Origin of the sequence: Ramlibacter rhizophilus, assembly GCF_004681965.1 — a bacterium.
GTDB lineage: Bacteria > Pseudomonadota > Gammaproteobacteria > Burkholderiales > Burkholderiaceae_C > Ramlibacter > Ramlibacter rhizophilus.
This window is the reverse complement of the sequence record NZ_SMLL01000005.1, coordinates 332,093-388,460: the sequence shown is the minus strand read 5'-3', so window position 1 is coordinate 388,460 and position 56,368 is coordinate 332,093. Positions and strand designations below refer to the sequence as shown.

52 protein-coding genes and 2 riboswitches (1 of these 54 only partly in view) are annotated in these 56,368 nt (G+C 69.0%); of the genes, 35 read left to right on the top strand and 17 right to left on the bottom strand.

The window, feature by feature from the left end; all coding sequences use genetic code 11:
- Positions 1 to 39: 39 nt before the first annotated feature.
- Genes EZ242_RS14700 through EZ242_RS14690 form a run of 3 tightly spaced genes read left to right on the top strand, consistent with a single transcriptional unit; the run spans position 40 to position 3,069 of the window.
- Positions 40 to 507 carry a response regulator gene (locus tag EZ242_RS14700; protein WP_205960661.1) on the top strand — a complete coding sequence of 156 codons (468 nt, stop codon included), beginning with the start codon at positions 40 to 42 and terminating at the stop codon, positions 505 to 507.
- Positions 504 to 1,916 (top strand): DUF7125 family protein, encoded by a 1,413-nt coding sequence (locus EZ242_RS14695; RefSeq protein WP_135285914.1) that lies wholly within the window; start codon positions 504 to 506, stop codon positions 1,914 to 1,916. Before EZ242_RS14700 ends, EZ242_RS14695 begins: the two co-directional genes overlap by 4 nt.
- 1 nt (position 1,917) lies before the next feature.
- Complete coding sequence (locus tag EZ242_RS14690) at positions 1,918 to 3,069, top strand: GAF domain-containing sensor histidine kinase (protein WP_205960660.1); 1,152 nt, start codon at positions 1,918 to 1,920, stop codon at positions 3,067 to 3,069.
- Between the two features lie 39 nt (positions 3,070 to 3,108).
- Here EZ242_RS14690 and EZ242_RS14685 read toward each other — a convergent pair whose 3' ends face one another.
- From EZ242_RS14685 to EZ242_RS14665, 5 genes are all read right to left on the bottom strand, one after another.
- Positions 3,109 to 3,528 (bottom strand): response regulator, encoded by a 420-nt coding sequence (locus EZ242_RS14685; RefSeq protein WP_135285912.1) that lies wholly within the window; start codon positions 3,526 to 3,528, stop codon positions 3,109 to 3,111.
- Positions 3,529 to 3,615: 87 nt separating this feature from the next.
- Positions 3,616 to 6,510, bottom strand: coding sequence for an aminomethyl-transferring glycine dehydrogenase (gene gcvP / locus EZ242_RS14680; protein ID WP_135285911.1), 2,895 nt, complete (start codon positions 6,508 to 6,510; stop codon positions 3,616 to 3,618).
- Positions 6,511 to 6,547: 37 nt separating this feature from the next.
- A complete protein-coding gene (gene gcvH / locus EZ242_RS14675) occupies positions 6,548 to 6,922 on the bottom strand; it encodes a glycine cleavage system protein GcvH (protein ID WP_135285910.1) in 375 nt (124 codons plus the stop codon).
- Between the two features lie 24 nt (positions 6,923 to 6,946).
- Positions 6,947 to 8,095, bottom strand: a complete 1,149-nt coding sequence (gene gcvT / locus EZ242_RS14670; RefSeq protein ID WP_135285909.1) for a glycine cleavage system aminomethyltransferase GcvT — start codon at positions 8,093 to 8,095, stop codon at positions 6,947 to 6,949.
- Between the two features lie 49 nt (positions 8,096 to 8,144).
- A riboswitch (glycine riboswitch) is annotated at positions 8,145 to 8,244 on the bottom strand.
- Between the two features lie 13 nt (positions 8,245 to 8,257).
- A riboswitch (glycine riboswitch) is annotated at positions 8,258 to 8,356 on the bottom strand.
- 29 nt (positions 8,357 to 8,385) lie between these two features.
- Positions 8,386 to 10,077 carry an electron transfer flavoprotein-ubiquinone oxidoreductase gene (locus EZ242_RS14665; RefSeq protein WP_135285908.1) on the bottom strand — a complete coding sequence of 564 codons (1,692 nt, stop codon included), beginning with the start codon at positions 10,075 to 10,077 and terminating at the stop codon, positions 8,386 to 8,388.
- Positions 10,078 to 10,192: 115 nt separating this feature from the next.
- Between EZ242_RS14665 and EZ242_RS14660 the strand changes: the two genes are divergently transcribed.
- From EZ242_RS14660 to EZ242_RS14650, 3 genes are all read left to right on the top strand, one after another.
- Entirely contained in the window at positions 10,193 to 10,975 is a 783-nt protein-coding gene (locus EZ242_RS14660; RefSeq protein WP_135285907.1) for an SDR family oxidoreductase, read from the top strand.
- An 8-nt stretch (positions 10,976 to 10,983) separates the two neighbouring features.
- Complete coding sequence (locus EZ242_RS14655; protein ID WP_135285906.1) at positions 10,984 to 11,403, top strand: acyl-CoA thioesterase; 420 nt, start codon at positions 10,984 to 10,986, stop codon at positions 11,401 to 11,403.
- 89 nt (positions 11,404 to 11,492) lie between these two features.
- Positions 11,493 to 12,728 (top strand): PQQ-dependent sugar dehydrogenase, encoded by a 1,236-nt coding sequence (locus EZ242_RS14650; protein ID WP_135285905.1) that lies wholly within the window; start codon positions 11,493 to 11,495, stop codon positions 12,726 to 12,728.
- Here EZ242_RS14650 and EZ242_RS14645 read toward each other — a convergent pair.
- The 3 genes from EZ242_RS14645 to EZ242_RS14635 form a co-directional block, all read right to left on the bottom strand.
- Positions 12,713 to 13,321 (bottom strand): peroxidase-related enzyme, encoded by a 609-nt coding sequence (locus EZ242_RS14645; RefSeq protein WP_135285904.1) that lies wholly within the window; start codon positions 13,319 to 13,321, stop codon positions 12,713 to 12,715. The two genes, EZ242_RS14650 and EZ242_RS14645, sit on opposite strands and share 16 nt — an antisense overlap.
- 254 nt (positions 13,322 to 13,575) lie before the next feature.
- Entirely contained in the window at positions 13,576 to 15,825 is a 2,250-nt protein-coding gene (locus tag EZ242_RS14640) for an alpha,alpha-trehalose-phosphate synthase (UDP-forming) (RefSeq protein WP_135285903.1), read from the bottom strand.
- Positions 15,826 to 15,896: 71 nt separating this feature from the next.
- Complete coding sequence (locus tag EZ242_RS14635; protein ID WP_135285902.1) at positions 15,897 to 16,445, bottom strand: PAS and helix-turn-helix domain-containing protein; 549 nt, start codon at positions 16,443 to 16,445, stop codon at positions 15,897 to 15,899.
- A 113-nt stretch (positions 16,446 to 16,558) separates the two neighbouring features.
- On the opposite strand from EZ242_RS14635, the gene EZ242_RS14630 reads away from it, so the two are divergent.
- From EZ242_RS14630 to EZ242_RS14615, 4 genes are all read left to right on the top strand, one after another.
- Positions 16,559 to 17,260 carry a CoA transferase subunit A gene (locus EZ242_RS14630; protein WP_135285901.1) on the top strand — a complete coding sequence of 234 codons (702 nt, stop codon included), beginning with the start codon at positions 16,559 to 16,561 and terminating at the stop codon, positions 17,258 to 17,260.
- Positions 17,261 to 17,270: 10 nt separating this feature from the next.
- Positions 17,271 to 17,912 carry a CoA transferase subunit B gene (locus EZ242_RS14625; protein ID WP_135285900.1) on the top strand — a complete coding sequence of 214 codons (642 nt, stop codon included), beginning with the start codon at positions 17,271 to 17,273 and terminating at the stop codon, positions 17,910 to 17,912.
- Positions 17,913 to 18,001: 89 nt separating this feature from the next.
- On the top strand, positions 18,002 to 18,802 hold the full coding sequence (locus EZ242_RS14620; protein WP_135285899.1) for a class I SAM-dependent methyltransferase: 801 nt from the start codon (positions 18,002 to 18,004) through the stop codon (positions 18,800 to 18,802).
- Between the two features lie 115 nt (positions 18,803 to 18,917).
- On the top strand, positions 18,918 to 19,304 hold the full coding sequence (locus tag EZ242_RS14615) for a hypothetical protein (protein ID WP_135285898.1): 387 nt from the start codon (positions 18,918 to 18,920) through the stop codon (positions 19,302 to 19,304).
- Positions 19,305 to 19,323: 19 nt separating this feature from the next.
- Here the strand turns inward: EZ242_RS14615 and aroQ are convergent, their stop codons facing one another.
- From aroQ to EZ242_RS14590, 5 genes are all read right to left on the bottom strand, one after another.
- Positions 19,324 to 19,773 carry a type II 3-dehydroquinate dehydratase gene (gene aroQ, locus EZ242_RS14610; RefSeq protein ID WP_135285897.1) on the bottom strand — a complete coding sequence of 150 codons (450 nt, stop codon included), beginning with the start codon at positions 19,771 to 19,773 and terminating at the stop codon, positions 19,324 to 19,326.
- A gap of 43 nt (positions 19,774 to 19,816) precedes the next feature.
- On the bottom strand, positions 19,817 to 20,404 hold the full coding sequence (locus EZ242_RS14605; RefSeq protein WP_135285896.1) for a biliverdin-producing heme oxygenase: 588 nt from the start codon (positions 20,402 to 20,404) through the stop codon (positions 19,817 to 19,819).
- The gene (gene gloA, locus EZ242_RS14600) at positions 20,401 to 20,946 is read right to left on the bottom strand and encodes a lactoylglutathione lyase (protein WP_135285895.1); all 546 of its coding nucleotides are present in this window, start codon (positions 20,944 to 20,946) and stop codon (positions 20,401 to 20,403) included. Before gloA ends, EZ242_RS14605 begins: the two co-directional genes overlap by 4 nt.
- 72 nt (positions 20,947 to 21,018) lie before the next feature.
- Entirely contained in the window at positions 21,019 to 21,828 is an 810-nt protein-coding gene (locus tag EZ242_RS14595) for a ferritin-like domain-containing protein (protein WP_135285894.1), read from the bottom strand.
- Positions 21,825 to 22,190, bottom strand: coding sequence for a hypothetical protein (locus tag EZ242_RS14590; protein ID WP_135285893.1), 366 nt, complete (start codon positions 22,188 to 22,190; stop codon positions 21,825 to 21,827). Before EZ242_RS14590 ends, EZ242_RS14595 begins: the two co-directional genes overlap by 4 nt.
- A gap of 103 nt (positions 22,191 to 22,293) precedes the next feature.
- On the opposite strand from EZ242_RS14590, the gene EZ242_RS14585 reads away from it, so the two are divergent.
- Entirely contained in the window at positions 22,294 to 22,818 is a 525-nt protein-coding gene (locus tag EZ242_RS14585; RefSeq protein WP_135285892.1) for a gamma carbonic anhydrase family protein, read from the top strand.
- Positions 22,819 to 22,827: 9 nt separating this feature from the next.
- The gene (gene hslO, locus EZ242_RS14580) at positions 22,828 to 23,805 is read left to right on the top strand and encodes an Hsp33 family molecular chaperone HslO (RefSeq protein WP_135285891.1); all 978 of its coding nucleotides are present in this window, start codon (positions 22,828 to 22,830) and stop codon (positions 23,803 to 23,805) included.
- 178 nt (positions 23,806 to 23,983) lie between these two features.
- On the opposite strand, the gene EZ242_RS14575 is transcribed toward hslO, so the two are convergent.
- Positions 23,984 to 24,619, bottom strand: a complete 636-nt coding sequence (locus tag EZ242_RS14575; RefSeq protein WP_135285890.1) for a GntR family transcriptional regulator — start codon at positions 24,617 to 24,619, stop codon at positions 23,984 to 23,986.
- 111 nt (positions 24,620 to 24,730) lie between these two features.
- Here EZ242_RS14575 and scpA point away from each other — a divergent pair, with 111 nt between their 5' ends.
- From scpA to EZ242_RS14530, 10 genes are all read left to right on the top strand, one after another.
- Complete coding sequence (gene scpA, locus EZ242_RS14570) at positions 24,731 to 26,884, top strand: methylmalonyl-CoA mutase (RefSeq protein WP_135285889.1); 2,154 nt, start codon at positions 24,731 to 24,733, stop codon at positions 26,882 to 26,884.
- Between the two features lie 45 nt (positions 26,885 to 26,929).
- Positions 26,930 to 27,211: a hypothetical protein gene (locus tag EZ242_RS22055; protein ID WP_167784793.1), complete on the top strand. Its 282-nt coding sequence runs from the start codon at positions 26,930 to 26,932 to the stop codon at positions 27,209 to 27,211.
- Entirely contained in the window at positions 27,208 to 27,624 is a 417-nt protein-coding gene (locus EZ242_RS22050; RefSeq protein ID WP_167784792.1) for a type II toxin-antitoxin system VapC family toxin, read from the top strand. The genes EZ242_RS22055 and EZ242_RS22050 overlap by 4 nt, the downstream gene beginning before the upstream one ends.
- Positions 27,621 to 28,616: a methylmalonyl Co-A mutase-associated GTPase MeaB gene (meaB, locus tag EZ242_RS14560; protein ID WP_135285887.1), complete on the top strand. Its 996-nt coding sequence runs from the start codon at positions 27,621 to 27,623 to the stop codon at positions 28,614 to 28,616. Before EZ242_RS22050 ends, meaB begins: the two co-directional genes overlap by 4 nt.
- An 18-nt stretch (positions 28,617 to 28,634) precedes the next feature.
- Positions 28,635 to 30,167, top strand: a complete 1,533-nt coding sequence (locus EZ242_RS14555) for an acyl-CoA carboxylase subunit beta (protein ID WP_135285886.1) — start codon at positions 28,635 to 28,637, stop codon at positions 30,165 to 30,167.
- Between the two features lie 16 nt (positions 30,168 to 30,183).
- Positions 30,184 to 32,247 (top strand): acetyl-CoA carboxylase biotin carboxylase subunit, encoded by a 2,064-nt coding sequence (locus EZ242_RS14550; protein WP_135285885.1) that lies wholly within the window; start codon positions 30,184 to 30,186, stop codon positions 32,245 to 32,247.
- Entirely contained in the window at positions 32,244 to 32,531 is a 288-nt protein-coding gene (locus EZ242_RS14545; RefSeq protein WP_135285884.1) for a cupin domain-containing protein, read from the top strand. The genes EZ242_RS14550 and EZ242_RS14545 overlap by 4 nt, the downstream gene beginning before the upstream one ends.
- Positions 32,528 to 33,025, top strand: a complete 498-nt coding sequence (locus tag EZ242_RS14540; protein WP_135285883.1) for a VOC family protein — start codon at positions 32,528 to 32,530, stop codon at positions 33,023 to 33,025. The genes EZ242_RS14545 and EZ242_RS14540 overlap by 4 nt, the downstream gene beginning before the upstream one ends.
- Before the next feature lie 13 nt (positions 33,026 to 33,038).
- A complete protein-coding gene (gene cuyA, locus EZ242_RS14535) occupies positions 33,039 to 34,076 on the top strand; it encodes a D-cysteate sulfo-lyase (protein ID WP_135285882.1) in 1,038 nt (345 codons plus the stop codon).
- A gap of 109 nt (positions 34,077 to 34,185) precedes the next feature.
- Positions 34,186 to 34,485, top strand: coding sequence for a hypothetical protein (locus EZ242_RS14530; protein ID WP_135285881.1), 300 nt, complete (start codon positions 34,186 to 34,188; stop codon positions 34,483 to 34,485).
- 122 nt (positions 34,486 to 34,607) lie between these two features.
- Here the strand turns inward: EZ242_RS14530 and rsxB are convergent, their stop codons facing one another.
- The 3 genes from rsxB to EZ242_RS14515 form a co-directional block, all read right to left on the bottom strand.
- A complete protein-coding gene (gene rsxB / locus EZ242_RS14525) occupies positions 34,608 to 35,276 on the bottom strand; it encodes an electron transport complex subunit RsxB (RefSeq protein ID WP_135285880.1) in 669 nt (222 codons plus the stop codon).
- The gene (locus EZ242_RS14520; protein WP_135285879.1) at positions 35,273 to 36,616 is read right to left on the bottom strand and encodes a polyhydroxyalkanoate depolymerase; all 1,344 of its coding nucleotides are present in this window, start codon (positions 36,614 to 36,616) and stop codon (positions 35,273 to 35,275) included. Before EZ242_RS14520 ends, rsxB begins: the two co-directional genes overlap by 4 nt.
- Before the next feature lie 235 nt (positions 36,617 to 36,851).
- On the bottom strand, positions 36,852 to 38,048 hold the full coding sequence (locus EZ242_RS14515; RefSeq protein WP_135285878.1) for an amino acid aminotransferase: 1,197 nt from the start codon (positions 38,046 to 38,048) through the stop codon (positions 36,852 to 36,854).
- A gap of 125 nt (positions 38,049 to 38,173) precedes the next feature.
- Here EZ242_RS14515 and uvrB point away from each other — a divergent pair, with 125 nt between their 5' ends.
- The 13 genes from uvrB to fdx all read left to right on the top strand — a co-directional run.
- Positions 38,174 to 40,270 (top strand): excinuclease ABC subunit UvrB, encoded by a 2,097-nt coding sequence (uvrB, locus tag EZ242_RS14510; protein ID WP_135285877.1) that lies wholly within the window; start codon positions 38,174 to 38,176, stop codon positions 40,268 to 40,270.
- Between the two features lie 94 nt (positions 40,271 to 40,364).
- Positions 40,365 to 45,218, top strand: a complete 4,854-nt coding sequence (locus EZ242_RS14505) for an RHS repeat-associated core domain-containing protein (RefSeq protein WP_135285876.1) — start codon at positions 40,365 to 40,367, stop codon at positions 45,216 to 45,218.
- On the top strand, positions 45,206 to 45,568 hold the full coding sequence (locus EZ242_RS14500; protein WP_135285875.1) for a hypothetical protein: 363 nt from the start codon (positions 45,206 to 45,208) through the stop codon (positions 45,566 to 45,568). Before EZ242_RS14505 ends, EZ242_RS14500 begins: the two co-directional genes overlap by 13 nt.
- Before the next feature lie 731 nt (positions 45,569 to 46,299).
- A complete protein-coding gene (locus EZ242_RS14495) occupies positions 46,300 to 48,132 on the top strand; it encodes an FAD-dependent oxidoreductase (protein ID WP_135285874.1) in 1,833 nt (610 codons plus the stop codon).
- Positions 48,129 to 49,994, top strand: a complete 1,866-nt coding sequence (locus EZ242_RS14490) for a 2-oxoacid:acceptor oxidoreductase subunit alpha (protein ID WP_135285873.1) — start codon at positions 48,129 to 48,131, stop codon at positions 49,992 to 49,994. The genes EZ242_RS14495 and EZ242_RS14490 overlap by 4 nt, the downstream gene beginning before the upstream one ends.
- Positions 49,991 to 51,046, top strand: coding sequence for a 2-oxoacid:ferredoxin oxidoreductase subunit beta (locus EZ242_RS14485; RefSeq protein WP_135285872.1), 1,056 nt, complete (start codon positions 49,991 to 49,993; stop codon positions 51,044 to 51,046). The genes EZ242_RS14490 and EZ242_RS14485 overlap by 4 nt, the downstream gene beginning before the upstream one ends.
- A gap of 365 nt (positions 51,047 to 51,411) precedes the next feature.
- Positions 51,412 to 51,948 (top strand): Fe-S cluster assembly transcriptional regulator IscR, encoded by a 537-nt coding sequence (gene iscR, locus EZ242_RS14480; protein WP_135285871.1) that lies wholly within the window; start codon positions 51,412 to 51,414, stop codon positions 51,946 to 51,948.
- A 23-nt stretch (positions 51,949 to 51,971) separates the two neighbouring features.
- Positions 51,972 to 53,192 carry an IscS subfamily cysteine desulfurase gene (locus tag EZ242_RS14475; protein ID WP_135285870.1) on the top strand — a complete coding sequence of 407 codons (1,221 nt, stop codon included), beginning with the start codon at positions 51,972 to 51,974 and terminating at the stop codon, positions 53,190 to 53,192.
- A gap of 26 nt (positions 53,193 to 53,218) precedes the next feature.
- Entirely contained in the window at positions 53,219 to 53,605 is a 387-nt protein-coding gene (gene iscU, locus EZ242_RS14470; RefSeq protein ID WP_135285869.1) for a Fe-S cluster assembly scaffold IscU, read from the top strand.
- A gap of 8 nt (positions 53,606 to 53,613) precedes the next feature.
- Positions 53,614 to 53,937: an iron-sulfur cluster assembly protein IscA gene (gene iscA / locus EZ242_RS14465; RefSeq protein ID WP_135285868.1), complete on the top strand. Its 324-nt coding sequence runs from the start codon at positions 53,614 to 53,616 to the stop codon at positions 53,935 to 53,937.
- The gene (gene hscB, locus EZ242_RS14460) at positions 53,934 to 54,452 is read left to right on the top strand and encodes a Fe-S protein assembly co-chaperone HscB (protein WP_135285867.1); all 519 of its coding nucleotides are present in this window, start codon (positions 53,934 to 53,936) and stop codon (positions 54,450 to 54,452) included. The genes iscA and hscB overlap by 4 nt, the downstream gene beginning before the upstream one ends.
- 5 nt (positions 54,453 to 54,457) lie before the next feature.
- Entirely contained in the window at positions 54,458 to 56,317 is a 1,860-nt protein-coding gene (gene hscA / locus EZ242_RS14455; RefSeq protein ID WP_135285866.1) for a Fe-S protein assembly chaperone HscA, read from the top strand.
- A protein-coding gene (gene fdx / locus EZ242_RS14450) for an ISC system 2Fe-2S type ferredoxin (protein WP_135285865.1) crosses the window boundary here: on the top strand, positions 56,317 to 56,368 show its 5' portion. The gene runs 287 nt beyond the window's last position; 52 of the gene's 339 nt are visible here — the first part of the coding sequence; it begins with the start codon at positions 56,317 to 56,319; its stop codon lies beyond the right edge, outside the window. Before hscA ends, fdx begins: the two co-directional genes overlap by 1 nt.

Sequence of the window (56,368 nt, the reverse complement as noted above, 5' to 3'; positions counted from 1 at the left end):
GCTCGTCTCCTGAAAGGATCCAGCCTCTTTTGGACCCCATTGGACAACGAACTGACCGCTGATCCCCCTCCGCTGCCCGCCCAGGCAGGCGCGGCCTTTGCTGCGGAGCCGGCGGTGCGCGGCACCCAACTGCTGGTCCTGGTTGTCGAGCGGGATCCCCACGTGCGGCAACTGGAGGCCTATTTCCTGCAGCAGGCCGGCTTCCAGGTCGCATTCGCTGCCGACGGCCGCGACGCCCTTGCCCAAGCCCGCGAGCAGCTCCCCGATGTCCTCATCACCGAAGTCCTGGTGCCCAAGCTGGACGGGCTGGCGCTGTGCCGCCAGCTCAAGCAGGACGAGCGCACCAAGCAGGTCGCGGTCCTCGTGTTCAGCATTCTTGCCGCCAGCAGCCGCGCCGCCGAAGCGGGCGCTGACGCATTCCTCATGAAACCTTTGGCCGAACAACGGTTGATCACCACCGTGCAGTCGCTCATCGAAGCCAACCGTCGAAAGGCCACCTCCCCATGAGCTCCTTCCCTGCAGCAGGTGTAGAACCACCTGAAACGAAGACGCTCGACCGCCTGAGCACCGGCAACCCGGAGCTCGACACCGTGCTGAGTGGCGGCTTCCCCGCCCACTCCATCAACATCCTGATGGGCGAGCCGGGCAGCGGCAAGACCATCCTGGCCGAACGGCTGATGTTCGCCAACGCCCAGGAGGGTGGCCGCCCCATCCTGTTCTTCACCACGCTGTCCGAGCCGGTGGACAAGGTCGTGCGCTACCTACAGCAGTTCCGCTTCTACGACGAGAGCAAGCTCGGCACCGTCATCCAGTACAGCTCGATCGGCGAGCAGCTTGCAGAGCAAGGGGTGGGTGCGCTCGTCGACATCATCGCGCAGGCCATCACCGAGATGCGCCCCCAGATCATCGTCATCGACTCGTTCAAGGCCATCCACGACCTGTCGACCTCGGTGCCGCAGATGCGCAAGATGCTGTACGAGGTGGCGGGCCTGCTGACGGCCTACGAGACCACCGCCTTCCTGGTTGGCGAGTACAGCGCCGACCAGATTTCCACCTACCCCGAGTTCGCGGTGGCCGACAGCATGGTCGAGCTGGCGCGCAACAAGCTCGGTTCGCGCGACGAGCGTTACCTGCGCGTGCTGAAGCTGCGCGGCAGTGCGTACATGGAAGGCCTGCATGGCTTCCGCATCTCGGATGATGGGCTGGTGGTGTTCCCCCGGCTCGTCAGCCCCGCACGTCCACCCGCCTATGACCTGCTGACCGAGCGCGTGCCCACGGGCATCGACGGCCTGGACAAGCTGCTGGACGGCGGCCTGCGGCGCGGGCGCTCGACCTTCGTGCTGGGCCAGACGGGCGCGGGCAAGACGACGCTGGCCATGCAGTTCGTCATCGAAGGCGTTCGGCGCAACGAGCCCTGCATGTACGTGTCCTTCGAGGAGAACCCGACCCAGCTGGAGGTCCAGCTGTCGGCATTCGGGCTGGATGCGAAGCAGGCCCAGGCGCAGGGCCTGCACTTCTACTACGTCTCGCCGGTGGAACTGCAGATCGACAGCATCGTCGCGACGATCTACCGCACGGTGAAGGCGTCGGGTATCAGGCGCCTCGTGGTCGACGCGGTCGGCGACTTGATGATGACGACCACCGACCCGCACCGCCTGCACAGCTACCTGTATGCATTGGCGCAGCATTTCGCGGTGGAGGGCGTCTCCAGCGTGTTCACCTACGAGACCATCGGCAAGGACATGTTCACCGAGACGCGCATGAGCGCCCTGGCCGACAACGTCCTGCTGCTGAGCATCCAGTTCGAAGGCCGCCGCGCGCAGCGGACGCTGCGCGTGGTGAAGGCCCGTGGCATCGCCCATGACATGGACGAGCACGACCTGGCCATCACCGCCAACGGGATCGAGGTGGGATGACATGGCGCTCGGCTCCTTCCAGGTGGACAAGCGGGCCCAGCAACTGCGCAAGCTCACGGAGATCAGCCGCGCGCTGACCTATGCCGTCTCGCTGGGCGAGGTCCTCGACCTGACCGTCCGCCGGGCCGCTGAGCTGCTGGAGTCGCATCGCTCGGTCCTCATGCTGACCGACGACCAGGGGCTGCTGTCGGTGCAGGCGTCCTTCGGGCTGGACGACGCGATGCTGGACACCTTCCACGAGCCGCTGCAGGAGACCCTCATCGCCCGCCTGGAAGCCCTGCTCGTCAAGGGACCGAACGAGCGTTTCCTGGGTGTGCCGCTGGTTGCGGGGGGCGACGTGACCGGTTTGCTCGCCGTCGCCAAGCCCACCACCGAGGGCACGAGCGACGAGGACGACGACGAATGGCTGCTCTCGGCGCTGGCCGACCAGGCAGCGGTTGCGCTGGAGAAGTCGCGCCTGGACGAGACCGCCGAATTCCGCGAACGGCTCATCGGCATCGTCAGCCATGACCTGCGCAACCCCGTTGCGGTGATCATGCTGGCGTCGAGCGTCCTGGCGCGCTGGGAGCAGCTCGAGCCGGCCGCAGTCAACAAGCTGATCACACGCATCCAGACCGCCGGGCGGCGCGCCTCGGACATGATCCGGGACCTGCTCGACTTCACGCAGGCGCGGCTTGGCAGCGGCATACCGATCGGGCGCAAGGCGACGGACTTGCATGGCATCGTTCGCCAGGTGGTCGAAGAGGTCGAGATTGCCCATCCCGAACGCACCTTCTCGCTGCACCACAGCGGCAACGCGCAGGGCCAATGGGACCCCGACCGCCTCGCCCAGGTCATCGGAAACCTGCTTTCGAACGCCATTGCCTACAGCCCGAAGCAGTCGACGATTCGCATCACGACGGACGGCACCGCGGCCGACATCGTCGCGCTGGTGATGGAGAACGACGGCCCGGCCATCCCGGCGGAGGTGCTGCCGCACCTGTTCGAGCCCATGCGGCGGGCTTCGGCCGAGCTCACCAATCTCAACCGCAGCGTCGGGCTCGGCCTGTACATCGTCAAGCACATCGTCGAGGCCCACGGCGGCAAGGTGAGCGTGACCTCGGCCGAAGGTGCCGGCACGGCGGTGCGCGTGGAGTTGCCGCGCCGCGTCTAGTCGATCGTCGCAACAGAGACGTTGCAGCGCCTGCTGCAATCAGCGCTCGCCGGCTTCCCGGGAACCGCTCGCACCGTCCCGGCGGCCATCGGCGAAGGCCGCACACCAGGCGATCAGTGCATCCGACTCCATGGACTTGTCGAAGACCTCGTCGCTGCCGAGCGCCATGCACTGCTCGCGCACCGCCTTGCTGGCCGTGGCGGTGAGGACCACCACCTTCTGATCGGGCTGTCGCGTGCGCAGGGCCCGCAGCACGCCCAGACCGCTGCCCTGGCCTTCGAGGATGAGGTCCACGATGGCCAGGTCCCAGGGCTGTCCCGCCTCGTCCAGCCAGCGCAGGGCTTCACCTTCGCTCGCCGCCGTGCCGGTGGTCTCGATGCCGGCCATCTCGGACAGCGCGCCGGACAATCCCTCGCGGATGGCCAGGCTGTCTTCGACGATGAAAGCGGTGACGGGCACGTTGGAGGCAAGCGCTGGGGGCGGCTTCAGGCTGCCCGACCACGCCGCCATGATGCCCTGAGCCGTGCCCGCGCCGCAAGACAGTCTTCAGTGCTCGTCCTGCTGGATGGGCAGGCAGGAACAGAAGAGGTTGCGGTCGCCCCAGGCGTTGTCCACCCGGCCCACGGGCGGCCAGTACTTGGCGTGCCGGCGCGCGTCCAGCACGGCCGCGCCGGTCTCGCGCGGGTAGGGGTGGGTCCACTCCTGGCGCAGCAGGCTCGCGGCCGTGTGCGGTGCGTGCTTGAGCGGGTTATCGTCCTGGGGCCACTCGCCCGACTCCACGCGGCGGATCTCGCCCCGGATGGCGACCATGGCCTCGATGAAGCGCTCCAGCTCGTCCAGCGTCTCGCTCTCGGTGGGCTCCACCATCAGGGTGCCGGGCACCGGGAAGCTGAGCGTGGGCGCGTGGAAGCCGTAGTCGATCAGCCGCTTGGCCACGTCCTCGGCCGTGATGCCGCAGCGCTCCTTGATGGGCCGCAGGTCCAGGATGCACTCGTGCGCCACATGGCCGTTGGGGCTGGCATAGAGCGTGGGGTAGTGGTCCTTCAGGCGGGTGCTGATGTAGTTGGCCGAGAGGATGGCCACCTCGGTGGCCTGGCGCAGGCCCTCGGCGCCCATCATGCGGCAGTACATCCAGCTGATGGGCAGGACGGCCGCGTTGCCCAGCGGCGCGGCCGAGACGGCGCCCACCGCGCGCCCGGTCATGCCGCTGCTCGCATGCCCCGGCAGGAAGGGCACCAGGTCCTCGACCACGCACACCGGCCCCACGCCCGGGCCGCCGCCGCCGTGGGGAATGCAGAAGGTCTTGTGCAGGTTCAGGTGGCTCACGTCGCCGCCGAACTCGCCGGGCGCGGCCACGCCCACCAGCGCGTTCATGTTGGCGCCGTCCACGTACACCCGGCCACCGTAGCGGTGCACCATGGCGCACAAGTCCTTGACCTGCGTCTCGAAGACGCCGTGCGTGCTGGGGTAGGTGATCATCACCGCGGCCAGGCGCTCGGCATGCTGGCGGCACTTGGCCTCCAGGTCCGCCAGGTCCACGTTGCCGGCCGCGTCGCAGGCGGTCACCACCACCTGCATGCCCACCATCTGCGCGCTGGCCGGGTTGGTGCCGTGCGCGGAGGAGGGGATGAGGCAGACCTTGCGATGGCCTTCGCCGCGGCTTTCATGCCAGGCCTTGATCGCCAGCAGGCCCGCGTACTCCCCCTGCGAGCCGGCGTTGGGCTGCAGGCTGATGCCGGCGTAGCCCGTGGCCTCGCACAGCCAGGCGCGCAGCTGCGCGTCCAGCTCGGCATAGCCCTGCAGCTGGTCGGCCGGCGCGAAGGGATGCACCTGGGCGAATTCCGGCCAGGTGATGGGGATCATCTCGCTGGTGGCATTGAGCTTCATGGTGCAGCTGCCCAGCGGGATCATGGTGCGGTCCAGCGCCAGGTCCTTGTCGGACAGGCTGCGGATGTAGCGCAGCATGCCGGTCTCGCTGTGGTGCGTGTTGAAGACCGGGTGGGTCAGGAAGGCGCTCGTGCGGCGCAGCTGCGGCGGGATCGCCGGCTCCAGGCCGCGTTCGAAGTCCGCCACCTCCGGCAGATCCTGGCCGGGCCGGGCGAAGATGGACCACAGCAGCGCCAGGTCCTCGCGGGTGGTGGTCTCGTCCAGCGAGATGCACAGGTACTCGCCAAAGTACACCCGCAGGTTGGCCCCCAGCGCATGGCCGCGCGCCAGCAGCACCTGGGTCTGCTCGCCGGTGTGCAGGGACAGGGTGTCGAAGAAGGCCTCGCTGCGCGGCTGCCAGCCCAGCTGCTCCAGCCCGCGCGCCAGGATGGCGGTGTAGCTGGCCACGCGCTGCGCGATGCGCCGCAGCCCCTGGGGGCCGTGGTAGACCGCGTACATGCTGGCCACCACTGCCGGCAGCACCTGCGCCGTGCAGATGTTGGAGGTGGCCTTCTCGCGGCGGATGTGCTGCTCGCGCGTCTGCAGCGCCAGGCGATACGCCGGGTTGCCGTGCGCGTCCACGCTCACGCCCACCAGGCGGCCGGGCAGCGAGCGCTTGTACTCGTCGCGGCAGGCCATGTAGGCCGCGTGCGGGCCACCCGCGCCCATGGGCATGCCGAAGCGCTGCGTGGTGCCCACCACGATGTCGGCGCCGAACTCACCCGGTGCCGCCAGCAGGGTGAGGGCCAGCAGGTCCGCCGCCACGATGAAGGCCGCCTGCCTGGCATGCACCGTGACCACGTCCGCGCGCAGGTCGTCGATGCGGCCGCTGGTCGAGGGGTACTGGGCCAGCACCGCGAAGTAGTCGCCGGCCAGGGCCTCGGCCCATTCGGCGGCCGAGTTGGCCACGCGCAGTTCGATGCCCAGCGGCGCCGCGCGGGTCTGGATCACCTCCAGCGTCTGCGGGTGGCAGTCACCGGCCACCACGAAGACGTCGCTCTTGCTGCGCACGCTGCGGCGCGCCAGCGTCATGGCTTCGGCCGCGGCGGTGGCCTCGTCGAGCATGGACGCGTTCGCGATGGGCATGCCGGTGAGGTCGCAGACCATGGTCTGGAAGTTCACCAGCGCCTCCATGCGGCCCTGGCTGATCTCGGCCTGGTAGGGCGTGTAGGCGGTGTACCAGGCCGGGTTCTCCAGCACGTTGCGCAGGATGACCGGCGGCGTGATGGTGCCGTGGTAGCCCTGGCCGATGAAGCTGCGCATGACCCGGTTGCGCGAGGCGATGGCGCGCAGCTCGGCGAGCGCCGCGGCTTCGCCCACGGGCGGCGGCAGGCGCATGTCGGTGTTGCGGGCGATGGCGCGCGGCACGATCCCCTCGATCAGCGCGCGGCGGGAGGCCTCGCCGACCACCGACAGCATCTTGGCCTCGTCGTCTGCGGTGATGCCGATGTGGCGCGGGATGAATTCGGCGGCGTTTTCCAGTTCGCCGAGCGGGCGGGCGGTGGGCATCAGCATCTGAGGGCGTTCCGTGGCGGGGCGGGGGTGGCGTCGATCAGGCGTTCTTCGCGAATTCGCCGTAGGTGGTCTCGTCCATGAGCGCGTCGAGCTCGCCGGGGGCGGCCAGGCGCACCTTGAAGAACCAGCCCTGGCCCAGGGGGTCGCTGTTGGCGAGCGAGGGGTCGGCACGCAGGGCCTCGTTGACCTCGGTGACCTCGCCCTCCAGCGGCATGTACACGTCGGCGGCGGCCTTGACGGACTCCACCACGCCGGCGACTTCGCCCTTGGCATAGCGGCGGCCGACCTCGGGCAGATCGACGAAGACCACGTCGCCCAGCGCGTCCTGCGCGTGGGCCGTGATGCCGACCGTCGCGGGACCATCGCCCTCGGTGCGGATCCACTCGTGTTCCTGGGTGTACTTGAGGCTCATGGGTTCTCCTTGGTATGAATGGGTTCAGGCGGCCGGACCGCGCCAGTAGCGGTTCGCGACGAAAGGCATGGGGGACACCTCCACCGGCACGGGCTTGCCGCGCACCAGCGCGCGCAGGCGGGTTCCGGCGGCGGCGTGCGCGGTCTCGACATAGGCCATGGCCACGGGCTTGTCCAGGCTCGGCGCGAGCAGGCCGCTGGTCACCTCGCCGACGCGCCGGCCGCTTTCGTCCTGCAGCTCGGTGTGCTCGCGCACGGGCACCCGCTCCAGTGCAACGAGGCCCACGCGCTTGCGCTGGACGGGCACCGTACCCTGGAGCTGGCCCAGGACGCGATCCGCGCCGGGGAAGCCGCCGGCGCGCGCGCCGCCCGCGCGGCGGACCTTCTGGATCGCCCAGTTCAGGCCTGCCTCGACCGGCGTGGTGCTGGTGTCGATGTCGTTGCCGTACAGGCACAGGCCCGCTTCCAGGCGCAGCGAGTTGCGCGCGCCCAGGCCGACGGGCTGCACCTCGGGCTGCACCAGCAGCGTGCGGGCCAGGGTCTCGGCATGCGCCGCGGGCACGGAAATCTCGAACCCGTCTTCCCCGGTGTAGCCGCTGCGGGTGATGAACAGGCCGATGCCCTGCCAGTCGAAGCCGCCGCCGGTCATGAAGACCAGCGCCAGCACGCCGGGCACCAGCCGCGCCAGCGCGTCGGCGGCCTGCGGCCCCTGCAGCGCGAGCAGGGCGCGGTCCGGCAGCGGCACGATCTCGCAGCGGGTGCCGATGCGCGCCTGCAGGTGGGCGATGTCGCCGTCCTTGCAGGCGCCGTTGACCACGACGAAGTAGTCGGTCCCGCGGTTGATGAACATCAGGTCGTCGATGATCGTGCCCTCGTCGGTCAGCAGCAGGCCGTAGCGCTGCTTGCCCGCGGGCAGGTCGATCACGTCCACCGGCATGAGCGACTCCAGCGCCGCGCCGGCCCCGGGGCCGCGCACCAGCAGCTGGCCCATGTGCGAGACGTCGAAGAGGCCAGCGGCCTGGCGGGTGTGGTGGTGCTCGGCCATGAGCCCGGCCGGGTACTGCACGGGCATGTGGTAGCCGGCGAAGGGCACCATGCGGGCGCCCAGTTCGAGGTGCAGCGCGTGCAGCGGGGTGTGCCGAAGCTCGGCGGTGGACGGTGGGGCGGCGGACATGGCCTTCCTTTTCTGGAACCCAGGCTGCGAACCATGGCCGAGGCCATGGAGGAGCCCGGCTGTCCGCTTTACCTGAGAGATTCACCCCTGGCGGGGTTTGCTCCTTCGGTGGGTCCGCGCGAGGCGGACCTCTCTCCAGCTGGGAAAACGCCGGCTGCACCGGCGTGTCCGTCAGTCCCTTGTACCTGAGCGTTCGGCAGTCAAGCCTGCGCCTTCGGTGGCTGAGGCCTTGGGGCGACAGCGCTCTCCTGACGGACGCCGCATTCTAGCGAGCCTGCGCGGGGCCGTGCCTACATGTTGGTGTAGTTCGGGCCGCCGCCGCCTTCGGGAACGACCCAGACGATGTTCTGCGTCGGGTCCTTGATGTCGCAGGTCTTGCAGTGCACGCAGTTCTGGGCATTGATCTGCAGGCGGTCCTGGCCGCCCTCGTCCTTGACGAACTCGTAAACGCCAGCCGGGCAGTAGCGCTGCTCCGGGCCGGCGTACAGCGACAGGTTCACCTGCACCGGAACGGCGCCGTCCTTGAGCGTGAGGTGCGGCGGCTGGTCCTCGGAGTGGTTGGTGTTGGAGATGAACACCGAGGAGAGCTTGTCGAAGGTGAGCTTGCCGTCCGGCTTGGGATAGGCGATGGGCTTGCACTGGTCGGCCGGCTTGAGGTAGGTGTGGTCCGGCCGCTCGCGGTGCAGGGTCCAGGGGATGCGGCCGTTGAGCAGCAGCTGCTCGATGCCGGTCATCACCGTGGCCACGGTCAGCCCCTTCTTGAACCACTGCTTGAAGTTGCGCGCCTTGTTCAGCTCGGCATGCAGCCAGGAGCGCTCGAAGAGCTCCGGGTAGGCCGTGAGTTCGTCGTGCTGGCGCCCTTCGGCCAGCGCGGCGAAGGCCGCCTCGGCCGCCAGCATGCCGGTCTTGATGGCCGCATGGCTGCCCTTGATGCGCGAGGCGTTGAGGTAGCCCGCATCGCAGCCCACCAGGGCGCCGCCGGGGAACACGGTCTTGGGCAGGGACAGCAGCCCGCCCACGGTCAATGCCCGCGCGCCGTAGCCCAGGCGCTTGGCCGGCCGGCCGCCGGCAGGCGTGTCGAAGTACCAGCGAATGTTGGGGTGCGTCTTGAAGCGCTGGAACTCCTCGTAGGGCGACAGCCACGGGTTGGCGTAGTCCAGGCCGACCACGAAGCCCACCGCCACCTGGTTGCCTTCCATGTGATAGAGGAAGGAGCCGCCGTAGGTGCTGCTCTCCAGCGGCCAGCCGGCGCTGTGCAGGGCCAGGCCCGGCGTGTGGCGGGCCGGGTCGATCTCCCAGACTTCCTTGATGCCGATGCTGTAGCTTTGCGGGTCGCGCCCCTCGTCGAGCTTGTAGTGGGCGATGAGCTGCTTGCCCAGGTGGCCGCGCGAGCCCTCGGCGAAGATGGTGTACTTGGCATGCAGTTCCATGCCCAGCTGGAAGCCCTCGGTGGGCTGGCCGTCGCGGCCGATGCCCATGTTGGCGGTGGCCACGCCCTTGACCGAGCCGTCCTCGTTGTAAAGGACCTCGGCGGCGGGAAAGCCGGGGAAGATCTCCACGCCCAGCGCTTCGGCCTGCTGCGCCAGCCAGCGCGTCACGTTGGCCAGGCTCACGATGTAGTTGCCGTGGTTGCCGAAGTTGGGCGGCAGCATGACGTTGGGCGTGCGCACCGCGCCGCGTTCGCCCAGGAACAGGAAGATGTCCTCGGTGACCGGCTGGTTCAGTGGCGCGCCGCGCTGCTTCCAGTCCGGGAACAGCTCGGTGATGGCGATCGGGTCCATGATCGCGCCGGAGAGCACGTGCGCCCCGGGCTCGGAGCCTTTTTCCAGCACCACGACGGAGACCTCGCGGTCTTCCTCGGCGGCCAGCTGCTTGAGGCGGATGGCGGTGGACAGGCCGGCCGGTCCGCCGCCGACGATCACCACGTCGTACTCCATGGACTCGCGGGGTCCGAATTGGGCCAGGATCTCGTCGTTCGTCATGGGGTCTCGCTCATAATGTTTTTCGTGATTCGCGCACCCCGGGGGGTGCGCGCGGCTGCCCGGAATTCTATGCGTCAGTGTTCGGCCGGCCGCGGCCGCCAAAGGAGATGAGCAGGTGAGCTACAGCATCGATCTTTCCGGCCGCGTCGCCTTCGTGACCGGCGCGTCCAGCGGCCTGGGGGCGCAGTTCGCGCGCACCCTGGCCTGCGCCGGCGCGGCCGTGGTGCTGGCGGCGCGCCGCGTGGACCAGCTCAAGGACCTGCGCGCGCGCATCGAGGGCGACGGCGGCGACGCGCACGTGCTGCCCCTGGACGTAACCGACCTGACCAGCATCCGCGCCGCCGTGGCGCATGCGGAGACCGAGGTCGGCTCCATCGATATCCTGGTCAACAACGCGGGCGTGAGCAGCACGCAGCGACTGGCCGACGTCACCGAGGAAGACTTCGACTACGTCTTCGACACCAACGTCAAGGGCGCCTTCTTCACGGCCCAGGAGGTTGCCCGCCGCATGCTCGCGCGGGCCCGCGGCGCGGCGCCCGGCACCTTCACCGGGGGACGCATCATCAACATCTCGTCCACCGCGGGCCTGCGGACGCTGCCGCAGATCGGCCCGTACGCGATGAGCAAGGCCGCCGTCATCCACATGACCAAGGCCATGGCGCAGGAGTGGGGGCGCTACGAGATCAACGTGAACGCCATCTGCCCGGGCTACATCGACACCGAGATCAACCACCTGCACTGGGATACCGAGCAGGGCCGCAAGCTGGTGCAGATGCTGCCGCGCAAGCGCGTGGGCAAGCCCGAGGACCTCGATGCGCTCATCGTGCTGCTGGCCAGCAGCGAAAGCCACTTCATCAACGGCGCCGTGATCCAGGCCGACGACGGCTTCGCGCTCTGAGCCCCTCCATGAAGATCGACATTCCCGAAAAGAAAAAGCTGGTGCATGAGATGACCCTGGCCATCCGCTGGGGCGACATGGACGCCATGGGGCACGTGAACAACACGGTGTACTTCCGCTACCTGGAGACCATCCGCATCGAGTGGCTGCGCTCCCTGGGCGGACCGCCGGACCCGAAGGGGCAGGGCCCGGTGATCGTGAACGCCTTCTGCAACTTCCACCGCCAGCTCGAATACCCCGGCGATCTGCGCGTGCGCATGTACGCGAGCGACCCGGGCCGCAGCAGCTTCGAGACCTGGGCGACCATCGAGCGACTGGACGATCCCGGCGTGGTCTATGCCAGTGGCGGCGCGACGACGGTGTGGGTGGATTTCCCGGCCGGCAAGTCGGCCGCGTTGCCCGACTGGTTGCGCGCGCAGCTCGGATAGCCCTCCGACTTCCGCGAGCGCTGCCGTCCGACACGGCATGCGGATGGCCGCGATCCCCGGCGCTGACTGGCGCTCGCTAGGGTTCGGCCATGCTGTTCCGAAGTGAAGTCCTCCGCTGGGCGCCACGCGCCGCCGCCGCATCATGGGTGCTGGCCGTCGCGGCCTGTGGTGGCGGTGGCGGTGGGCAGACGGCCGCGGCACCGGAGCCGGCCGCGCCTCCCGTGGCGGCGGCACCCGACGCCGCCGGCGTCCAGGTGCGCGAGCTCGATACCACCCTGGATCGACCCTGGGGGCTGGCCTTCCTTCCGGACGGGCGCCTGCTGGTGACCGAACGCGGAGGCGGACTCAGGCTGCTGTCGGCTTCGGGCGTGGCTTTGCAGGACATCGCCGGCACGCCCGCCGTGGACACGCGCGGGCAGGGCGGCTTGCTCGGCATCGCGCTCGATCCGGACTTCGCCCGCAACCGCCGCGTCTACCTGAGCTTCTCCGAGCCCGACGCGCAGCAGCCGGCGCTGACCGGCACTGCGGTGGCGCGCGCCGTCTGGCCCGAAGGCGCGCAGCGCCTGCAGGAGGTGGCCGTGATCTGGCGCCAGCAGCCCAAGGTGGATGCGACTTCGCATTACGGCTCGCGCCTGGTGTTCGACGGCAGCGGCGCCCTGTTCGTGACGACCGGCGACCGCAACCGCGCGGACCAGCGCGCGCTGGTGCAGGACCCTGGCGCGGGCCCCGGGAAGATCGTTCGCATCACGACCGAAGGCCAGGCGGCGGCAGGCAACCCCGGCTGGGACGATCCGGACGCCATCCCCGGCTTGTGGAGCCTGGGCCACCGCAACGCGCAGGGTGCCGCGCTGCACCCCGGCACGGGGGAGTTGTGGATCAGCGAGCATGGCCCCGACGGTGGAGACGAAATCAATCGCGTGCTGGCCGGGCGCAACTACGGCTGGCCCCGCGTGAGCCGCGGCTACGAATACGGCACCACCGAACCCGCCGGCGCCGCGAGCCTTCCGGCCATGGAGGAGCCGGTCTGGAGCTGGGAGCGCGAAGACGGCGCCCCCTGGACGGAAGGGCCGAAATCCTCCATCGCCCCGGCCGGCATCGCCTTCTACACCGCCGCCGCCGTGCCACAGTGGCGCGGCAGCCTCTTCGTCACCTCGCTCGCAGGGCGCTCGCTCTGGCGGCTCACGCTGGAGGGCAACCGGGTGGTCGGCCAGGAGCGCCTGCTGGCTTCGCGCGGCGAGCGGCTGCGTGACGTGGCGCAGGGACCGGACGGCGCCCTCTACCTGCTCACCGACAGCGGCAAGCTGCTGCGTTACGGCGCGCCCTGACCGGGTGCCGCCTCGGCAGCCGGCTTGGCTCTGGGAACGCGGCCCAGCAGGTAGAACTCCGCGTTGGGCTGCATGTCCGAGAAGCTCGCCATGCGGTTGGACAGGCCGAAGAAGGCGGTGATGGCGGCGATATCCCAGGCATCCTCGTCGCTGAAGCCGTGGGCGTGCAGGGCCTCGAAGTCGGCGTCCCCGATCTCGTGCGAGCGCTCGCAGACCTTCAGTGCGAAGTCGAGCATGGCGCGCTGGCGCGGCGTGATGTCGGCCTTGCGGTAGTTGACCGCCACCTGGTCGGCCACCAAGGGTTTCTTCTCGTAGATGCGCAGGATGGCGCCATGCGCCACCACGCAGTACAGGCACTGGTTGGCCGCGCTGGTGGCGGTGACGATCATCTCGCGGTCGCCCTTGCTGAGGCTGCCGTCTTCCTTGAGCATGAGGGCGTCGTGGTAGGCGAAGAAGGCGCGCCACTCCGCCGGCCGCCGCGCCAGGGCCAGGAAGACGTTGGGGATGAAGCCGCTCTTTTCCTGGACCTCCAGGATGCGCTGGCGAATGTCCTCGGGGAGGGCGTTGAGGTCGGGGTGGGGGTAGCGGGGCATGGTGCTGCAGGGGCTGGGGGCGTGAAGCGGGAGGCTAGGGGAAGGCGCAGGGAAGAGGGGAGGCGGTTTGCCCTAGGCCACAGACCCCATCGGCCCCCAACCGTTCGGGCTGAGCCTGTCGAAGCCCTGCGCCAGACGACCACGCGAGCCCTTCGACAGGCTCAGGGCGAACGGATGTGTTTGATCGGCATGCCGTTCACCGGGGCCTTGGCCGCGGTGAATAAAAGCTCAGGGTGAACGGATGGTTGCAGCCCCTAGCCCCTGGACCCTTCTCTCTCCACCCTGGCCTGGATGCGGTCCCGCAGCCGCAGCCGTCCCGCATCCGCCAGCATGCGTCCGGCCCAACGGTAGACGTTGTTCTCCTGCACGGTGGTGCGCAGGCTGGCCATGCGCTCGCGCTGCTCGGGCTCGGCCATGGTGAGGGCGCGGTGCATGGCGTCCGCGGTCTCTTCCACGTGGTAGGGGTTGACGATGAGCGCCTCGCGCAGCTCGCGGGCCGCACCGGCGAAGCGGCTGAGGAGCAGCACCCCGCGCTCGTCGTCGCGCGCGGCGACGAACTCCTTGCACACCAGGTTCATGCCGTCGTGCAGGCTGGTCACGGCGCACAGGTCGGCGGCGCGGAACAGCTCGTTGACGGCATCGTGGTCGTGGTGGGTGGCCAGCAGCCGCACCGGCTCGTAGCCGGGCTGGCCGAAGCGGCGGTTGATGCGCTGCGTGACGCGCTGGATGCGGTCCTGGAAGGCCTGGTACTCCTCCAGGTCGCTGCGGGTGGGCGCGGCGACCTGCACGAAGACGAAGCGGCCGCGCCATTCGGGGTACTTCTCCAGCAGGCGCTCGACGGCATGGAAGCGCTCCAGGATGCCCTTGGTGTAGTCGAAGCGGTCCACGCCCACGCCGATGCGCGCGTCGGGCGGCAGCTGCAGGCGATCGATGACGGCCTGCCGGCATTGCGCGACCGGCGCCCAGCGCGCCACCGTCTCGGGCGTCGGCCATTCGATGGAGATGGGGTAGTTCTCGATCAGCGTCTCGGCGCCGCCGAAGGTGACGGTGGCGTGCTCGGGCTCGATGCGTGCCTCCAGCAGCCGGTCCACCGTCTCCATGAAGTTCTTGCAGTGAAAGCGCGTGTGGAAGCCCAGGATGGTGCTGCCCAGCATGCCCTGGAGGATCTCGCGTCGCCAGGGGCAGATGCCGAAGGACTCGGGGTTCGGCCAGGGGATGTGCCAGAAGGTGAGGATGGTCGCCCGCGGCAGGCGTTCGCGGATCATCGCGGGCAGCAGCGCGAAGTGGTAGTCCTGGACCAGCACCACCGGGTCCTCGCTGCGCGCCTCGGCCACCACCGCGTCGGCGAAGCGCTGGTTCACCGCCTTGTACTGCTGCCAGTCTGACTCGCGGAACACCGGCCGCACGTGGGCCACGTGGCACAGCGGCCACAGGCCCTCGTTGGCGAAGCCGTAGTAGTAGCCGCGCTCTTCCTCCTCGCTCAGCCAGATGCGGCGCAGCTGGTAGTCGGGGTGTTCGGGCGGCACGCCCACGCGGTCGTGGGCATCGACGGTCTCGCGATCGGCCGAGCCGCCGCCGTGCGCGATCCAGGTGCCCGAGCAGGCCCGCATCACGGGTTCCACCGCCGTCACGAGACCGCTGGCCGGCCGGCGCACGACCACGCCCGTGGGGCTTTGGTCATGGATGTAGGGCTCGCGGTTGGAGACCACGATGACCTGGTCGCCGCGCAGCTGCGTCTGCAGCAGGCTGCGCAGGCGCTCGGGGCTCCAGGAGGTTTCCATGCCCTGAGCGCGGCGGAACTCGTCCTCCAGGTCGCGCAGCCGGTGGCGCAGCTCGTGGGCCAGGGGTTCCAGTTCGGGCGCCGTGGTGGACACGGTCCCGGTGGGCGGCAGCAGCAGCCCGTCGCCGCGCAGCAGCGAGCGCGCGCCGGCCATCCAGCCGCGCCAGCTCAGTTGCGCCACCACCATGGTGATGAGCGCCACCAGCAGCCCCAGCCCGCCCATGAACGCCAGCAGGTAGCGCTGCGTGTTCTGGCTGCGCAGCTCGGCGAAGCGCACGTCCTGCATCAGCGCGATGGACACGCGCTGGCCGTTCTCCAGCGTGATCTCGTGCAGGCCCAGGTGCACCGGACCGCCCGCCACGGTCACGCGCGGGTCCTCCTGTGCGGCGACGGATTCGATGTCACGGCAGCTCAGGTCGGTCGGGAAGGACGGGCTGCGCCGCAGGGGATTGCGGTCCTGCCCGCACACGGCCATGGCCACCAGCCGTTCGTCCTTGGTCGCGCGTTCGAACAGCGCCTGCAGCCGCGCCGGGCGCCGCTCGCTCAGGGCGTCGCCGACGGTGTCGGTCAGTGCCGCCGCGATGGCGGCACCGCGCACGTTCAGGTCGCGGGTGAACCAGCGCATGGTGAGCTGGTCCAGCAGCGACGAGGCGAGGTAGGCCGCGCCGGCGAGCGCGAGAAGCAGGGGGAGGAGGAATCGAAGCTGGAGTCGGAGGGTCTTCATCAAGTGCAGGTTCGCCCGCGGCCGCTGGCGCGCGGGTGGGATGGGGAACCGGCCATTATGCAAAGGCCCTGCTACGCAGCCCCCGCCATGAGCTTGTGCACCAGGTCGGCGGTGGTGTTCGCCTTGTACTTGCGCATCAGGCGCGCGCGGTAGATCTCCACGGTGCGATGGCTGATGGCCAGGGTCTTGCCGATCTCCTTGGAGGTCATGCCGTCCAGCAGCCGGGCGGCGACCTCGCGCTCGCGGGCCGTGAGTTCGGCTTTCACGGGGCGCTGCGCGCTCAGGTCCTCGAAGGACCAGATGCCCGCTTCGTGCGGGGCCGCCCGGTTGAGCGCCCGCCCGGTCACGTGGCACCAGAACACCTCGCCGCCGGCGCGCATCATGATGCGGTCGTCGGCGTAGTGGCCGCGCGCATTGAGGATGGGCGTCATGCGCGCGCCCAGGCGCTCGTATTCGTCCACGCTCGGGTACAGCACCTGGAAGGACTGCCCGATCAGGGCTTCGCGGTCGCTTGCGAACATCTCGCACAGCTGCCGGTTGCAGTCCACGATGTGCCGGTTGCGCGACACGCACAGCCCCACCGGGGCGAGGTCGAAGACGCTGCGGTAGTCGATGTCCATGGGGTGTCCCTCTAGGAATTTCTACGTATTGGAATACGTAGTATCGTAGCGCTCCCTCCGGCCTCGCCCTGCGGCCTCGCCGTGCCTGCTTTTCCACTGAGGAGACACTTCGCGTGAACAAGCTCTTTCCCAGCGCCGCTGCGGCGCTCGACGGCATCGTCCGTGACGGCCAGCTGCTGGCGGTCGGCGGTTTCGGCCTGTGCGGCATCCCCGAGGCGCTCATCGACGCACTGCGCGACAGCGGCGCCAAGGACCTCACCGTCATCTCCAACAACGCGGGCGTGGACGGCTTCGGCCTGGGCAAGCTGCTGGAGACGCGGCAGATCCGCAAGATGATCTCCAGCTACGTGGGCGAGAACAAGGAGTTCGAGCGGCAGTACCTGGCCGGCGAGCTGGAACTGGAATTCACGCCGCAGGGCACGCTGGCCGAGAAGCTGCGCGCCGGCGGCGCGGGCATCCCGGCCTTCTTCACGAAGACGGGCGTGGGCACGCTGGTGGCCGAGGGCAAGGAGCTGCGCGAGTTCGACGGCGAGACCTATGTCATGGAGCGCGCCCTGGTGCCCGACGTGGCCCTGATCAAGGCCGACGTGGCGGACCGCTCGGGCAACCTGCGGTTCAACCTCACGGCACGCAACTTCAACCCGGCCGCGGCGACGGCGGGGCGCATCTGCATCGTGGAAGTCGAGCGCGTGGTCGCCACCGGCGAGATCGCACCGGACGACGTGCACCTGCCGGGCATCTACGTGCACCGCATCGTGCACAACCCCACGCCCGAGAAGCGCATCGAGAAGCGCACCACCCGCCCCCACAAGTAAGGAGACCGACATGCCCTGGACCCAAGACCAGATGGCCGCGCGCGCGGCCCAGGAACTCGAGGACGGCTTCTACGTGAACCTCGGCATCGGCATCCCCACGCTGGTGGCCAACCACGTGCCCGAGAACAAGGAAGTGTGGCTGCAGTCGGAGAACGGCATGCTGGGCATCGGCCCCTTCCCCACGGAAGACGAGATCGACGCCGACCTGATCAACGCCGGCAAGCAGACGGTCACCACCCTCAAGGGCTCCTCCATCTTCGGCAGCGACCAGTCCTTCGCCATGATCCGCGGCGGCAAGATCAACCTGTCCATCCTCGGGGCCATGCAGGTCAGCCAGAAGGGTGACCTCGCCAACTGGATGATCCCCGGCAAGATGGTCAAGGGCATGGGCGGCGCCATGGACCTGGTGGCCGGCGTGCCGCGCGTGATCATTCTCATGGAGCACGTGGCGCGAAAGAAGGACGGCACCGAGGACCTGAAGATCCTGCCGGAGTGCACGCTGCCCCTCACGGGCGTGGGCGTGGTGGACCGCATCATCACGGACCTGGCGGTCATGGACGTCACGCCCGGGGGGCTCAAGGTGGTCGAGCTGGCGCCCGAGGTGACGATGGAGCAGCTGCAGGCCAAGACGGGCGTGAAGCTGCTGGGCTGAGGCGCGTCTCGCTTGCCGGGGCACCCTGCTTGTGTCCCGGCCCCGATCGGCGCAGCATCGGATGCTTCGTCGGGATCGGGAGAGCCGTCATGAATGAGCAGGCACGGGTCGGTGACGCGTGGCATCAGGGCGATGCCTACGAGCGCTACATGGGACGGTGGAGCGAACGGCTGGCGGCACCCTTCCTCGACTGGCTGGCAGCCGAACCGGACCAGCGCTGGCTCGACGTCGGCTGCGGAACGGGGGCACTGTGCGCGGCCATCGACCGCCACGCCCGCCCGGCCTTCCTCCTGGGCGTCGATCCCTCGCCGGGATTTCTCGCGGCGGCGGCGCAGCGCCTGCCCGCATCCGTGCGTCTGGCCCCCGGCAGCGCCGAATCCATTCCGGCGGGAGACCGCTCGGTGGACATCGTGGTGTCCGGCCTGGTGCTGAACTTCCTGCCCGCGGTGGGGCGCGGTCTGGCCGAGATGCGGCGTGTCGTTCACCCGGGCGGAACGGTGGCGGCCTATGTCTGGGACTATGACGAGGGCATGCAGATGCTGCGCCTGTTCTGGGATACGGCCGCCCGCCTGGATCCTGCCGTGGGCGGGCTGCAGGAACGACTGCGCTTCAGCCTCTGCCGGCCGGAGGCCCTGCGCGCCGCGTTCGAGGCGGCGGGCTTCACGGGCGTGGAGATCGCGCCCCTGGAGATACGCATGCAGTTCGCGGACTTCGACGATTTCTGGAGTCCACTGCTCGGCGCCACGGGGCCGGCACCGGCCTACGTCGCCTCACTGGACGAGGCGCGGCGCGGGCAGTTGCGCGAACTGCTGCGCGAGAGCCTGCCGACCCGGGGCGCGGCTGGGTTCGCGCTGGGAGCCCGGGCGTGGGCGGTCCGGGGCAGGGCTTGAAGGCGTTTGCTCATCCGGCGTCACCGCTCATTGCACTTGTCACGGGCATGGCACAACCGCAGGCGCTGCCTCAGCCGAAGATGTCCTCATCGTGATCCGACATGGGAGGACCGCCATGAAGCCGTTCAAGTCCTTGGCCAGCGCGCTGTGCCTGTGTGCCGCTGGCCCGGTGCTGGCGCAGTGCTACACCGTGTATGACGCGCAGAACCGCGTGCTCTACCACGCGCGGCAGTCGCCCGTGGACATGAGCCGGCCGCTGCACGAGACCGTGCCCGCGGCCTTTCCGGGTGGGCACCTGGTGTTCGACAACTTCAGCCAGTGCGACGAGTTGCGGCCCCTGGTGCCGCCGATCGCGGCCGCACCGACCGAACCCGACACCGCCCGCATGGGCGCGGCACCGGCCCGGCCGAACAAGGTGATCACCGAGTTGCGCGATCCGCCGCTGCGCGTCATCCGCGAGGGCGACCGGCTGACCATCGAGCAGATCAAGAAGGACCTCTGAGCACGCCCCGGTCGGCGGCTCAGTCGCCCAGCTCCGCCAGCGCCTGGATCGCCAGCGCATAACCCTTGACGCCGAAGCCGGCCATGACCGCGCGGGCCGCCGGCGAGATGTAGCTGTGGTGCCGGAAGCTCTCGCGCGCGTGCACGTTGCTGATGTGAAGCTCGATCACCCGCGCGCCGGCGCCCTTGATGGCGTCGTGCAGGGCGATGCTCGTGTGGGTGTAGGCGCCCGCGTTCAGGATGACGCCCACGGCCTGCCCCTGCGCCTGTGCGCGGCCGGCTTCATGGATCCAGCCGACCAGCTCGCCTTCCATATTGGTCTGCCGGAAGTCCAGCTGCAGCCCCTGCGCCTGGCAGGCATCGCGGCACAGCGCTTCGACGTCGGCCAGGGTCTGCGAGCCATAGACCTGCGGCTCGCGCGTGCCCAGGAGGTTGAGGTTGGGGCCGTTGAAGACGTAGGCGGTTTTCATGCGGCGCGAGCGTAGCAGAGCCCGCCAGGCGCCCGGCGACGCATCATCGCGCGGTCTCGCGCAGCGCCTCGCCCAGGGCCTCGAAGGTGCTGCGGGCCGCGTGGCAGGCCCGCTCGATGTCCGCGGGCGTGCTCACCCGGGCTTGCAGCCGCTCGCGAAACTCCTTCCAGAGGCGGCCGGTGTGCAGGCCGCGGCCGGTGAAGTAGCGCCCGCCGTCCGTGTCCGTGACGCCCAGGGTGTCGCGCAGGTGCCGCCCGATGACCTGGCCGCCGAGCGCGGAGCCTTCCAGCACGTAGAGGGAGCCGAAGGCGCTGGCGGCGCAAGGCAGGCCGATCTGCGGTGCGGCGCGGGGTGCCAGCCGCGGTGCGCCGAGGGCCTGGAGGTCCTGGGCCGCCCAGGGTCCGCGCCGGTGCGCCTCGAACCAGTCGCGGTCCTCGCGCGGCAGGGCGGCCGCGACGCGAGGCTCCCAGTCGGCCAGGAAGGCGTCGAAGCCCTGGAGCGTGGCGGCCAGGCGGGCCCGCGAGTCGAGCTGCTCCAGGTGGAGCTGCGCTTCGATCGCGCGGTGCTGCGCCGCGGTGGCGGCGCGCAGGGCGGCGAGAGTGTCGATGCTTGGCGGACCGGCGCCGGTCATGCCGGCCGGCCGAGCTGCGCGAGCAGGTCCGCCTGCACGATCTCGATCCAGTAGCCGTCCGGGTCCTTGATGAACACCACGTTCTTCATCTTGCCCTGGTCCGCACGCTTGACGAACTCGACGCCGTTCTCGTCGAACCATGTTGACGCGGCCTGCAGGTCCGGCACGGAAAAGCAGATGTGGCCGAAGCCCTGCGGCTGCGCGTTGCCGTCGTGGTAGCGGAAGTCCGCCTGGTCCTCGGTGCCCCAGTTGTGCGTCAGCTCCAGGATGCCCTCCTGCTGGAAGGTCCACGCGGTGCGCTCGCCCACGTCCTGCGGCACGTCATGCTTTCCGTCCTCCAGCCGAGCGAGGAAAAAGAGCGAGAACTTCATCTCCGGAAAGTCGAGCTTGCGCAGCACGCGCATGCCCAGCACCCGCGAATAGAAGGCGAGGGAGGCCGCCGGGTCCTTGACCCGCAGCATGGTGTGGTTCAGGCGGAAGCCCCGGGTGGCGGGCGGCACCTCGGCCGCGACGCCAGGATGTTGTTCGCTGAAGGTGGTCATTGCGTCTGGAGTCGATGGTCGGAAACGGCGAACCATTCTGCCCCGATGCGGCCCCCGGGTGAGGGCGTGGGGCTACCGCAGCAGCTGTGCCAGCTCCTCCGCGCTGAAGCCCGCGCGAGCCCGCGCCGCCTCGTTGAACGGCGGATGCAGGCGCGGCGCGGCATGGCGCTCCACCAGCACGGGATAGTGCGCCACGGGATCGAGCCCCTCGCGCTCGCACAGCCACCGGTACCAGTGATTGCCGATCGCGACATGGCCGATCTCGTCGCGCAGGATCACGTCCAGGATCTCGACCGCACGACGCGCCTCGGGCGTGCCGACCTGGGCCAGCTTGCGCTGGATCTGCGGCGTGGCGTCCAGCCCGCGCGCTTCCAGCGTGCGGGGCACCAGCGCCATGCGGGCCAGCACGTCGCCGGAGGTCTTCTCGCACATGGCCCAGAGGCCGTCGTGCGCGTCGAAGTCGCCGTAGTCGTGGCCGAGCGAACGCAGGTGCTCGCGCAGCAGCGTGAAATGGAAGGCTTCCTCGGCGGCCACGCGCAGCCAGTCCTCGTGGAAGGCGCGCGGCAGGCCCTCGAAGCGCCAGGCCGCGTCGGCGGCCAGGTTGATGGCATTGAACTCGATGTGCGCGATGGCGTGCAGCAGGGCGGCCAGGCCCTCGCTCGTCGCCGGCGAGCGGCGGGGCACGCGTGCGGGGTGGACCAGCGCGGGACGCTGCGGCCGGCCCGGAAGGGGCGCGGTCGGCAGGGGGGCGTGCGCGGCCAGCGGCAGGTCGGCCGCAGCGGCGTGCAGTTCGAGCGCGAGCTCGCGCTTGGCCTGCGGATCGGCCGCGCACAGCACCGCCAGCGCACCGGCCCGCAGTTCGGCCGGCGGCGGGCCGGTCACGCCTGCAGGTCCTCCGCCCAGGTGGCCGACTCGGTGGTGGCGGCGCCGGCAGCGCGCGGCAGCTCCACCGCCAGCACGATGCGGCTGGGGTCCACCAGGTCCAGGTGGCCGCTGGCCGCGGTTTCCAGGTGGCAGGGAACGATGAGGACCCGCCGCTCGGCGGTGGCCTGGTGCTCGGACAGGGTGAGGGCCTGCAGCAGCAGCGCCGCATCCTGCGCGGGCCCGCCCGGTGCGCCGCTCGCATCGACGAGTTCATAACCGAAGATGGCCTTTTTCCGGTCGAGGATGGGATGGCGGGCCACCGCGACGGGCGCAGCGGGCTCGAGCTCACCGGGAGCGAGGGGTTCTTGAAGAGTATTCATGCGGAGTCAGACGGCGGATTCTAGGGACCGCAGCGAGGCCCGCGTCGCGCGAATGAGCCTCCCTACAATGCCTCTTTTTCATGCTTCGACGGGACCCAAGCCCATGGCTCTCTATGAACTCGACGGTACTTCGCCCCGGCTCGCCGCCGGCGCCTGGGTGGCCGACAGCGCCACGGTGATCGGCGCGGTGGAACTGGGCGAGGACGCCAGCGTGTGGTTCGGCGCCGTGGTGCGCGGCGACACCGAGCCCATTCGCATCGGCCGCAACTCCAACGTGCAGGACCTGTCGGTGCTGCATGCCGATCGGGGCAAGCCCCTCGTCATCGGCGAGAACGTCACCATCGGCCACCAGGTCATGGTGCATGGCTGCACCATCGGCGACAACTCGCTCATCGGCATCGGGGCCATCGTGCTCAATGGGGCGCGCATCGGCCGCAACTGCATCGTCGGCGCCGGCAGCGTCGTCACCGAGGGCAAGGAGTTTCCCGACAACTCCCTCATCATCGGCAGCCCCGCCAAGCTGGTGCGCAGCCTGGACGAGGCCAGTGCGCAGAAGCTGCGCCAGAGCGCCGAACACTACGTGGACAACGCGCGCCGCTACGCCCGGGGCCTGCGTCGCATCGACTGAGACACTGCATTGAACGAAGTCCACAAGTTCCTTTTCGAAGGCCTGCCGGTGCGCGGGATCATCGTGCGCCTGACCGACGCCTGGACCGAGATCCTGGAGCGCCGCCGCGCCAACACCGCCACCGGCCCCTGGGCGCCGCCGGTCGCCGAACTGCTCGGCGAAATGGCGGCCGCCGGTGCGCTGATGCAGTCCAACATCAAGTTCAACGGCGCGCTGGTGCTGCAGATCTATGGCGACGGGCCGGTGAAGGTGGCCGTGGCCGAGGTGCAGCAGGACCTGGCCCTGCGGGTGACGGCCAAGGTCGTCGGCGAGGTGCCCGCGTCGGCACGCCTGCCGGACATGGTCAATGTCCACAACCAGGGCCGCTGCGCAATCACGCTCGATCCGCGCGACAAGCTGCCGGGCCAGCAGCCCTACCAGGGCGTGGTGCCGCTGCACGGCGACCAGCGCGAGCGCATCGACCGCCTCTCGGACGTGCTGGAGCACTACATGCTGCAGTCCGAGCAGCTCGACACGCGCCTGGTGCTCGCGGCCGACGAGAAGGTCGCCGCGGGCCTGCTGATCCAGCGCCTGCCCATCGAAGGCGAGGGCAATCTCGCCGGCAGTATGGTGAGCCAGGCCAACGAGGACGAGATCGGCCGGAACGAGGACTTCAACCGCATCGCCACGCTGGCGGCCAGCCTCACGCGCCAGGAACTGCTGGAGCTGGACGTGGACACCATCCTGCGGCGCCTGTTCTGGGAGGAGCGCCTGATGCGTTTTCCGCCGCAGAACCCGCGCTTCGACTGCAGCTGCAGCCGCGAGCGCGTGGCCGGCATGCTGCGCGGCCTGGGCCGCGAGGAGGCCGAAAGCATCCTGGCCGAGCGCGGCGACATCGAGGTGGGCTGCGACTTCTGCGGCCGCCAGTACCGCTTCGACGCGGTGGATGCGGCGCAGCTGTTCGCGTCGCCGGGCGACCAGCCGCCGGGGTCGGCGACGGTGCAGTGAGGAATTTCGCTCCCTCCCCCTGTGGGGGAGGGTAGGGGTGGGGGCGGCGCGCGCCGACCATGCTGCGTCGCGCGAGCCCCCATCCCAGCCTTCCCCCAGAGGGGGAAGGTGCCTCGGCCCGAACGGAACCGGGGCAAGAAACCGTTCGCCCTGAGCCTGTCGAAGGGCCTCTCCCGCCTCACCCCGCCGCCTGCAACCCATTCTCGAAATGCGCCTTCATGCGGCTGGCCGCCAGCTGCGGGTCGCGCGCGAGCAAGGCTTGCATCACCGCCTCGTGCTCGGCCAGCGACTCCTGGACGCGGCCGGCCTTGAGCAGGGAGTTGTGGCGATTGAGCTTCATCACCTTGCGCAGGTCCGCCACCACCTGGTTGCGCCAGCGGTTGCCCGCGATCTCCAGCAGGCGCATGTGGAACTGCTCGTTGAGGGCGAAGAAGCGCTCGCGCTTGCGGGTCGCCGCGGCCAGGGCCTCGTGCAGGCCGCGCAACTCGGCGAGCTGGTCCTCGCTTGCCTCCCGGGCCACCACGGCTGCGGCATCGCTTTCCAGCAGCGCCAGCAGGTGATAGACCTCGCGCAGGTCCTGCTCCGAGACTTCCGTGACATAGGCGCCGCGCCGCACCTTCATGGTCACCAGCCCCTCGGCCGCCAGCACCTTCAGTGCCTCGCGCAGCGGCGTGCGGCTGATGCCGTACTCCTGGGCCAGGCGCACTTCGTCGATCCAGCCGCCGGGCTCCAGGTCGCGCGAGAAGATGCGCTGGCGGATCAGTTCTGCAACCTCTTCGTACAAGGCGCGCGGGGCGAGGGAGAGTGCGGTCATGCGGGCCGGGTGGCGAAGCGAAGGTGCCGTAATTATGAATGATGTAGACTGCCGGGCAATCTCCGCCGGGGCCCGCGGCCCGGGTTTCGTCCACGCCGAAGTCTTCACTCGATGAGCCAAGCACCCGAATTCCCCACGACCCGTCTGGAGGACTGGGCCCGCGCCGCAGCGCGCTCCGCACCCGGGGGACAACTGGACGCGCTGAACTGGGTCACGCCCGACGGCATCACCGTCAAGCCGCTCTACACCGCCGCGGACCTGCAGGGCCTGCCGCACGCCGACACGCTGCCCGGCTTCGAGCCCTACCTGCGCGGCCCGCAGGCCACCATGTACGCGGTGCGACCGTGGACCATCCGCCAGTACGCGGGCTTTTCCACGGCCGAGGAATCCAACGCCTTCTACCGCAAGGCGCTCGCGGCGGGCGGGCAGGGCGTATCGGTGGCCTTCGACCTGGCCACCCACCGCGGCTACGACAGCGACCATCCGCGCGTGACGGGTGACGTGGGCAAGGCCGGCGTGGCCATCGACTCGGTGGAGGACATGAAGATCCTCTTCGACGGCATTCCGCTGGACAAGGTGTCGGTGTCCATGACCATGAACGGCGCGGTGCTGCCCGTGCTGGCGGGCTACATCGTCGCGGCCGAGGAGCAGGGCGTTGCGCAGGACAAGCTGTCCGGGACCATCCAGAACGACATCCTCAAGGAGTTCATGGTCCGCAACACCTACATCTACCCGCCCGCGCCGAGCATGCGGATCATCGGCGACATCATCGAGTACACGGCCGGCCACATGCCGCGCTTCAACTCGATCTCCATCTCCGGCTACCACATGCAGGAGGCCGGCGCCAACCAGGCGCTGGAGCTGGCCTTCACGCTGGCCGACGGCAAGGAGTACGTGAAGACCGCGCTGGCCAAGGGCCTGGACGTGGACGACTTCGCGGGCCGGCTCTCGTTCTTCTGGGCCGTGGGCATGAACTTCTACCTGGAGATCGCCAAGATGCGGGCCGCGCGCCTGCTGTGGTGCCGGATCATGAAGGGCTTCGGCGCGAAGAACCCCAAGAGCCTCATGCTGCGCACGCACTCGCAGACCTCCGGCTGGTCGCTCACCGAGCAGGACCCCTACAACAACGTGGTCCGCACCACCATCGAGGCCATGGCAGCAGTCTTCGGCGGCACGCAGTCGCTGCACACCAACAGCTTCGACGAGGCCATTGCGCTGCCCACCGAGTTCTCCTCGCGCATCGCGCGCAACACGCAGCTGATCATCCAGGAGGAGACGCACATCACCAGCGTGGTCGATCCCTGGGCCGGCAGCTACATGATGGAGAAGCTCACGCAGGACATGGCCGACGCGGCCTGGGCCATCATCGAGGAAGTCGAGGCCATGGGCGGCATGACCCGGGCCGTGGACTCGGGTTGGGCCAAGCTCAAGATCGAGGCCGCCGCCGCCGAGAAGCAGGCGCGCATCGACGCCGGCCGCGACGTGATCGTGGGCGTCAACAAGTACCGCCTGGCCGAGGAAGACCCCATCGAGATCCTGGAGGTGGACAACGTCAAGGTGCGCGAGCAGCAGGTCGCGCGCCTGGCGGCCCTGCGTGAGCGGCGTGACGCGCAGCAGGTGCGGCAGTGCCTGGAGCGGCTCACGCAGATCGCCGAGAGCGGCCAGGGCAACCTGCTGGCCGCCAGCATCGAGGCCATCCGCGCCCGCGCCACGGTGGGCGAGGTGTCCGATGCGCTGGAGAAAGTCTTCGGGCGCCACCGCGCCGACACGCAGAAGGTGACCGGTGTGTACGCAGCCGCCTACGACTCGGAAGAAGGCTGGAGCCAGCTCCAGCAGGAGATCGCGCAGTTCGCCCAGGAGCAGGGTCGCCGCCCGCGCGTGATGATCGCCAAGCTCGGCCAGGATGGCCACGACCGCGGCGCCAAGGTGGTGGCCACCGCCTTCGCCGACCTGGGCTTCGACGTGGACATGGGGCCGCTGTTCCAGACACCCGAGGAATGCGCCCGGCAGGCGATCGAGAACGATGTGCATGCGGTGGGCGTGTCCACGCTGGCGGCGGGCCACAAGACCCTGGTGCCGGCCATCATCGCCGAGCTGAAGAGGCAGGGCGCGGACGACATCGTGGTGTTCGTGGGCGGGGTCATCCCGCGGCAGGACTACGACTTCCTGTACGAGGCGGGCGTCAAGGGCATCTATGGGCCGGGGACACCGATTCCGGCCAGCGCGAAGGACGTGCTGGAGCAGATCCGGAAGGCGCACGGTTGATTCCGCTAGACTGTATGACAGTCACACGTGTCATACGGAGCTGCCATGGCCATCCTGTCCATTCGCCTCGACCCCGAACTGGAGCGCCAGCTCGACCTGGAGGTCGCGCGGCGTCGCACCACGCGCAGCCGGCTGGTCCAGGAGATGCTGCGCGCCTCGCTCGCGCCGCAGAACCCGGCCCGCCTGCTCCAGGAGGCGCGCGCGGCCTACGAGCTGCCAGACCCTGCCACGGTGGAGACGAAAACCGATCTCGCCGCAAACACCAAGTCGCTGGCCCGCCAGGCCGTGGCCCGCAAGCGCGGCAAGCCAGAGCCGGGCGAAGCATGAGCTTCATCCTGATCGATGCCAGCGTGATGGTGGCCTTGTTCAACGACGCCGAGCGGACGCACGCCCACTACGCCAGCCTCATCGGCCGCCTTGGTCGTGACCGCCTGGCGACGACCTGGCCCTGTGTGACCGAGGCGAGCTACCTGCTTGCGCCGCGCAATCACTTCGCGCTCCTCCATTGGCTGCACCACGGTGCCGCCACGGTCGTGAACTTCGAGACCGAGGACCTGATGCAGATCGTGCCGTGGATGCGCCGCTACACGGAGCTGGGCAAGGCGCTGATGGATCTGGCCGATGCCTCGCTGGTGTGGCTTGCCATGCACCTGGAGACGCGTCGGGTGCTGACCGAAGACCACCGCGACTTCATTCGCTACCGCTTGCCGGACGGCAAGGCCTTCGAGCTGGTTTCATGACCGCGGTCACGCCCGAGCAGCTCCTGCACACCGGCCCCGCCCAGCGCCGCGCCGTCGCCAAGGCCATCACGCTGCTGGAATCCACCCGCCCCGACCACCGCGCCCAGGCGGACACCCTGCTGACCGAACTCCTGCCCCACACCGGCAACAGCTTCCGCCTGGGCATCAGCGGCGTCCCCGGGGTCGGCAAGAGCACCTTCATCGAAGCGCTGGGCCTGTACCTCATCGAGCAGGGCCACCGCGTCGCCGTGCTGGCCATCGACCCCTCCAGCAGCGTCTCGGGCGGCTCCATCTTGGGTGACAAGACGCGCATGGAGCGCCTGTCGGTCCACGAGCGCGCCTACATCCGCCCCAGCCCCGCCAGCGGCACCCTGGGTGGCGTCGCGGAGAAGACGCGCGAGGCCATGCTGGTGTGCGAGGCCGCGGGCTACGACGTGGTCATCGTCGAGACCGTGGGCGTGGGCCAGAGCGAGACCGCCGTGGCCGGCATGACCGACCTCTTCGTGCTCATGCAACTCCCCAACGCCGGCGACGACCTGCAGGCGATCAAGAAGGGCGTGATGGAGCTGGCCGACCTGGTGGTGATCAACAAGGCCGACCTCGACCCCGACGCCGCCACGCGCGCGCAGGCGCAGATCACCAGCGCCATGCGCCTGTTCACCCAGCACGGGCGGCACCACGACGCGCACGCCGACGCGGCTGGCAAGGTGCTGCAGCTCAGCGCCCTGCAGTCCACCGGCATCCAGGCCTTCTGGCAGACCGTCACCCGCCTGCGCAAGCAGCGCAGCGCCGACGGATCGCTGCAGGCGCGCCGCCGGCACCAGGCTTTGGCCTGGATGTGGGAACGCATCGAAGCGGGCCTGCGCCAGGAGTTCCGGCAGCACCCGGCCGTGCGGGCGCTGCTGCCCACCCTCACCCAGGACGTGGAAGCCGGGCGCCTGCCGGCCTCCACCGCCGCGCGCGAACTGCTGAACGCGCGCCACACCCGCTGACAGGCAAGGACCCGACTCATGCAAGACATCCTCGAACAACTCGAACGCAAGCGCGCCGCAGCGCGCCTGGGCGGCGGAGAAAAGCGCATCGACGCCCAGCACCGCAAGGGAAAGCTCACCGCGCGCGAACGCCTCGAGCTGCTGCTGGACGAAGGCACCTTCGAGGAATGGGACATGTTCGTCGAGCACCGTTGCACGGACTTCGGCATGGCCGACCAGAAGGTGCCCGGCGACGGCGTGGTCACCGGCTACGGCATGATCAACGGCCGCCTGGTCTTCGTCTTCAGCCAGGACTTCACCGTCTTCGGCGGCGCGTTGAGCGAAGCGCATGCCGAGAAGATCTGCAAGGTGATGGACCAGGCCATGAAGGTGGGCGCGCCGGTCATCGGGCTGAACGACTCGGGCGGCGCGCGCATCCAGGAGGGCGTGGCCTCGCTGGGCGGCTATGCCGACGTGTTCCAGCGCAACGTGCTCGCCTCGGGCGTGGTGCCGCAGATCAGCATGATCATGGGCCCCTGCGCGGGCGGCGCGGTGTATTCCCCGGCCATGACGGACTTCATCTTCATGGTCCGCGACAGCTCCTATATGTTCGTGACCGGGCCGGAGGTGGTGAAGACCGTCACCCACGAGGAGGTCACCGCCGAGGAACTGGGCGGCGCGAGTACGCACACCGCCAAGAGCGGCGTGGCGGACCTGGCCTTCGAGAACGACGTGGAGGCGCTGATGATGCTGCGGCGCCTGTACAACTACCTGCCGCTGAACAACCGCGAGAAGCCCCCCATCCGCCCGAGCAACGACCCGGTGGACCGGCTGGACCACTCGCTCGACACGCTGGTGCCGGACAACCCCAACAAGCCCTATGACATGAAGGAGCTGATCGTCAAGACGGTGGACGACGGCGACTTCTTCGAACTGCAGCCCGACTACGCCAAGAACATCGTGATCGGCTTCGCGCGCATGGAGGGCCAGACGGTGGGCATCGTCGCCAACCAGCCGCTGGTGCTGGCCGGCTGCCTGGACATCCGCAGCAGCATCAAGGCGGCGCGCTTCGTGCGCTTCTGCGACGCCTTCAACATCCCGGTGATCACCTTCGTGGACGTGCCGGGCTTCATGCCGGGCACCAGCCAGGAGTGGGCCGGCATCATCAAGCACGGCGCCAAGCTGCTGTACGCGTATGCCGAATGCACCGTGCCCAAGGTGACGGTGATCACGCGCAAGGCCTATGGCGGCGCCTATGACGTCATGAGCTCCAAGCACCTGCGCGGCGACGTGAACTTCGCCTGGCCCAATGCGGAGATCGCCGTCATGGGCGCCAAGGGCGCCGTGGAGATCATCTTCCGCGAGGACAAGGGCAACCCCGACAAGATCGCCGCGCGCGAGGCGGAATACAAGGCCCGCTTCGCCAACCCCTTCGTGGCCGGCGCGCGTGGCTTCATCGACGACGTGATCCTGCCGCACGAGACGCGCAAGCGCATCTGCCGGTCGCTGGTGATGCTGCGCGACAAGAAGCTCGAGAACCCGTGGCGCAAGCACGGAAATATCCCTCTCTAAGGAAGGACACGCCACGATGTTCAACAAGATCCTGATCGCGAATCGGGGCGAAATCGCCTGCCGCGTCATCAAGACCGCCCGCAAGATGGGCATCAAGACCGTCGCGGTGTACTCGGATGCCGACCGCGAGGCGCGGCACGTGCGGCTGGCGGACGAGGCCGTGCACATCGGCGCCGCGCCCAGCCGCGAAAGCTATCTGCGCGCCGACCGCATCATCGAAGCCTGCCAGCGCACCGGCGCGCAGGCCGTGCACCCCGGCTACGGTTTCCTGTCGGAGAACGAGCAGTTCGCGCGCGAGGTCGAGGAGGCGGGCATCGTCTTCATCGGGCCCAAGCACGCCTCCATCGCGGCCATGGGCGACAAGATCGCGTCCAAGCGGCTGGCCAAGGAAGCGGGCGTGAGCACCATTCCGGGCTGGAACGAGGCCATCGAATCGCCCGAGCGTGCCGTGGCCATCGCGCGCGACATCGGCTACCCGGTGATGATCAAGGCCTCGGCCGGCGGCGGCGGCAAGGGCCTGCGCGTGGCCTATGACGACAAGCAGGCCTTCGAAGGCTTCAGCTCCTGCCAGAGCGAGGCGCGCAACAGCTTCGGCGACGACCGGGTCTTCATCGAGAAGTTCGTCGAGGAGCCGCGCCACATCGAGATCCAGGTGCTCGGCGACGCGCAGGGGAACGTGATCTACCTGAACGAGCGCGAGTGCTCCATCCAGCGGCGCCACCAGAAGGTGATCGAGGAGGCGCCGTCGCCCTTCATCAGCGACGCTACGCGCCGCGCCATGGGCGAGCAGGCCGTGGCGCTCGCCAAGGCCGTGAACTACCAGAGCGCGGGGACGGTGGAGTTCGTGGTCGGCAAGGACCAGTCCTTCTATTTCCTGGAGATGAACACGCGGCTGCAGGTGGAGCACCCGGTGACCGAGTGCATCACCGGGCTGGACCTGGTGGAGCTCATGATCCGCGTCGCGGCAGGCGAGCCGCTGCCCCTGAATCAGTCGGACGTGAAGCGCAACGGCTGGGCCATGGAATGCCGCATCAACGCCGAGGACCCCTTCCGTGGCTTCCTGCCCTCCACCGGCCGGCTGGTGCGTTTCCAGACCCCGCGCGAGACGCTGTTTGCCGGCGGGGGCGAGCCCGGCGAGGCCGTGCCCGAGGGCGGTGTGCGCGTGGACACCGGCGTGGTCGAGGGCGGCGAGATCCCCATGTACTACGACTCCATGATCGCCAAGCTGATCGTGCACGGCCGCGACCGGCAGGATGCTATCGCCCGCATGCGCGAGGCGCTCAATGGTTTCGTGATCCGGGGCATCTCCAGCAACGTGCCCTTCCAGGCTGCGCTGCTCGCGCACCCGCAGTTCCAGGCCGGCCAGTTCAACACCGGCTTCATCGCCGAGCATTACGGCCAGGGCTTCCGCGCCGAGGACGTCGCCCATCCCGACCCGGCCTTCCTGCTGGCGCTGGCCGCCTACGTGAACCGGCGGGCGCTGCAGCGTTCGGCCGGCATCACCGGGCAGCTGCGCGGGCACGAGTTCAAGGTCGGCACGGACTTCGTGGTGGTGCAACTCGCTCCCGATGGTGCCCACCGGCGCCACCCCGTGCGGGTGACGGACTTCCAGGCCGTCTCCGGCTCCAGCGTGGTGGAGATCGAGGGCCGGCGCTTCGAGATCTGCTCGCAGTGGCACCTGGGCGCCGCGCGCATCCGCGGCACGGTGGACGGCCGGCCCTTCACCGCCCAGGTGGAGCGGGGCCTGCCGCGCCATCCGCTGGGCATCGCCATCAGCCACGACGGCAGCCGCCTGGAGGCGCTGGTGCTCACCCCGCGAACGGCCGAACTGCACGCGCTCATGCCGCACAAGGCGCCGCCCGACCTGAGCCGCTTCCTGCTCTCGCCCATGCCGGGCCTGCTGGTGGACCTGGCGGTGCAGCCGGGCCAGAAGGTGCAGGCGGGCGAGCGCCTCGCGGTGATCGAGGCCATGAAGATGGAGAACGTGCTGTTCGCCGCGGCGGACGGCGTGGTGTCGCGCCTGCTGGCCACCCGCGGCGAATCGCTCGCGGTGGACCAGGCCATCCTGGAGTTCGAATGACGAAGGACGAATTTCTCTCCCGGCTGCGCGCCGAGGGCTTCGCCGAGCCGGTGGCGGTCGAGCGCGACGCCGGCTACCGGCTCGACCTGCACGATCATCCCTTCGAGGCCTACGCCCTGATCACCGAGGGCGAGCTGAGCATCGAGGTGGACGGCGTGGCCACGGCCTACCCGGCCGGCAGCACCTTCCGCCTCGCGCCGCACACGCCGCACCGTGAGTGGGCGGGCGCCGCGGGCGCGCGCTATCTGTCCGGCCGGCGCGAATCCGCAAAGGGGCAGCCATGAGCGCGCGGCCTTTCAAGGTCCTGGGCCTGCAGCAGATCGCCATCGGCGGTGAGAGCAAGGCGCGGCTCGCCCGGCTCTGGGTCGATCTCCTGGGCCTGCAGGTGACCGGCACCTTCCGCAGCGAGCGCGAGAACGTGGACGAGGACATCTGCGCGCTCGGCGCCGGTCCGTTCAAGGTCGAGGTGGACCTGATGGAGCCGCTCGACGCCCAGAAGAAGCCGGCGGTGCACGCCACGCCGCTGAACCACGTGGGCCTGTGGATCGACGACCTGCCGCGCGCCGTGGAATGGCTCACGGCGCAAGGCGTGCGCTTCGCCCCAGGCGGCATCCGGCGCGGCGCGGCGGGCTTCGACATCACCTTCATCCATCCGCGCGGCAGCGAGGAAGCGCCGCTGGGCGGCGAGGGCGTGCTGATCGAGCTCGTGCAGGCGCCGCCCGAGGTGGTGAGCGCCTTCGAGTCGCTGGCGCGGCAGCCGGGGGCGGGCGCAGCGTAGACAATCGCGCCCCATGGACCTTTCACGCTTTCCCCGCCGGCGCTACACGCCCTACGCCACCCCCATCGAATTCCTGCCGCACTTCAGCCGCGCCCTGGCGCAGAGCTGCCCCGGCGGGCAGGGACCCGAGGTGTGGATCAAGCGCGACGACATGCTGGGCCTCTTCCCTGGCGGCAACAAGACGCGCAAGCTCGAATTCCTCGCGGCCGACGCCCTGGCCCAGGGCGCGGACACCCTCATCACCTGTGGTGCGCCGCAATCCAACCACTGCCGCATCACCCTTGCCGCCGCGGTGAAGGAAGGGCTGCGCTGCCGCTTCGTGATCGAGGAGCGCGTTCCGGACAGCTACCGCCAGGACGCCAGTGGCAACAACTTCATGTTCCGCCTCATGGGCGTGGAGAAGGTGAATGTGGTGCCGGGCGGCAGCAACATGGCCGCGGCGATGCAGCGCATGGCCGACGAGCTGGCGGCCGAGGGCCGCAAGGGCTACATCATTCCCGGCGGCGGCTCCAACGCCATCGGCGGCCTGGGCTACGTGGCCTGCGCCCAGGAAATGCAGCAGCAGCTCTTCGACATGGGCCTGCAGATCGACCAGCTGGTGGTCGGCTCCGGCAGCTCCGGCACGCACGGCGGGCTGGTGGCGGGCTTCCTCGGCAACCACATCCGCATTCCCATCATCGGGATCGGCGTGAGCCGCGACCCCGCCGACCAGGCCCCCCTGGTGCTCAAGGAAGCGCAGGCGGTGGCCGACCTGCTGGGGCTGGGCCTGCGCGTGCCCGCCGAGTCCGTGGAGTGCGTGGGCGGCTACTGGCAGCCCAAGTATTCGGTGCCCAATGCGCGCATGGCGGAGGCGGTGCAGATGCTCGCCCGCACGGAAGGCATTCCGCTGGACCCGGTGTACACCGGCAAGATCATGGCGGGCCTGATCGGCCTGGCGCGGCAAGGCCGTTTCAAGCCGGGCGAGCGGGTGCTGTTCCTGCACACGGGTGGGCTGCCGTCGCTGCACGCCTACGAGGCCCAGGTGCTGGACGCGACAGGCCTGCCGGACTGAATCCGGCGCGCTCGTGGGCCGATATGGGCGGCCGCGGGGAGGCTTTTTCTCTCATGGCGTGAGGAGGGCGCTGGCTAATCTGGGGGCCTGACTTCGCAAGGAGCCCCTCATGCCACCGCTCAGACACCTCGCGTCCCAGTCGCCTTCGATGCAGCCGCACCCGGCCTCCATGGCGCGCCTCATGGGTGCGGTGGAGCGCCTGGGCCCGGAGCGGCTGGGCGACTTCAGCCTGCGGATGGCCAACCACGGCCTGAGCGTCAGCAGCTCGATGATGCGCCGCGACCCACGGTACGCACTGGAGCAGCTGCACCACGCACATTCGCTTCCGGATCAAGGCCTGCGGGAGATGGCCAGCGGGCTGGCAGAGGAGCTGCAGCGGCACGCGGACGAGACGGATACGGTGAGTTGAGGGAACGCCCCTCAGGACAGGGCCCTTCGACAGGCTCAGGGGGAGCGGGGTTCGTATTTGGGAACAGGCTCGCCCAAGGCCGTTCGGGCTGAGCCTGTCGAAGCCCTGCGCCACCAACCCCCTCACCCCATCGTCCGCGACGCCCCTCGTCGCGCCTTCGCCCGCGCCAGCGCCGCCTCGATAACAGCCCGCTTGCGCTCCGCCTCGATCCCTTCCGCCCCCTCTGTCGTCCCGGGCAGGTCGGCCAGCTTCGCCTCGGCCTTGGCTTCCAGCCGCTCCTGCTGCGCGAGTTCCTCTCGCGCCAGGCGCTCCCGCCTCGCCCCGTAACGCGCAGCCGCGGTGTCCGCCTCAGCCTGCGACCAGGCCGCCCACCCCGTGCGCCCGCCGCTCACGTTCTGCATCGCGATGCAGTCCACCGGACACACCGGCAGGCACAGCTCGCAGCCCGTGCACCAGGGCTCGATCACGGTGTGCATGCGCTTGTTGCCGCCGAGGATGGCGTCCGTGGGGCAGGCCTTCAGGCACAGCGTGCAGCCGATGCACCAGGCTTCGTCGATCACCGCCACCGCGCGCGGGCCTTCGTTCCCGTTGGCGGGGTTCAGCGGCAGCACGGGCCGCCCGGTCGCGCGGGCCAGGCGCTCGATCCCCGCGGCGCCGCCGGGCGGGCACTGGTTGATCTCCGCGTCCCCATCCGCCAGCGCTTGGGCATAGCCGGCGCAGTCCGGAAAGCCGCAGCGCGTGCACTGCGTCTGCGGCAGGAGGGCGAGCAGGCCTTGGGCCAGCGGGGTCACGCGGCGTTGCTGTCGGCCTCGGCTTCGCTGGCGGCGGCGGAGCGGCGGGCGCGCGCCGGCTTGGCGGCCGCGAGCGGCTGGTCGAAGCGGCGGATGAAGTCACGCACCTGCGGGTAGATGACGTCGCGCCAGCGGCGGCCGCTGAAGATGCCGTAGTGGCCCGCGCCCTTGACCTCGATGTGCTTCTGGCGGTCCTTGGGCACGCTGGTGCACAGGTCGTGCGCCGCGGCGGTCTGGCCGGAGCCGGAGATGTCATCGAGTTCGCCCTCGATGGTCAGGTGCGCCGTGCTGCGGATGTCCTGCGGCCGCACGCGCTCCAGGTCGCCCGAGGGCGCGCGCACGTCCCAGGTGCCGTGCACCAGCCGAAACTCCTGGAACACGGTGCGGATGGTGTCCAGGTAGTAGGCGGCATCCATGTCGAGCACGGCGTTGTACTCGTCATAGAACTTGCGGTGCGCCTCGGCACTCGCGTCATCGCCGGCGATGAGGTGCTCGAAGTAATCGTAGTGGCTGGACAGGTGGCGGTCCGGGTTCATGGCCACGAAGCCGGTGTACTGCAGGAAGCCCGGATACACCTGCCGGCCTGCCCCCGGGAAGCTCTGGGGCACCCGGTAGATCACGTTGTTCTCGAACCACTGGTAGCTCTTGTTCATCGCCAGGTTGTTCACCGCCGTGGGCGATTTGCGCGCGTCGATGGGGCCACCCATCATGGTCATGCTCAGCGGCGTGGTCTCGCCGCGCGAGGCCATGAGCGAGACGGCCGCCAGCACCGGCACGGTGGGCTGGCAGACGCTGACCACGTGGCAGTTGCCGTAGCGGTCCTGCAGGTGCCGGATGAACTCCTGGACATAGTTGACATAGTCGTCCAGGTGGAAGATGCCCTGCTCCAGCGGCACGGTGCGGGCGTTCTTCCAGTCGGTGATGTAGACCTTGTGGTCCTGCAGCATGGCGCGCACCGTGTCGCGCAGCAGGGTGGCGTAGTGGCCGGACAGGGGCGCCACGATCAGCACCACGGGCTGCTTCTTCATGGCTTCCAGGCGCACGGGGTCGTCCGTGAAGCGCTTGAAGCGGCGCAGCTCGCAAAAAGGCTTGTCGAGAGCGACCGACTCGTGGATGACCACGTCCGAGTCGCCGATCTTCACGGTCTTGATGCCGAACTCGGGCTTTTCGTAATCCTTCCAGAGGCGGTACATCAGCTCATAGCCGGCGGAGACGCGCTGCGAGACGGGATTGGTCCCGAAGGGGGAAAGTGGATTGCTGTAGAGCTTGGCGGCTGCCTGCGCGAAGTCCGCGAAGGGTTCCATCAGCGTGCGCTGGGCTTCGTAAATCTGGTAGAGCATGGTCCAAGTCCAATCCGGATGGTGCAATGCAATATATCAGCGCCGCCCGGCTCGTGCTGGAAACGGTTGAGCTAATGCGGGTGGAGTTCGGATACCGGCAGTTCGTCACGAACGGCCGGCGGCAACAGCGGGGCGAGCTCTGATTCGACCGTAGGAGCACGCGCTGCGCTCAATGGAAAAGAGCCGCAGTCCGGCGGCTCTTTTCTTCTTCAGATCGGCCCGAGGCGCCGTTCTGTTACAGCACCTTGGCGATGGACTCGCAGACGTAGTCGATGTTCCGCGAATTGAGCGCCGCCACGCACATGCGGCCACTGTCGGTGCCGTAAACGCCGAATTCCTCACGCAGCCGGACCATCTGGTCCTTGCTGAGGCCCGAGTAGCTGAACATGCCGATCTGCTCGGTGATGAAGGTCATGTCCTGCTTGACGCCGGCGGCCTTGAGCTTTTCCACCAGGGCCAGGCGCATCTGCTTGATGCGAAGCCGCATCTCGCCGAGTTCGCGCTCCCACAGGGCGCGCAGCTCGGGCGTGGTGAGCACCATGGTGACCACGGTGGCGCCATGGATGGGCGGGTTGCTGTAGTTGGTGCGGATGGCGATCTTCAGCTGCGAGAGCACGCGCGCCGCCTCGTCCTTGCCCTGGCACAGGACCGACAGCGCGCCCACGCGCTCGCCGTAGAGGCTGAAGCTCTTGGAAAACGAGGTGGCCACCAGGAAGGTGAGGCCGGAAGCCACGAACTTGCCCACCACGGCGCCGTCCTCCTCGATGCCGTGGCCGAAGCCCTGGTAGGCCATGTCCAGGAAGGGCACCAGCTTGCGCGACTGACAGGCCGCGACGACTTCGTCCCACTGGGCCGGGGTGATGTCGTAGCCCGTGGGGTTGTGGCAGCAGGCGTGCAACACCACCACCGTGCCTTCGGGCGCGCCGCGCAGCGCGGCCAGCATGCCTTCGAAGTTGATGCCGCGCAGCTGTGCGTCGTAGTAGGGGTAGGTCTCCACCGGGAAGCCGGCCTGGCTGAACAGGGCGCGGTGGTTCTCCCAGCTGGGGTCGCTGATCAGGACCTTGGCCGAGGGATTGATCTTCTTGAGGAAGTCGGCCCCCACCTTCAGGCCACCGGTGCCGCCCAGGGTCTGCACGGTGGCGACGCGGCCTTCCTTCACGGCCGGGCTGGCTTCGCCGAAGACCAGGTTCTGCACGGCGCGGTCATAGGCGGCGATGCCGTCGATGGGCAGGTAGCCGCGCGGCTTGGGGCTGCTCATCATCTGCTGCTCGGCCTTGAGCACGCATTCGAGCAGGGGCAGCTTGCCCTGGTCGTCGTAATACACGCCCACGCCGAGGTTGACCTTGTTCAGGTTGGTGTCGGCGTTGAACTGCTCGTTGAGGCCGAGGATGGGGTCGCGCGGTGCCAGTTCGACGGCGGAAAACAGAGACATGGAAATCCTTTGGGAAGGTGGGTGCGTGAGGTCCGGGCCGGGTCCCGGAGGGCCGGGATGCGCTACGCTTTCCGGCTGCCCGCGATTTTATGCGGGCCACTAGGTCGAACTTCTCACCCGCCCCGATGCCCGAAACCCTCGAAGAAGTGCCCGCCGGCGAGCGCGCGGGCGAGTTCGTTCGCTACCCCGGTTCCCCCTTCGAGCTGTTCCAGCCCTACCCCCCGGCGGGCGACCAGCCCCAGGCCATCGAGAAGCTGGTGGAAGGGGTGCAGGACGGCGAGGTGTACCAGACGCTGCTGGGGGTGACCGGCTCGGGCAAGACCTTCACCATGGCCAACGTCATCGCGCGCCTGGGCCGCCCGGCCATCGTGTTCGCGCCCAACAAGACCCTGGCCGCGCAGCTTTACAGCGAATTCCGCGAGTTCTTCCCCAAGAACGCCGTGGAGTATTTCGTGAGCTACTACGACTACTACCAGCCGGAGGCCTACGTCCCGCAGCGGGACCTGTTCATCGAGAAGGACAGCTCGATCAACGAGCACATCGAGCAGATGCGCCTGTCGGCCACCAAGAGCGTGCTGGAGCGGCGCGACACGGTGATCGTGGCCACGGTGAGCGCGATCTACGGCATCGGCGCGCCGGAGGACTACACGCAGATGCGCTTCATCACGCGCGTGGGCGACAAGATCGGCCAGCGCGACGTGATCGCGCAGCTCATTCGCATGCAGTACACGCGCAACGAGCACGACTTCTCCCGGGGGACGTTCCGCGTGCGCGGCGACACCATCGACGTGTTCCCGGCCGAACACAGCGAGCTGGCCATCCGCCTGGAGCTGTTCGACGACGAGATCGAGTCGCTGCAGCTGTTCGACCCGCTCACCGGGCGCATCCGCCAGAAGGTGCCGCGTTTCACCATCTACCCCTCCAGCCACTACGTCACCCCGCGCGAGAAGGTGCTGTCGGCGGTGGAGTCCATCAAGCTGGAACTCTCCGAACGCCTCAAGGAGCTGGTGGCCGCCGGCAAGCTGGTGGAGGCCCAGCGGCTGGAGCAGCGCACGCGCTTCGACCTGGAGATGCTCAGCGAGGTGGGCCACTGCAAGGGCATCGAGAACTACACGCGCCACCTCTCGGGGGCGCCGCCGGGCGCGCCGCCCTCCACGCTGACTGACTACCTGCCCAAGGACTCGCTCATGTTCCTGGACGAGAGCCACCAGATGATCGGCCAGCTCTCGGCCATGTACAACGGCGACCGCGCGCGCAAGACCACGCTGGTGGAGTTCGGCTTCCGCCTGCCCTCGGCGCTCGACAACCGGCCGCTGAAGTTCGAGGAGTTCGAGACCCGCATGCGGCAGGTGATCTTCGTCTCGGCCACGCCGGCCGATTACGAGAAGACGCATGCCGGCCAGGTGGTCGAGCAGCTGGTGCGTCCCACCGGCCTCATCGACCCCGAGGTGGAGGTGCGCCCCGCCACGCGGCAGGTGGACGACGTGCTGCAGGAGATCCGCATCCGGGTGGAGAAGAACGAGCGCGTGCTGATCACCACCCTGACCAAGCGCATGGCCGAACAGCTCACGGACTACCTGGGCGACAACGGCGTGAAGGTGCGCTACCTGCACAGCGACGTGGACACCGTCGAGCGCGTGGAGATCCTGCGCGACCTGCGCCTGGGCACCTTCGACGTGCTGGTGGGCATCAACCTGCTGCGCGAAGGCCTGGACATCCCCGAGGTCTCTCTGGTCGCCATCCTGGACGCCGACAAGGAAGGGTTCCTGCGCGCCGAGCGCAGCCTGATCCAGACCATCGGCCGCGCGGCACGCAACCTGCACGGCAAGGCCATCCTCTACGCTGACGTCATCACCGAGTCCATGCGCAAGGCCATCGGCGAGACCGAGCGCCGGCGCGCGCGCCAGATCATGCACAACGAGGCCCACGGCATCACGCCGCGCAGCATCGTCAAGCAGGTGCGCGACCTGATCGATGGCGTCTACAGCGAGAAGGCGGGCAAGGAAGCCGAAAAGCAGGAGCTGCAGCGCGCCCTGGCCCAGGACATGTCCGAGAAGGACGTGGCCAAGGAGATCAAGCGGCTGGAAAAGCAGATGCTGGAACACGCCCGCAACCTGGAATTCGAGAAGGCCGCGCGCGTGCGCGACCAGCTGGCGCTGCTGCGCGAGCAGGCCTTCGGCGGGCCGGGGCACGACAACGTGGTGGTGCTGGGCTGGCCTTGAGCGTCTGCTTAGCCGTTCAGAACTACCCCTGTCATTTTTGCCGTCTTGATATAGCAGCAAAGTAAACAATCCACCTCCTAATAAGGAGGAAGGGATGCGTTTACTCGTTGCGCTGCTCGCGCTGCTCCTTGCATGCCTCACGGCAACGGCGCAAACAGCCGACCCGCGATTCGGCGGTCCCGCTCCGCGGCCTTCGTGCTCGGTCGCCGGCTGGCCGCAGTGCATCGCAGCCCGGTGGGTGCAGGGCGCGCAGGCAGCCGTGCAGGCCCATTGCGAGCAGTTCGCCGCGGCTCACGTGGCCGGTGGAGGCATCGTGTTCTGCGGGCAGGTCGGCTCCACCTCGACCACCTGCGAACTCGCCAATCCCGCCATCCCCGCCGGCTATGAGGGCGGACAGTGGGCCAGCACTCAGGTGGTCATGGGCGGGCGCGACGTGGAGCCCTTCAACTTCGGGCAGGGACCGGTCTGGCGCACCTGGGGTCCGTCCACCTACGCGGGCCCGACCTGCGCCTGTCCGGCCAACGCCCTCATCACGCCGGACGCGAGCTGCGCCTGCCCGGCCCGGATGCGGTGGGATGCGAACGCTGCCGCCTGCGTGCCCGGACCGCCCACGCCTTTGCGCATCCAGCTCACCGGACGGAGCCGCACCCGTGCCTTGCCGGCTGGCCCGGTCCTGCCGCTGGCGGCCGTCGTCACCAAAGGCGAGTCGCCTGCTGCAGGGATTGCAGTCACGATCAGCCAGGACGGCCATACGGTGCTCAGCGGCAGCACCGACGCGGCCGGCCAGCTGCCTTTCACATGGGTGCCGCCGCAGCTGGCAGCCGGACAGGTCCGGCTCACGGCCGCCTGCTCCAACTGCGAGAACACCGACACCAAGACGCTGGTGGCCGACCCCGTCCAGACCTGCGACGCCTCCTACGGCAACCCCATCCAGCCGGCCAGTGGACAGAAGCTGCAGGACGAGCGGGATTGGGAGGACCAGGCACCGCATGCGCTCACCTGGGGGCGCCACTACCGCAGCCAAGGCAATGTCCCGGCAGGCCTTGGCGCGGGCTGGAGCCACCGCTACGCAGGACGCCTGCGTGCCGACGGTGAGTCACTGCGCATCGTGGAGCTGGGCGAGGGCACGCAGGTGCGCTTCGAAGCCGGCCAGGCGGGCTGGCTCCCGGACAACCGGCGCGATGCGCTCTTCCCCGTGGACACCGGCTGGGTCTATCAGCGTGCCGCCGACGACTCGCAATTCTTCTTCACGGCCGAAGGCCAGCTCACCCGCATTCGACAGCGCAACGGCTGGACGGCGCAGCTGGCCTACGACGCCGCGGGGCAACTGATCTCCGTCACCAACGCCTTCGGCCGGCGGCTCAGCCTGGGCTACAGCGCTGGCCTGCTTACGCAGGTCCATCTCCCGGACGGAGGCCGCGTCGACTACGGCTACGACGGCGCCGCCCGCCTTGCGTGGGCACGCTGGCCGAATGCGGCCGTGCGCCAGTACCTGTACGAGGACCCGCGCTGGCCGCAGGCGCTCACCGGCATCGTCGACGAAGCCGGCGTGCGCAGCGCTACCTACGCCTACGACGCGCAGGGCCGGGCCGTGGCCACGCAGACCGAAGCGGGCACCTATGGCGTGCAGTTCTCCGGCGGAGTGTCTGGCACGGGCAGCGTGGTGATGGGCCGCAGCATCGACCCCGCGCTGTACCGGCTCGACGCCTGGCTCACCGACCCGCAGGGCACCCGGCGCCAACTCACCTGGACCGGTGGCGACGGACAGGTGCGTAGGGCCGGCACGAGCGAAGCGCTGCCTGGAGAACCCGCGGCCCAGCGCCAATTCGACATGGCCGGTCTGCCGGTGCTGGAGCGTGACTTCCTGGGCGTGGACACCACAACGCAGTGGGACCCGCGGCGTCGCCTGCCGCTGGCCGTCACCCGCGCCGCGGGCCTGCCCGAAGCGCAGACCGTGCAGACGCAGTGGCACGCGCAGTGGCGGCTGCCCGTGCTGGTCACCGAGTCGGGCCGCAGCACGGCCTACGAGTACGACGCGGGCGGGCACCTCATTGCCCGCACCGCGACCGATCTGGCCACCGGCGAGCAACGCCGCGAAACCTGGACCTACAACGCCCAGGGCCTCATGGCCACGGCCACCGACGCGCGCGGCGCACATTGGCGCTTCGCCTATGACGACGCCGGCATGCTGGTCGCCCGCATCGATCCGATGGGACAGCGCACCGACTACACCTACGACGGCGCGGGCCGTGTGCTGCGAATGACCGAGCCCGGCGGACTCCAAACCGACTACCGCTACGACCCGCGCGGACGGCTGCTGACCCACACGCGCGGCGGCGAAACCACCGCCTATGCCTGGCACCCGACGGGCGCCCTGGCCTCGCTCACCCTGCCCAGCGGCCAGGTGCTGCGCTATACCTACGACAGCGCAGCGCGCCTCGTTCGGATCGAGGACAACCGTGGGGCGGTGGTCCGCTATGGCTACGACGCGCAGGGCGCAGCCATGCAGGAGGAGGTGCTGGGGGCAGGCGGCGAACTCGCGCAGCGCACGCGCACGGTCTTCGACCGGCTGGGGCTGGTCGCCGGCATCCAGGATGGAACAGGCGCCTGGACCCGGCGCACCTACGACGCCAAGGGCCAACTCAGCGCCGAGACCGACCCGCTGAACCAGAGCACGCGCTGGACGCTCGACAGCCTAGGTCGCCCGATTCGCACCACCTTCGCCGACGGCTTCTCCGCCCTCATGCATTGGGATGCGCAGGATGCGCTGGCCCAGGTGACCGACCCCATCGGCGTGGCCACCACCTACACCCGCAGCGCCTTCGGCGACATCACCGCCGAGACCAGTCCCGACAGCGGCACGGTGCGCTACGGCCTGGATGCCGGTGGTGAGGTGATCCGCATCGAGAACGCACGCGACCAGGTGACCGACATCGAACGCGAAGCCTTGGGGCGCCTGCAGCAGGTTCGCTTTGCCGATGGCACCGAGCAGCACTGGAGCTACGACCCCAGCGGCCGCGTGAGCCGCATCGATGATTCGTCGGGCAGCACCTCCTTCCAGCGCGACGCGCTGGGCCGCATCACGCAGCGCACCCAGACCGTCAACGACAACCCCCGCGCGCCCAGCCGCTTCAGCGTCGGGCAGGGCTGGGAGGCCGGCGAGCTCGCGCGCATCCGCTATCCCAGTGGCCTGCGCGTTTTCTACCAGCGGCAGGCGGGCCGCATCGTCGGCATCGACGTGCAGCTGCCGGCGCGCGGTGCGCCACGCCAGCCCTGGATCACCGACATCCGCTACACCGGCCTGGGCCAGCCCAGTGGCTGGCAGTGGCGCTCGGGCGCGCGGGCCCAGCGCAGCTTCGATGCGGCCGGGCGCATCACGGCCACCGAGTTCGCGCAGTTCACCCATGATGCAGCCGGCCGCATCGCGGCCATCGACCAGACTCTCTGGGCCCGCGGCCCCCGGCGCCAGCACATCGCTGCCGTGCTGCGCTTGCGGGCCGGCCACGACGTGCGCAACCGCCTCACGCGCTTCGCCCGAGAGGGTGCCGAAGTTCTCTACACCTACGACCCGAACGGCAACCGCCTCAGCGTCGTGGACCAGCGCAGCGCCGAGGCCGACCTGCAGGGGCAGGGCGGCACGCGCGAGCAGCGCCTGACCATCGCGCCGGGCAGCAATCGCCTGGTGGGCATCACCAGCAGCGCCAGCGACGGCATCACCGACGCGGTCACCTGGACCCTGGACGCGCAAGGCGCGCTGGTGGACGACGGCCAGCGCCGCTACGGCTACGACGTCGCCGGCCGCCTCGCCACCGTGCGCTGGGGAGCGCCGGGGCGGCAGATGCAGGTCCATCACCTGCACAACGCGCTGGGCCAGCGCGTCTTTCGTTCCGAGCCCGAGCCCGAGCAACGACAAGCGGCTGCGCCGCGAGGCGGCGGCCTGATCGCTTGGCTACGTGCGCTGCTGCAAGCCTTTGTCCCGGTGCACCTGGGCACGGCCTACATCTACGGCGACGGCGAAGGCCCAATTCCCGCCTGGGCGCTGCTGGGCGAGTACGACAACGGCAGCGCCGCCGGCCGCGGCCGCACGGAGTACCTGTGGTTGCCGCTGGAGGATGGCTCTGCGATTCCCGTCGGCCTGTTCCGCGACGCTCGGCTCTACGCCATCCACACCGACCACCTGGGCACGCCGCGGCTGGTTACCGATGAGGAGGGGCAGGCGGTGTGGCAGTGGCCGTACTCGGGCTTCGGTGACAACGCGCCTACGGGGGTGCTGCGGGCGGTTGGGCGAGCGGACGGTGACACGTCAAATCAGCCGCTGTCGCTACGTAGCACCTCGGCGGCGCTGGAGCTGAACCTGAGGTTTCCAGGGCAGTATGCGGATGGGGATACAGGGTTGAGCCAGAACTACTTTCGGTTCTACAGTGCGGAGCAGGGGAGGTATTTGTCGAGCGATCCGGTTGGAATGGCCGGAGGTATGAATAGATTCACCTATGTGGAGGGGAATCCAACAAGTCGAGTCGATCCATTAGGACTCGAGTGTTGGACTGTTGGCTTCTTCCCGGGTGTAGGGGGGCAAATTACGTTCGGCCAGAATCCTAACGGTTCAGGGTTCACCTCACTTCAGTTCGGCTGGGGCCTCGGCGGCGGCTTCACCTACAACCCGCTTGGCAAGCAGCCTGGATACGATGAGTGTCAGGGTGCTTCGTGGGGAATGGGAGCCGGTATCTACGCCCAAGCTTCATTCAGAGCCGGGCCCGTAGGTGCAAGCGCCGGTGCGAACCTAGGGCGGAACTTTAGAGCGACTGGCTCGGAGCTCTACCGCGGCATCCCGACAAGCGCTGGGATGAAAGACAGGATGTCTGGGCTTAACGCAAGTATGTCTGGTGGTGGGCAGATGACTTTATTCGGTGGCGGCACCGCCAGAGGGGCATGCACATGTGGACGCTGAGCAAGCCGAAGGTCAGGCACCTGCTGGCACTGGTGATATTCGTGCCGCTGCTGCTGCTGACACTTTATTTCGTCACCATTAATAGTGATGACTACGAAGAGGCCCTTCGGTTCGTTTCAGAGGATGCGCGAGTGGCTAATTCGATTGGGCGTGTCAGCAGAGCTGACTTCAAGTTCTGGAGCGGCTTTGATTCAGGCGGCGGAATCGCACACTATTCCTTTGAAGCCGCAACCGAAACCGGTGTCTTCGGGATTAAGGTTAGATTGAAGAAAATTTCTGGAAGTTGGCGAGTCGAAGCAGCAGACATTCATGCGCGCGACGGCACAGTAAAGCGCATCGCGGTGATTTGACGCTTCACCTATGTGGAGGGGAATTCGGTGTAGCGAGGCCTACGATTACGGCGCTTGCTGCCGGTGGTAGTCGAATTGCATATGCTGGCTTGGTAAAAGCTGGCTCTCTGCTTGCCTCATCGGGGGCACAGGCAAGCGCGTTCAGGTCTACTTCGAAAACAGCGTTCCATGGTGGGTTTGGGTGCAACTGGCGCCAGCCGAACTTGGCAGGCAAGACGGACGCGCAGCTACGCACTTCTGCTGGAAAGGCGTTTTTGGCGTGAACGCGTATGGTGCTGGTCTAGGTATTGCCGGAGGCATAGGCGCAGCGCAGTGTGGATGTTCTCGATGAAAACGACTCAGACGTTCAAGCCTAAGCTGCTTGCAGAAATGCTAGCGGTCTGTGCAGCACTCGCAAGCTTGGGGGCTTGGCTGACCGGATTGAGCTTCTGGATTCTTCGGTGCCATTTTGGTTGGAGCTGTTCTGGTGGATGGGTTGATTGCCACATGGGAGGAAGGGACGTCCTCGCTGCAAGAATCCGATAAGCAGCCGGATTAGAGCCCTTCGCGTGAGCGAAGCGGGCCGTGCAGTGGGCGCGCTGTTCAGTCTCTGCAGGCGCCAGCTGCGTATGGGCGGTGGCGTGCACGCTCGGTAAGCGATGATCCCTGTACCGCCGGGCAGGCGTACACTGATCCCAGCCTCCGCCGCCCGCTGCACCGCAGCAAATGAAGTGGGGGCAAGGAGACGAGGTTTGAAGAGAACCGACATCGCCAACCCGGGGTACTTCCACCAGGTCGTGGACTGCCAGTACGCCTGCCCCGCCCACACCCCCGTTCCCGAATACATCCGCCTGATCGCGCAGGGCCGCTACGGCGATGCCTACATGGTCAACTGGGCGTCGAACGTGTTCCCCGGCATCCTGGGGCGCACCTGCGATCGGCCCTGCGAGCCCGCCTGCCGGCGTTCGCGCGTGGAGGAGGCGCAGGCCGACAAGCCCGAGCCGGTCGCCATCTGCCGGCTCAAGCGCGTGGCGGCCGACTTCAAGGAGGACGTGCGGCACCGCATGCCCCGGCCCGGGCCGCGCAACGGCAAGCGCATCGCCTGCGTGGGCGCGGGGCCGGCATCGCTCACCGTCGCACGCGACCTCGCGCCGCTGGGTTATGAAGTCACGGTGTTCGACGGCGAAGCGCGGCCGGGCGGCTTCATCCGCACGCAGATCCCGCGCTTTCGCCTGCCCGAAAGCGTCATCGACGAGGAGTGCGGCTACATCCTCGACCTCGGCGTGGAGTTCGTCGCGGGGCGGCGCATCGAGTCGATGAAGGCGTTGCTGGAAGGCGGCTGGGACGCCGTCTTCGTGGGCAGCGGCGCACCGCGCGGGCGCGACCTTCAACTGCCGGGACGTGAGGAGGCCGCGGGGCAGATCCACATCGGCATCGACTGGCTGGCCTCGGTCTCATTCGGCCACGTGAGCCGCATCGGCGCGCGCGTGATCGTCCTGGGCGGCGGCAACACCGCCATGGACTGCTGCCGCTCGGCACGCCGGCTCGGCGCCGGCGACGTGAAGGTCATCGTGCGCAGCGGCTTCGAAGAGATGAAGGCCTCGCCCTGGGAAAAGGAAGACGCGCTGCACGAGGGCATCCCCATCATCAACTACCACGTGCCCACCGCCTTCGTCCACGAGGGCGGGCGGCTGGTGGGCATGCGCTTCGAAATCGTGCGGGCCGTGTACGACGAGCGGGGCCGCCGCTCGCTGGTGCCCACGGGCGAGCCGGAGGCCTTCTTCGAATGCGACGAGGTGCTGGTGGCCGTGGGCCAGGAGAACGCCTTCCCCTGGATCGAGCGCGACGCCGGCATCGCCTTCGACGCGCACGGCCTGCCGGTGCTCGGGGCGGACAGCTTCCAGTCCACGTTGCCGCAAGTCTTCTTCGGCGGCGACGCGGCCTTCGGGCCCAAGAACATCATCACGGCGGTCGCCCACGGGCACGAGGCGGCGGTGTCCATCGACCGCTTCCTGCACGGGCTGGACGTGGCCGAGCGGCCGGCGCCACAGACCAACCTGGTGTCGCAGAAGATGGGCATCCACGAGTGGAGCTACGACAACGACACCTCGCTGGAGGCGCGCTTTCGCGTGCCCTGGGCCAAGGCCGAGATCGCGCTGGCCAGCATCAAGGTGGAAGTGGAGCTGGGCTTCGATGCCGCCACCGCATTCCGCGAGGCGCAGCGCTGCCTGAACTGCGACGTTCAGACGGTCTTCACCGACTCGGCCTGCATCGAATGCGACGCCTGCGTGGACATCTGCCCCATGGACTGCATCACCTTCACCCAGGACGGCGAGGAGTCCGAGCTGCGCGGCCGCCTGAAGGCGCCCGCGCGCAACCCCACGCAGCCGCTCTATGCCTCCGGGCCGCTCAAGACCGGCCGCATCATGGTCAAGGACGAAGACGTCTGCCTGCACTGCGGCCTGTGCGCCGAGCGCTGCCCCACCGGCGCCTGGGACATGCAGAAGTTCCTGCTGGAGACCACCAAGGCGGGGCCGGCCTGTCGCGGCGGCCAGGCCGCGCGGGCAGGGGAGGCGGTGGCATGAACCGCATCGAGGCCGTCAACGACTTCGTCATCAAGTTCGCCAACGTCAACGGCTCCGGGTCCGCCTCCGCCAACGAGCTGTTCGCCAAGGCCATCCTGCGCATGGGCGTGCCGGTGAGCCCGCGCAACATCTTCCCCAGCAACATCCAGGGCCTGCCCACCTGGTACGAGGTGCGCGTGAGCGAGGCCGGCTGGCTGGGGCGGCGGGGCGGAGTGGACATGATGGTGGCCATGAACCCGCAGACCTGGGACGCGGACGTGGCCGAACTCTCGCCCGGCGGGTACCTCTTCTACGACAGCACGCGGCCGCTGCCGGCGGCGAAGTTCCGGCCCGATGTCCACGTGATCGGCATGCCGCTCACGGAGATCTGCAATGCGGTGTACAGCGATCCACGCCAGCGCCAGCTGTTCAAGAACATCGTGTACGTGGGCGCGCTGTCGGTGCTGCTGGACATCGATGCCGAGGTGATCGAGAAACTCCTGGCCGAGCAGTACCGCGGCAAGGAGAAGTTGCTGGCCTCCAACGTGCGCGCCCTGCACCTGGGCCGCGACTTCGCGCGCGAGCACCTGCAGCCGGTGGGCCTGCGCGTGCGCCGCGCCGACGCGGTGGGCGGGCGCATCTTCATCGACGGCAACAGCGCCGCGGCCCTGGGTTGCGTGTGGGGCGGCGCCACGGTGGCGGCCTGGTACCCGATCACGCCCTCGTCCTCGGTGGCCGAGGCCTTCCAGAAGTACTGCGCGAAGTACCGCGTCGATCCCGCGACGGGCGAGCAGCGCTACGCCATCGTGCAGGCCGAGGACGAGATCGCCTCCATCGGCATGGTGGTGGGCGCCGGCTGGAACGGCGCGCGCGCCTTCACCGCCACCTCGGGTCCGGGCATTTCGCTCATGACGGAATTCATCGGCCTGGCGTACTTCGCGGAAATTCCGGTCACCATCATCGACGTGCAGCGCGGCGGTCCTTCCACGGGCATGCCCACGCGCACGCAGCAGGCCGACCTGCTCGCCTGTGCCTACGCCTCGCACGGCGACACGCGGCACGTGCTGCTGCTGCCGCAGGACCCGCACGAGTGCTTCGAGCACGCGGCCTGCGCGCTGGACCTGGCGGATCGGCTGCAGACCCCGGTCTTCGTCATGAGCGACCTGGACATCGGCATGAACCAGCGCCTGTGCGAACCCTTCCAGTGGGCGCCGGGCCGCGCCTACGACCGCGGCAAGGTCATGAGCGCCGAGCAGCTGGAGGCCGGCGCCGAGTTCGCCCGCTACAAGGACGTGGACGGCGACGGCATCCCCTGGCGAACGCTTCCGGGCACGCACCCCACGCGCGGCAGCTTCTTCACCCGCGGCACCACGCGCGACCCGCAGGCGCGCTACTCGGAGCGCGGCGCCGACTACGTCTACAACGTCGAGCGGCTGCAGCGCAAGCTGCGCACCGCCGCCGACCTGGTGCCCCAGCCCGTGCTGCGCCGCGCGGCCGAGCCGACGCGCCTGGGCGTCATCTACTTCGGCTCGACCAGCCCCGCGATGGACGAGGCGCTGGCGGCCTTGCCGGGGCAGGGCATCCAGCTGGATGCGCTGCGCCTGCGGGCCTACCCGTTCGCGGACAGCGTGTCGCGCTTCATCGCCGAGCACGAGCGCGTGTTCGTGGTCGAGCAGAACCGCGACGCGCAGATGCGCAGCCTGCTGGTCAACGAGCTGGAGGTGGACCCCAGGCGGCTGATCAAGGTGCTGCACTTCGACGGCACGCCCATCACCGCCCGCTTCATCATCAGCGCCATCGCGCAGCACGCCTGCACCTTGCCGCACCTGGGCCGACGCGTGCCCGACGCGCCCGCCGACGCCGAACCGGAGCAAGCCGCATGACCTGGATCGCCAAGCCGCCGCTGCACCACCCCGAGCTGCGCAGGAACCGCGTGGGCTACACGCGGCGCGACTACGAGGGCAAGGTCTCCACCCTGTGCGCCGGCTGCGGGCACGATTCCATCTCGGCGGCCATCATCCAGGCCTGCTGGGAGCTGGACATCGAGCCCCACCGCGTGGCCAAGCTCTCCGGCATCGGCTGCAGCTCCAAGACGCCCGACTATTTCCTCGGCGCCTCGCACGGCTTCAACACCGTGCACGGGCGCATGCCCAGCGTGCTGACCGGCGCCAACCTCGCCAACCGCGAGCTGCTGTACCTGGGCGTCTCGGGCGACGGCGACTCCGCCTCCATCGGCCTGGGCCAGTTCGCCCATGCCATGCGGCGCGGGGTGCGCATGACCTACATCGTCGAGAACAACGGGGTCTATGGCCTCACCAAGGGCCAGTTCTCCGCCACCGCGGACACCGGCTCGCGCAGCAAGAAAGGCGTGGTCAACAGCGACAGCCCGGTGGACCTCGTCGGCATGGCCCTGCAGCTGGGCGCCACCTACGTGGCCCGCAGCTTCTCCGGCGACAAGGCGCAGCTCGTGCCCCTCATCAAGGGCGCCCTGCGGCACGGCGGCGCCGCCTTCGTGGACGTGGTGAGCCCCTGCGTGGCCTTCAACAACCACGAGGGCAGCACCAAGAGCTACGAGTACGTGCGCGAGCACAACGAGGCCGTGAGCCGCATCGACTTCATCGCCCCGGGCGCCGAGCTGGCGCCCCGCCCGGCAGCGGACGGCGCGCTGGACGTCCCCCAGGGGGATGGCACCGTCCTGCGCCTTCGCAGCGTCGCGCCAGGCTACGACCCCACGGACCGCCGGGCCGCCCTCGACCTGCTGCAGGAGCGCCATTCGCGCGGCGAACTCGCCACCGGGCTGCTGTACGTCCAGGCCGACCCGGAGGATTTGCACTCCGCCTTGAACACCACCCGCCGGCCGCTCAACGAACTCGGACTCGCCGAGCTGTGCCCGGGCACAGCTGCGCTTGAAGCGCTCAACGCCGGCCTGAAGTAAAGACCCTCCCCCTCTGGGGGGAGGGTAGGGTGGGGGCCGCGCGCGCCGACCAAGCCACTTCTCGCGCGGCCCCCATCCGGGCCTTCCCCCAGGGGGGGAAGGTGCCTCAGCCAAACGCCGAGGTGCTGCGGTCGATTCCTGACGGAACCACTTCGCGACTGGCCAGTCTACTTACCCGACAAGTCCGTTAGGTCTTGGTGTATACTTGACGGAAATTGTCAACAAAGCGTCAGCACGGCCTGGCCATCCGCGGCCGGAGCAATCGAACGAGGGGCGGCCACGTGCCGCGACAAGGGTGGAGACGGGCCTCGGCGGCAAGGTCGCAGGGGGTGATCAGAAGTTTGGCCAAGCACAAGGAGCTTGCGATGCGTCTCACAACCAAAGGCCGCTTTGCGGTCACCGCGATGATCGACCTGGCGCTGCGCCAGAACAATGGTCCCGTCACGCTGGCGGCCATCAGCCAGCGCCAGCAGATTTCCCTGTCCTACCTGGAGCAGCTGTTCGGCAAGCTGCGCCGCCACGAGCTGGTCGAGTCCACCCGCGGTCCCGGCGGCGGCTACACGCTGGGCCGCAAGGCCAGCGAGATCACCGTGGCCGACATCATCGTCTCCGTGGACGAGCCCATCGACGCCACGCAGTGCGCCGGCAAGGAAAACTGCACCGGCGACGGCGGTCGCTGCATGACCCACGAGCTGTGGTCGCAGCTGAACCAGCGCATGGTCGAGTTCCTGGACTCCGTGTCGCTGCAAAAGCTCGTGGACGAACAGCTCGCCAAGGGCGTGCAGGTCGAGGACAAGCCTTCGCCCAAGCGCGCGATCTCCAGCGCACCGGTCGTCAAGCCGATCCGCGTCAACGCACCCAACTCCGTTTTCGCCCTGGGCAGCGCCCTGGCCAAGGGCTGAACCCGCACCAGACAAGAAGCCACATGGACACGACGCCTCATTTCCCGATTTACATGGACTACGGTGCCACCACGCCGGTGGACCCGCGCGTGGTCGACGCCATGATCCCCTGGCTGCGTGAGCACTTCGGCAACCCGGCCTCGCGCAGCCACGCCTGGGGCTGGGAAGCGGAGCAGGCGGTGGAGAAGGCGCGGGGCGAGGTGGCCGAGCTGATCGGCGCCGATCCGCGCGAGATCGTCTGGACCTCCGGCGCCACCGAATCCGACAACCTGGCGATCAAGGGCGCGGCGCACTTCTACAAGACGCGCGGCAAGCACCTGGTGACTGTAAAGACCGAGCACAAGGCCGTGCTGGACACCATGCGCGAGCTGGAGCGCCAGGGCTTCGAGGTCACCTACCTGGACGTGCAGGAAGACGGCATGCTGGACCTGGAGGCCTTCAAGGCCGCCCTGCGCCCGGACACCATCCTGGCCAGCGTCATGTTCGTGAACAACGAGATCGGCGTCATCCAGGACATCGCCGCCATCGGCGCCATCTGCCGCGAGCGCGGCATCGTCTTCCACGTCGATGCGGCGCAGGCCACCGGCAAGGTCGAGATCGACCTCAAGACCCTGCCCGTGGACCTCATGAGCCTGGCCTCGCACAAGACCTACGGGCCCAAGGGCATCGGCGCGCTCTACGTGCGGCGCAAGCCCCGCGTGCGCCTGGAGGCGCAGATGCACGGCGGCGGCCACGAGCGCGGCATGCGCTCCGGAACGCTCCCCACGCACCAGATCGTCGGCATGGGCGAGGCCTTCCGCATCGCCCGCGAGGACATGGCCAAGGACCTGGCGCATGCTCGCGCGCTGCAGAAGCGCCTGCTGGACGGCCTCGGCGACATCGAGCAGGTCTTCGTCAATGGCAGCCTGGAGCACCGGGTGCCGCACAACCTGAACATGAGCTTCAACTTCGTGGAAGGCGAGTCGCTCATCATGGGGATCAAGGGGCTGGCCGTCTCGTCGGGCTCGGCCTGCACCTCGGCCTCGCTGGAGCCCAGCTACGTGCTGCGCGCCCTGGGCCGCAGCGACGAGCTCGCGCACAGCAGCCTTCGCATGACCATCGGCCGCTTCACGACCGAACAGGAGATCGACTACGCCGTCGACTCCATCCGACGCAACGTGAGCAAGCTGCGCGAACTCAGCCCGCTCTGGGAGATGTACCAGGACGGCATCGACATCAGCACCATCCAGTGGGCCGCCCACTGAGCCGGTGAAAGCAACAGGAGCAGAACATGGCTTATTCGGAAAAGGTCGTTGACCACTACGAGAACCCCCGCAACGTCGGGTCCTTCGAAAAAGGCGACGAGACCGTCGGCACCGGCATGGTGGGCGCCCCGGCCTGCGGCGACGTGATGAAGCTGCAGATCAAGGTGAACCCGTCCACCGGCGTCATCGAGGACGCGCGCTTCAAGACCTATGGCTGCGGCTCGGCCATCGCCTCCAGCTCGCTCGTGACCGAATGGGTCAAGGGCAAGACGCTGGACCAGGCGGCCGCCCTCAAGAACAGCCAGATCGCGGAGGAGCTGGCGCTGCCGCCGGTGAAGATCCACTGCTCGATCCTGGCCGAGGACGCCATCAAGGCGGCGGTCGAGGACTACAAGAAGAAGCACGCGCACTGATTCACGACATGGCCGTCACGCTGACCGATGCTGCCGCCAGGCACGTCAACCGATATCTTTCCAAGCGCGGCAAGGGCGTGGGCGTGCGCCTGGGCGTCAAGACCACGGGCTGTTCGGGCTTGGCCTACAAGCTCGAGTACGTGGACGACATCGCGCCCGAGGACGTGGTGTTCGACACCCAGGGCGTCAAGCTGCTGATCGACCCCAAGAGCCTTGCCTACATCGACGGGACGGAACTGGACTTCGTGCGCGAAGGCCTCAACGAGGGCTTTCGCTTCAACAACCCGAACGAACGCGACCGCTGCGGCTGCGGCGAATCCTTCCGCGTGTGAACCTTCAGGACGACGACTTCGCCCTGTTCGGGCTGCCGGCGCGTTTCCGCCAGGACCGCGCCGCCGTCGACGCGCGCTGGAAGGAACTGCAGCGGGAAGCCCACCCTGACCGCTTCGCCGCACAGGGCGCCGCCGCGCAGCGCGTGGCCATGCAGTGGTCGGTGCGCATCAACGAGGCCTACCAGCGCCTGAAGGACCCGCTGCGCCGCGCCGCCTACCTGTGCGAGCAGCGGGGCGCACCCATCCAGGCCGAGAGCAACACGGCCATGCCGCCGCAGTTCCTGGTGCAGCAGCTCCAGTGGCGCGAGGCCCTGGAAGAGGCCAGCAGCGCACAGGAGCTGGACGCGCTGGTCGAGACCCTGCAGGCCGCGCGTGCCCAGGCGCTGCAGGCGATCGAAGCCGCGCTGGACGAACAGGACGACGCCCAGGCCGCGGCACGGCAGGTGAGGGCGCTCATGTTCGTCGAGCGCTTTGCCCATGACGTCGAAGCGCGCTTGGACCAACTGGAACAATAGCCCGCATGGCTCTCCTGCAGATCTCCGAACCCGGCCAGGCGCCGGACCCGCACGCACGGCGCGTCGCCGTCGGCATCGACCTGGGTACCACGCACTCGCTGGTGGCCGCGGTGCGCCACGGCGTGGCCGAGTGCCTGCCCGATGCGCAGGGCCGCGTCATCCTTCCGTCGGTGGTCCGCTACCTCGAGAACGGTGGCCGCCAGATCGGCCACGACGCCGCGGATGCGCAGGCGACCGACCCGCACGACACCATCGCCTCCGTCAAGCGCTTCATGGGCCGTGGCCTGGCGGACATCGCCCATGCCGGCAAGCTGCCCTACCGCTTCGTGGACCAGCCGGGCATGGTGTCGGTGGAGACGCGCGCGGGCCGCAAGAGCCCGGTGGAGATCAGCGCGGAGATCCTCGCCACCCTGCGTTACCGCGCCGAGGACACCTTCGACGACGAGCTGTACGGCGCCGTCATCACCGTGCCGGCCTACTTCGACGATGCCCAGCGCCAGGCCACCAAGGACGCCGCGCAGCTGGCCGGCATCAACGTGCTGCGCCTGATCAACGAACCCACCGCCGCCGCCATCGCCTATGGCCTGGACAACGGCAGCGAGGGCGTCTATGCCGTGTACGACCTGGGCGGCGGCACCTTCGACATCTCCATCCTGCGCCTGTCGCGCGGCGTCTTCGAGGTCATTTCCACCGGCGGCGACTCCGCCCTGGGTGGCGACGACTACGACCGCGCGCTCGCCGAGGTCATGCTCGCCCGCGCAGGGCTGCAAGCCGCGTCCGCCGCCGACAAGGCCGGCATCAAGACGGCGGCCCGGAGGGCCAAGGAAGCCCTGTCCGAGGCGGATCAGGCCACCGTCACGGCGCGGCTGGGCGAACGCGAGGTGAGCTTCACCGTCACGCGCGCCGAGTTCGAGGCGGCCACGGCCGACCTCACCGCCCGCACCCTCGCCGCGGTGCGCAAGGCCCTGCGCGATGCGCGCCTGGCCAAGACCGACGTGAAGGGCGTGGTGCTCGTCGGCGGTTCCACCCGCATGCCGCAGGTCCGCCGCGCCGTCGGCGACTTCTTCGGCCAGGAGCCGCTGGTCAACCTCAACCCGGATGAAGTGGTGGCGCTGGGTGCGGCCATCCAGGCCAACCAGCTGGCGGGCAACGACGCGGCCGGTGACCTCCTGCTGCTGGACGTGATCCCGCTGTCCCTGGGCATCGAGACCATGGGCGGGCTGGTGGAGCGCATCGTCCACCGCAACGAAACCATTCCCACGGCCAAGGCCCAGGACTTCACCACCTACCGCGACGGCCAGACGGCCATGGCGCTGCACGTGGTGCAGGGCGAGCGCGACCTGGTGCAGGACTGCCGCAGCCTGGCGCGCTTCGAGCTGCGCGGCATCCCGCCCATGGCGGCGGGCGCGGCGCGCATCCGCGTCACCTTCACCGTCGATGCCGACGGGCTCCTGAGCGTGAGCGCGCGCGAGCAGACCAGCGGCGTGCAGGCGCACATCGACGTCAAACCCTCCTATGGCCTGGGCGACGACGAGATCGCCCGCATGCTCAAGGAGAGCTTCTCCACCGCCGAAGAAGACGTGCGCGCCCGCGCACTGGCCGAGGCGCGCGTCGATGCCGACCGCCTCCTCATGGCCACGCGCAGCGCCCTCGCCGTGGATGGCAACCTGATCGGCGCCGAGGAGCGCGCGCGCATCGAGGAGGCCATGGGCTACCTGGCGCACATCGCCGCCGAGGCGCAGGAGGCCGCCGCCATCGAGGCCGCCACGCAGGCCCTGGCCCAGGCCACCGAAAACTTCGCCGCCGAACGCATGAACCACAGCATCCAGCAGGCCCTGGCCGGCCGCAACGTGGAGTCCCTCTGATGCCGGTCATCAAGATCCTGCCGCACCCCGAGTACTGCCCGCAGGGCGCCG

Bases quoted from the DNA above. Each gene is read 5' to 3' on its own strand.
- EZ242_RS14490 (WP_135285873.1), top strand. From the start codon at position 48,129: ATGAACCGCATCGAGGCCGTCAACGACTTCGTCATCAAGTTCGCCAAC.
- iscA (WP_135285868.1), top strand. From the start codon at position 53,614: ATGGCCGTCACGCTGACCGATGCTGCCGCCAGGCACGTCAACCGATAT.
- EZ242_RS14545 (WP_135285884.1), top strand. From the start codon at position 32,244: ATGACGAAGGACGAATTTCTCTCCCGGCTGCGCGCCGAGGGCTTCGCC.
- EZ242_RS14635 (WP_135285902.1), bottom strand. From the start codon at position 16,445: ATGGACATCGACTACCGCAGCGTCTTCGACCTCGCCCCGGTGGGGCTG.
- hscA (WP_135285866.1), top strand. From the start codon at position 54,458: ATGGCTCTCCTGCAGATCTCCGAACCCGGCCAGGCGCCGGACCCGCAC.
- meaB (WP_135285887.1), top strand. From the start codon at position 27,621: ATGACCGCGGTCACGCCCGAGCAGCTCCTGCACACCGGCCCCGCCCAG.
- iscU (WP_135285869.1), top strand. From the start codon at position 53,219: ATGGCTTATTCGGAAAAGGTCGTTGACCACTACGAGAACCCCCGCAAC.
- gcvT (WP_135285909.1), bottom strand. From the start codon at position 8,095: ATGTCCGCCGCCCCACCGTCCACCGCCGAGCTTCGGCACACCCCGCTG.
- EZ242_RS14475 (WP_135285870.1), top strand. From the start codon at position 51,972: ATGGACACGACGCCTCATTTCCCGATTTACATGGACTACGGTGCCACC.
- EZ242_RS14695 (WP_135285914.1), top strand. From the start codon at position 504: ATGAGCTCCTTCCCTGCAGCAGGTGTAGAACCACCTGAAACGAAGACG.
- EZ242_RS14530 (WP_135285881.1), top strand. From the start codon at position 34,186: ATGCCACCGCTCAGACACCTCGCGTCCCAGTCGCCTTCGATGCAGCCG.
- EZ242_RS14615 (WP_135285898.1), top strand. From the start codon at position 18,918: ATGAAGCCGTTCAAGTCCTTGGCCAGCGCGCTGTGCCTGTGTGCCGCT.
- EZ242_RS14540 (WP_135285883.1), top strand. From the start codon at position 32,528: ATGAGCGCGCGGCCTTTCAAGGTCCTGGGCCTGCAGCAGATCGCCATC.
- EZ242_RS14555 (WP_135285886.1), top strand. From the start codon at position 28,635: ATGCAAGACATCCTCGAACAACTCGAACGCAAGCGCGCCGCAGCGCGC.
- EZ242_RS14520 (WP_135285879.1), bottom strand. From the start codon at position 36,616: ATGCTCTACCAGATTTACGAAGCCCAGCGCACGCTGATGGAACCCTTC.
- EZ242_RS14625 (WP_135285900.1), top strand. From the start codon at position 17,271: ATGCCCTGGACCCAAGACCAGATGGCCGCGCGCGCGGCCCAGGAACTC.
- scpA (WP_135285889.1), top strand. From the start codon at position 24,731: ATGAGCCAAGCACCCGAATTCCCCACGACCCGTCTGGAGGACTGGGCC.
- aroQ (WP_135285897.1), bottom strand. From the start codon at position 19,773: ATGAAAACCGCCTACGTCTTCAACGGCCCCAACCTCAACCTCCTGGGC.
- EZ242_RS14605 (WP_135285896.1), bottom strand. From the start codon at position 20,404: ATGACCGGCGCCGGTCCGCCAAGCATCGACACTCTCGCCGCCCTGCGC.
- EZ242_RS14575 (WP_135285890.1), bottom strand. From the start codon at position 24,619: ATGACCGCACTCTCCCTCGCCCCGCGCGCCTTGTACGAAGAGGTTGCA.
- iscR (WP_135285871.1), top strand. From the start codon at position 51,412: ATGCGTCTCACAACCAAAGGCCGCTTTGCGGTCACCGCGATGATCGAC.
- EZ242_RS14505 (WP_135285876.1), top strand. From the start codon at position 40,365: ATGCGTTTACTCGTTGCGCTGCTCGCGCTGCTCCTTGCATGCCTCACG.
- EZ242_RS14590 (WP_135285893.1), bottom strand. From the start codon at position 22,190: ATGAATACTCTTCAAGAACCCCTCGCTCCCGGTGAGCTCGAGCCCGCT.
- EZ242_RS14645 (WP_135285904.1), bottom strand. From the start codon at position 13,321: ATGCCCCGCTACCCCCACCCCGACCTCAACGCCCTCCCCGAGGACATT.
- EZ242_RS14500 (WP_135285875.1), top strand. From the start codon at position 45,206: ATGTGGACGCTGAGCAAGCCGAAGGTCAGGCACCTGCTGGCACTGGTG.
- cuyA (WP_135285882.1), top strand. From the start codon at position 33,039: ATGGACCTTTCACGCTTTCCCCGCCGGCGCTACACGCCCTACGCCACC.
- EZ242_RS14665 (WP_135285908.1), bottom strand. From the start codon at position 10,077: ATGACGAACGACGAGATCCTGGCCCAATTCGGACCCCGCGAGTCCATG.
- EZ242_RS14485 (WP_135285872.1), top strand. From the start codon at position 49,991: ATGACCTGGATCGCCAAGCCGCCGCTGCACCACCCCGAGCTGCGCAGG.
- EZ242_RS14515 (WP_135285878.1), bottom strand. From the start codon at position 38,048: ATGTCTCTGTTTTCCGCCGTCGAACTGGCACCGCGCGACCCCATCCTC.
- EZ242_RS14550 (WP_135285885.1), top strand. From the start codon at position 30,184: ATGTTCAACAAGATCCTGATCGCGAATCGGGGCGAAATCGCCTGCCGC.
- EZ242_RS14585 (WP_135285892.1), top strand. From the start codon at position 22,294: ATGGCTCTCTATGAACTCGACGGTACTTCGCCCCGGCTCGCCGCCGGC.
- EZ242_RS14690 (WP_205960660.1), top strand. From the start codon at position 1,918: ATGGCGCTCGGCTCCTTCCAGGTGGACAAGCGGGCCCAGCAACTGCGC.
- gcvH (WP_135285910.1), bottom strand. From the start codon at position 6,922: ATGAGCCTCAAGTACACCCAGGAACACGAGTGGATCCGCACCGAGGGC.
- gloA (WP_135285895.1), bottom strand. From the start codon at position 20,946: ATGACCACCTTCAGCGAACAACATCCTGGCGTCGCGGCCGAGGTGCCG.
- EZ242_RS14620 (WP_135285899.1), top strand. From the start codon at position 18,002: ATGAATGAGCAGGCACGGGTCGGTGACGCGTGGCATCAGGGCGATGCC.
- uvrB (WP_135285877.1), top strand. From the start codon at position 38,174: ATGCCCGAAACCCTCGAAGAAGTGCCCGCCGGCGAGCGCGCGGGCGAG.
- EZ242_RS14655 (WP_135285906.1), top strand. From the start codon at position 10,984: ATGAAGATCGACATTCCCGAAAAGAAAAAGCTGGTGCATGAGATGACC.
- EZ242_RS14650 (WP_135285905.1), top strand. From the start codon at position 11,493: ATGCTGTTCCGAAGTGAAGTCCTCCGCTGGGCGCCACGCGCCGCCGCC.
- gcvP (WP_135285911.1), bottom strand. From the start codon at position 6,510: ATGCTGATGCCCACCGCCCGCCCGCTCGGCGAACTGGAAAACGCCGCC.
- EZ242_RS22055 (WP_167784793.1), top strand. From the start codon at position 26,930: ATGGCCATCCTGTCCATTCGCCTCGACCCCGAACTGGAGCGCCAGCTC.
- EZ242_RS14640 (WP_135285903.1), bottom strand. From the start codon at position 15,825: ATGAAGACCCTCCGACTCCAGCTTCGATTCCTCCTCCCCCTGCTTCTC.
- EZ242_RS22050 (WP_167784792.1), top strand. From the start codon at position 27,208: ATGAGCTTCATCCTGATCGATGCCAGCGTGATGGTGGCCTTGTTCAAC.